The 57,291-nt window shown below is 54.6% G+C and carries 56 protein-coding genes (2 of these 56 running past the window's edge); 15 read left to right on the forward strand and 41 right to left on the reverse strand.

Annotation, left to right across the window (positions count from 1 at the left end; genetic code table 11):
* From cysM to murR, 7 genes are all read right to left on the reverse strand, one after another.
* Positions 1–298, reverse strand: the 5' portion of a protein-coding gene (gene cysM / locus IMQ48_RS13615) for a cysteine synthase CysM (RefSeq protein ID WP_196209456.1). 614 nt of this gene lie to the left of the window's left edge; 298 of the gene's 912 nt are visible here — the first part of the coding sequence; the start codon lies at positions 296–298; its stop codon lies beyond the left edge, outside the window.
* 118 nt (positions 299–416) lie between these two features.
* Positions 417–1,514 (reverse strand): sulfate/thiosulfate ABC transporter ATP-binding protein CysA, encoded by a 1,098-nt coding sequence (cysA, locus tag IMQ48_RS13620; RefSeq protein ID WP_196209457.1) that lies wholly within the window; start codon positions 1,512–1,514, stop codon positions 417–419.
* Positions 1,504–2,379, reverse strand: a complete 876-nt coding sequence (cysW, locus tag IMQ48_RS13625; protein ID WP_196209458.1) for a sulfate/thiosulfate ABC transporter permease CysW — start codon at positions 2,377–2,379, stop codon at positions 1,504–1,506. Before cysW ends, cysA begins: the two co-directional genes overlap by 11 nt.
* Entirely contained in the window at positions 2,379–3,212 is an 834-nt protein-coding gene (gene cysT, locus IMQ48_RS13630) for a sulfate/thiosulfate ABC transporter permease CysT (RefSeq protein ID WP_196209459.1), read from the reverse strand. Before cysT ends, cysW begins: the two co-directional genes overlap by 1 nt.
* Positions 3,213–4,226 (reverse strand): thiosulfate/sulfate ABC transporter substrate-binding protein CysP, encoded by a 1,014-nt coding sequence (cysP, locus tag IMQ48_RS13635; RefSeq protein ID WP_196209460.1) that lies wholly within the window; start codon positions 4,224–4,226, stop codon positions 3,213–3,215. It lies immediately after the preceding gene.
* A 303-nt stretch (positions 4,227–4,529) separates the two neighbouring features.
* Positions 4,530–5,321, reverse strand: a complete 792-nt coding sequence (gene ucpA, locus IMQ48_RS13640) for an SDR family oxidoreductase UcpA (RefSeq protein WP_196209461.1) — start codon at positions 5,319–5,321, stop codon at positions 4,530–4,532.
* A gap of 115 nt (positions 5,322–5,436) precedes the next feature.
* On the reverse strand, positions 5,437–6,300 hold the full coding sequence (gene murR / locus IMQ48_RS13645) for an HTH-type transcriptional regulator MurR (protein ID WP_196209462.1): 864 nt from the start codon (positions 6,298–6,300) through the stop codon (positions 5,437–5,439).
* Between the two features lie 202 nt (positions 6,301–6,502).
* Here murR and IMQ48_RS13650 point away from each other — a divergent pair, with 202 nt between their 5' ends.
* The 5 genes from IMQ48_RS13650 to pbp4b are packed head-to-tail and all read left to right on the forward strand — an operon-like array spanning position 6,503 to position 11,862.
* Positions 6,503–7,588 (forward strand): porin, encoded by a 1,086-nt coding sequence (locus IMQ48_RS13650; protein WP_196209463.1) that lies wholly within the window; start codon positions 6,503–6,505, stop codon positions 7,586–7,588.
* Between the two features lie 25 nt (positions 7,589–7,613).
* Positions 7,614–8,207 (forward strand): DUF2057 family protein, encoded by a 594-nt coding sequence (locus IMQ48_RS13655; protein WP_196209464.1) that lies wholly within the window; start codon positions 7,614–7,616, stop codon positions 8,205–8,207.
* A gap of 13 nt (positions 8,208–8,220) precedes the next feature.
* Positions 8,221–9,117 carry an N-acetylmuramic acid 6-phosphate etherase gene (gene murQ / locus IMQ48_RS13660; RefSeq protein WP_196209465.1) on the forward strand — a complete coding sequence of 299 codons (897 nt, stop codon included), beginning with the start codon at positions 8,221–8,223 and terminating at the stop codon, positions 9,115–9,117.
* A 5-nt stretch (positions 9,118–9,122) separates the two neighbouring features.
* The gene (murP, locus tag IMQ48_RS13665) at positions 9,123–10,553 is read left to right on the forward strand and encodes a PTS N-acetylmuramic acid transporter subunit IIBC (protein WP_196209466.1); all 1,431 of its coding nucleotides are present in this window, start codon (positions 9,123–9,125) and stop codon (positions 10,551–10,553) included.
* 4 nt (positions 10,554–10,557) lie between these two features.
* Positions 10,558–11,862 carry a penicillin binding protein PBP4B gene (gene pbp4b, locus IMQ48_RS13670; protein WP_196209467.1) on the forward strand — a complete coding sequence of 435 codons (1,305 nt, stop codon included), beginning with the start codon at positions 10,558–10,560 and terminating at the stop codon, positions 11,860–11,862.
* A 94-nt stretch (positions 11,863–11,956) separates the two neighbouring features.
* Here the strand turns inward: pbp4b and yfeX are convergent, their stop codons facing one another.
* From yfeX to IMQ48_RS13690, 4 genes are all read right to left on the reverse strand, one after another.
* Positions 11,957–12,856 carry a porphyrinogen peroxidase gene (gene yfeX, locus IMQ48_RS13675; RefSeq protein WP_196209468.1) on the reverse strand — a complete coding sequence of 300 codons (900 nt, stop codon included), beginning with the start codon at positions 12,854–12,856 and terminating at the stop codon, positions 11,957–11,959.
* A gap of 93 nt (positions 12,857–12,949) precedes the next feature.
* Positions 12,950–13,525 carry an RpoE-regulated lipoprotein gene (locus IMQ48_RS13680; RefSeq protein WP_196209469.1) on the reverse strand — a complete coding sequence of 192 codons (576 nt, stop codon included), beginning with the start codon at positions 13,523–13,525 and terminating at the stop codon, positions 12,950–12,952.
* 60 nt (positions 13,526–13,585) lie between these two features.
* Positions 13,586–14,035: a DUF2919 domain-containing protein gene (locus IMQ48_RS13685; RefSeq protein WP_196209470.1), complete on the reverse strand. Its 450-nt coding sequence runs from the start codon at positions 14,033–14,035 to the stop codon at positions 13,586–13,588.
* Complete coding sequence (locus IMQ48_RS13690; RefSeq protein ID WP_196209471.1) at positions 14,022–14,447, reverse strand: GNAT family acetyltransferase; 426 nt, start codon at positions 14,445–14,447, stop codon at positions 14,022–14,024. Before IMQ48_RS13690 ends, IMQ48_RS13685 begins: the two co-directional genes overlap by 14 nt.
* A gap of 212 nt (positions 14,448–14,659) precedes the next feature.
* Here IMQ48_RS13690 and amiA point away from each other — a divergent pair, with 212 nt between their 5' ends.
* Together amiA and hemF are read left to right on the forward strand one after the other, a co-directional pair.
* Positions 14,660–15,529: an N-acetylmuramoyl-L-alanine amidase AmiA gene (gene amiA, locus IMQ48_RS13695; protein ID WP_117343548.1), complete on the forward strand. Its 870-nt coding sequence runs from the start codon at positions 14,660–14,662 to the stop codon at positions 15,527–15,529.
* Positions 15,530–15,531: 2 nt separating this feature from the next.
* A complete protein-coding gene (hemF, locus tag IMQ48_RS13700; protein WP_196209472.1) occupies positions 15,532–16,431 on the forward strand; it encodes an oxygen-dependent coproporphyrinogen oxidase in 900 nt (299 codons plus the stop codon).
* Between the two features lie 84 nt (positions 16,432–16,515).
* Here the strand turns inward: hemF and eutR are convergent, their stop codons facing one another.
* The 18 genes from eutR to maeB all read right to left on the reverse strand — a co-directional run bounded on the left by eutR (position 16,516) and on the right by maeB (position 33,871).
* Positions 16,516–17,568 carry an HTH-type transcriptional regulator EutR gene (gene eutR, locus IMQ48_RS13705; protein ID WP_196209473.1) on the reverse strand — a complete coding sequence of 351 codons (1,053 nt, stop codon included), beginning with the start codon at positions 17,566–17,568 and terminating at the stop codon, positions 16,516–16,518.
* Positions 17,569–17,616: 48 nt separating this feature from the next.
* Positions 17,617–18,162 carry an ethanolamine utilization microcompartment protein EutK gene (locus IMQ48_RS13710; RefSeq protein WP_196209474.1) on the reverse strand — a complete coding sequence of 182 codons (546 nt, stop codon included), beginning with the start codon at positions 18,160–18,162 and terminating at the stop codon, positions 17,617–17,619.
* An 11-nt stretch (positions 18,163–18,173) separates the two neighbouring features.
* Positions 18,174–18,833 (reverse strand): ethanolamine utilization microcompartment protein EutL, encoded by a 660-nt coding sequence (gene eutL / locus IMQ48_RS13715; protein WP_096756235.1) that lies wholly within the window; start codon positions 18,831–18,833, stop codon positions 18,174–18,176.
* Positions 18,834–18,842: 9 nt separating this feature from the next.
* Positions 18,843–19,739 carry an ethanolamine ammonia-lyase subunit EutC gene (gene eutC, locus IMQ48_RS13720; RefSeq protein WP_196209475.1) on the reverse strand — a complete coding sequence of 299 codons (897 nt, stop codon included), beginning with the start codon at positions 19,737–19,739 and terminating at the stop codon, positions 18,843–18,845.
* Positions 19,740–19,759: 20 nt separating this feature from the next.
* Positions 19,760–21,121, reverse strand: coding sequence for an ethanolamine ammonia-lyase subunit alpha (eutB, locus tag IMQ48_RS13725; protein WP_096756233.1), 1,362 nt, complete (start codon positions 21,119–21,121; stop codon positions 19,760–19,762).
* A gap of 11 nt (positions 21,122–21,132) precedes the next feature.
* Entirely contained in the window at positions 21,133–22,536 is a 1,404-nt protein-coding gene (gene eutA, locus IMQ48_RS13730; RefSeq protein ID WP_196209476.1) for an ethanolamine ammonia-lyase reactivating factor EutA, read from the reverse strand.
* Entirely contained in the window at positions 22,533–23,780 is a 1,248-nt protein-coding gene (eutH, locus tag IMQ48_RS13735; protein ID WP_182269377.1) for an ethanolamine utilization protein EutH, read from the reverse strand. Before eutH ends, eutA begins: the two co-directional genes overlap by 4 nt.
* A gap of 122 nt (positions 23,781–23,902) precedes the next feature.
* Positions 23,903–25,090: an ethanolamine utilization ethanol dehydrogenase EutG gene (gene eutG / locus IMQ48_RS13740; RefSeq protein WP_115257818.1), complete on the reverse strand. Its 1,188-nt coding sequence runs from the start codon at positions 25,088–25,090 to the stop codon at positions 23,903–23,905.
* Positions 25,080–25,919 (reverse strand): ethanolamine utilization protein EutJ, encoded by an 840-nt coding sequence (gene eutJ, locus IMQ48_RS13745; RefSeq protein WP_196209477.1) that lies wholly within the window; start codon positions 25,917–25,919, stop codon positions 25,080–25,082. Before eutJ ends, eutG begins: the two co-directional genes overlap by 11 nt.
* 12 nt (positions 25,920–25,931) lie before the next feature.
* Positions 25,932–27,335 carry an aldehyde dehydrogenase family protein gene (locus tag IMQ48_RS13750; protein WP_196209478.1) on the reverse strand — a complete coding sequence of 468 codons (1,404 nt, stop codon included), beginning with the start codon at positions 27,333–27,335 and terminating at the stop codon, positions 25,932–25,934.
* An 11-nt stretch (positions 27,336–27,346) separates the two neighbouring features.
* Entirely contained in the window at positions 27,347–27,634 is a 288-nt protein-coding gene (gene eutN, locus IMQ48_RS13755; protein WP_196209479.1) for an ethanolamine utilization microcompartment protein EutN, read from the reverse strand.
* A 121-nt stretch (positions 27,635–27,755) separates the two neighbouring features.
* Positions 27,756–28,049, reverse strand: a complete 294-nt coding sequence (gene eutM, locus IMQ48_RS13760; protein WP_135324804.1) for an ethanolamine utilization microcompartment protein EutM — start codon at positions 28,047–28,049, stop codon at positions 27,756–27,758.
* A gap of 38 nt (positions 28,050–28,087) precedes the next feature.
* Complete coding sequence (gene pta / locus IMQ48_RS13765; RefSeq protein WP_196209480.1) at positions 28,088–29,104, reverse strand: phosphate acetyltransferase; 1,017 nt, start codon at positions 29,102–29,104, stop codon at positions 28,088–28,090.
* Complete coding sequence (gene eutT / locus IMQ48_RS13770) at positions 29,101–29,904, reverse strand: ethanolamine utilization cob(I)yrinic acid a,c-diamide adenosyltransferase EutT (RefSeq protein ID WP_196209481.1); 804 nt, start codon at positions 29,902–29,904, stop codon at positions 29,101–29,103. Before eutT ends, pta begins: the two co-directional genes overlap by 4 nt.
* A gap of 9 nt (positions 29,905–29,913) precedes the next feature.
* Complete coding sequence (gene eutQ, locus IMQ48_RS13775; RefSeq protein WP_137361929.1) at positions 29,914–30,627, reverse strand: ethanolamine utilization acetate kinase EutQ; 714 nt, start codon at positions 30,625–30,627, stop codon at positions 29,914–29,916.
* Positions 30,605–31,084 carry an ethanolamine utilization acetate kinase EutP gene (gene eutP, locus IMQ48_RS13780; protein ID WP_096756223.1) on the reverse strand — a complete coding sequence of 160 codons (480 nt, stop codon included), beginning with the start codon at positions 31,082–31,084 and terminating at the stop codon, positions 30,605–30,607. The genes eutQ and eutP overlap by 23 nt, the downstream gene beginning before the upstream one ends.
* A gap of 12 nt (positions 31,085–31,096) precedes the next feature.
* Positions 31,097–31,432 (reverse strand): ethanolamine utilization microcompartment protein EutS, encoded by a 336-nt coding sequence (eutS, locus tag IMQ48_RS13785; RefSeq protein ID WP_196209482.1) that lies wholly within the window; start codon positions 31,430–31,432, stop codon positions 31,097–31,099.
* Between the two features lie 159 nt (positions 31,433–31,591).
* The gene (gene maeB, locus IMQ48_RS13790; RefSeq protein ID WP_196209483.1) at positions 31,592–33,871 is read right to left on the reverse strand and encodes an NADP-dependent oxaloacetate-decarboxylating malate dehydrogenase; all 2,280 of its coding nucleotides are present in this window, start codon (positions 33,869–33,871) and stop codon (positions 31,592–31,594) included.
* 403 nt (positions 33,872–34,274) lie between these two features.
* On the opposite strand from maeB, the gene tkt reads away from it, so the two are divergent.
* Entirely contained in the window at positions 34,275–36,269 is a 1,995-nt protein-coding gene (tkt, locus tag IMQ48_RS13795) for a transketolase (protein WP_196209484.1), read from the forward strand.
* Here the strand turns inward: tkt and IMQ48_RS13800 are convergent.
* The 3 genes from IMQ48_RS13800 to aegA form a co-directional block, all read right to left on the reverse strand.
* Positions 36,259–37,302, reverse strand: a complete 1,044-nt coding sequence (locus IMQ48_RS13800; RefSeq protein ID WP_196209485.1) for a DUF1176 domain-containing protein — start codon at positions 37,300–37,302, stop codon at positions 36,259–36,261. The two genes, tkt and IMQ48_RS13800, sit on opposite strands and share 11 nt — an antisense overlap.
* Positions 37,303–37,425: 123 nt before the next feature.
* Complete coding sequence (gene nudK / locus IMQ48_RS13805) at positions 37,426–38,001, reverse strand: GDP-mannose pyrophosphatase NudK (RefSeq protein WP_196209486.1); 576 nt, start codon at positions 37,999–38,001, stop codon at positions 37,426–37,428.
* Positions 38,002–38,068: 67 nt separating this feature from the next.
* The gene (gene aegA, locus IMQ48_RS13810; protein ID WP_196209487.1) at positions 38,069–40,048 is read right to left on the reverse strand and encodes a formate-dependent uric acid utilization protein AegA; all 1,980 of its coding nucleotides are present in this window, start codon (positions 40,046–40,048) and stop codon (positions 38,069–38,071) included.
* Between the two features lie 460 nt (positions 40,049–40,508).
* On the opposite strand from aegA, the gene narQ reads away from it, so the two are divergent.
* Positions 40,509–42,206, forward strand: coding sequence for a nitrate/nitrite two-component system sensor histidine kinase NarQ (gene narQ / locus IMQ48_RS13815; protein WP_196209488.1), 1,698 nt, complete (start codon positions 40,509–40,511; stop codon positions 42,204–42,206).
* A gap of 184 nt (positions 42,207–42,390) precedes the next feature.
* Positions 42,391–45,504 carry a multidrug efflux RND transporter permease AcrD gene (gene acrD, locus IMQ48_RS13820; RefSeq protein WP_196209489.1) on the forward strand — a complete coding sequence of 1,038 codons (3,114 nt, stop codon included), beginning with the start codon at positions 42,391–42,393 and terminating at the stop codon, positions 45,502–45,504.
* A gap of 76 nt (positions 45,505–45,580) precedes the next feature.
* On the opposite strand, the gene ypfM is transcribed toward acrD, so the two are convergent.
* Positions 45,581–45,640, reverse strand: coding sequence for a protein YpfM (gene ypfM, locus IMQ48_RS13825; protein WP_001386977.1), 60 nt, complete (start codon positions 45,638–45,640; stop codon positions 45,581–45,583).
* 388 nt (positions 45,641–46,028) lie between these two features.
* Here ypfM and IMQ48_RS13830 point away from each other — a divergent pair, with 388 nt between their 5' ends.
* The 3 genes from IMQ48_RS13830 to IMQ48_RS13840 are packed head-to-tail and all read left to right on the forward strand — an operon-like array spanning position 46,029 to position 47,753.
* Positions 46,029–46,394 (forward strand): ArsC family reductase, encoded by a 366-nt coding sequence (locus IMQ48_RS13830; RefSeq protein WP_196209490.1) that lies wholly within the window; start codon positions 46,029–46,031, stop codon positions 46,392–46,394.
* Between the two features lie 3 nt (positions 46,395–46,397).
* Positions 46,398–47,525, forward strand: a complete 1,128-nt coding sequence (gene dapE, locus IMQ48_RS13835) for a succinyl-diaminopimelate desuccinylase (RefSeq protein ID WP_196209491.1) — start codon at positions 46,398–46,400, stop codon at positions 47,523–47,525.
* A gap of 27 nt (positions 47,526–47,552) precedes the next feature.
* Positions 47,553–47,753 carry a hypothetical protein gene (locus IMQ48_RS13840; RefSeq protein ID WP_096756206.1) on the forward strand — a complete coding sequence of 67 codons (201 nt, stop codon included), beginning with the start codon at positions 47,553–47,555 and terminating at the stop codon, positions 47,751–47,753.
* 103 nt (positions 47,754–47,856) lie between these two features.
* Here the strand turns inward: IMQ48_RS13840 and ypfH are convergent, their stop codons facing one another.
* From ypfH to dapA, 6 genes are all read right to left on the reverse strand, one after another.
* A complete protein-coding gene (gene ypfH / locus IMQ48_RS13845; RefSeq protein WP_196209492.1) occupies positions 47,857–48,555 on the reverse strand; it encodes an esterase in 699 nt (232 codons plus the stop codon).
* A 73-nt stretch (positions 48,556–48,628) separates the two neighbouring features.
* A complete protein-coding gene (locus IMQ48_RS13850; protein WP_196209493.1) occupies positions 48,629–50,644 on the reverse strand; it encodes a tRNA(Met) cytidine acetyltransferase TmcA in 2,016 nt (671 codons plus the stop codon).
* A 15-nt stretch (positions 50,645–50,659) separates the two neighbouring features.
* Positions 50,660–51,526: a neutral zinc metallopeptidase gene (locus tag IMQ48_RS13855; RefSeq protein ID WP_196209494.1), complete on the reverse strand. Its 867-nt coding sequence runs from the start codon at positions 51,524–51,526 to the stop codon at positions 50,660–50,662.
* Positions 51,527–51,655: 129 nt separating this feature from the next.
* Positions 51,656–52,369, reverse strand: a complete 714-nt coding sequence (gene purC / locus IMQ48_RS13860; RefSeq protein WP_196209495.1) for a phosphoribosylaminoimidazolesuccinocarboxamide synthase — start codon at positions 52,367–52,369, stop codon at positions 51,656–51,658.
* A gap of 110 nt (positions 52,370–52,479) precedes the next feature.
* A complete protein-coding gene (bamC, locus tag IMQ48_RS13865; RefSeq protein WP_196209496.1) occupies positions 52,480–53,514 on the reverse strand; it encodes an outer membrane protein assembly factor BamC in 1,035 nt (344 codons plus the stop codon).
* Between the two features lie 16 nt (positions 53,515–53,530).
* Positions 53,531–54,409 (reverse strand): 4-hydroxy-tetrahydrodipicolinate synthase, encoded by an 879-nt coding sequence (dapA, locus tag IMQ48_RS13870; RefSeq protein WP_196209497.1) that lies wholly within the window; start codon positions 54,407–54,409, stop codon positions 53,531–53,533.
* Between the two features lie 145 nt (positions 54,410–54,554).
* Between dapA and IMQ48_RS13875 the strand changes: the two genes are divergently transcribed.
* Together IMQ48_RS13875 and bcp are read left to right on the forward strand one after the other, a co-directional pair.
* Positions 54,555–55,127, forward strand: coding sequence for a glycine cleavage system transcriptional repressor (locus tag IMQ48_RS13875; protein WP_196209498.1), 573 nt, complete (start codon positions 54,555–54,557; stop codon positions 55,125–55,127).
* The gene (gene bcp, locus IMQ48_RS13880; RefSeq protein ID WP_196209499.1) at positions 55,127–55,597 is read left to right on the forward strand and encodes a thioredoxin-dependent thiol peroxidase; all 471 of its coding nucleotides are present in this window, start codon (positions 55,127–55,129) and stop codon (positions 55,595–55,597) included. The genes IMQ48_RS13875 and bcp overlap by 1 nt, the downstream gene beginning before the upstream one ends.
* Before the next feature lie 101 nt (positions 55,598–55,698).
* On the opposite strand, the gene iadA is transcribed toward bcp, so the two are convergent.
* Positions 55,699–56,862, reverse strand: coding sequence for a beta-aspartyl-peptidase (gene iadA / locus IMQ48_RS13885; protein ID WP_196209500.1), 1,164 nt, complete (start codon positions 56,860–56,862; stop codon positions 55,699–55,701).
* Between the two features lie 11 nt (positions 56,863–56,873).
* A protein-coding gene (locus IMQ48_RS13890; protein WP_196209501.1) for a YjiG family protein crosses the window boundary here: on the reverse strand, positions 56,874–57,291 show its 3' portion. The gene runs 44 nt beyond the window's last position; only the last 418 of its 462 coding nucleotides appear in the window; its start codon lies beyond the right edge, outside the window — the gene reads right to left on this strand; the stop codon is at positions 56,874–56,876.

Here is a 57,291-nt window from a genome sequence, read left to right on the forward strand (position 1 = left end):
GACGCTCCTGGCTCATGTTGTCCGGCATCAACAGCTTCATGCGATAGCCTTTCAGCGCGGCAATCATCGCCAGCGCAATCCCGGTATTGCCGCTGGTCGCCTCGATCAGTACATCACCAGGCTTAATTTCTCCACGTTTTTCCGCTTCGACAATCATCGATAACGCGGCGCGGTCTTTCACCGACCCTGCCGGGTTATTGCCTTCCAGCTTAACCCAAATTTCACTGCCGTTATCCGGCGCCAGGCGCTGCAGTTTGACCAGAGGCGTATTGCCTATTGTTTGTTCTAATGTGTTCACGTTTTCTGCTCAATAAAATGCCGGGTGGCGCTGCGCTTACCCGGCCTACAGGTCATGATTTAGCCCGTAGGCCCGGTAAGCGTAGCGCCACCGGGCGATAACTATGCAAATTAACCTATCAGGCGGATTGTGCCAGAGCAAGCTCGGTTTCACGCGTTTCAATGCGCTGTTCACCGTTATACAGACGCGCATTTTGCAGTCCCACAAACAGACGTTCACCGCGGCTTGGGGGGTTATCGCCCTGCATCACCACCGTCAGCGGCTCGTTATACCACCCCAGTGGTTGGACAACTAATTGGGTGTAGTGACCTTTTGGACTGGCTTCCAGCACCTGTACCGGCAGCGGCGAATCGAGGCTGGTACGGCGACTTACATCGACCTCCCACGGACGCAGGAACAGATCGACCGGCCCCTGATACGCGGGCGTATACCCCAGCGGCCAGCGATGTGCGCCAACATGGAACTGCCCACCGCGTACGGTGCCCTGCAGGCGGTTCACTTCGCCCATAAACTCCAGCACAAAACGGGTAGCCGGTTCGCGCCAAACCTGATCCGGCGCATCGGCCTGCTCGATATGACCCTGGCTCATCACCACCACGCGATCCGCCACTTCCGTCGCTTCTTCCTGATCGTGGGTAACGAACACGCTGGTAAATTTCAGTTCTTCGTGCAGCTGACGCAGCCAGCGACGCAGTTCTTTACGCACCTGGGCGTCAAGCGCACCAAACGGTTCATCGAGCAGAAGGATCTGCGGCTCTACCGCCAGCGCTCGCGCCAGCGCCACGCGCTGCTTTTGGCCGCCGGAAAGCTGCGCCGGGAAGCGCTCTGCCAGATGGGCCAGTTGTACCATTTCCAGCAGTTTGGTGACTTTTGCTTTGATCGCCGCCGCGTTCGGACGCTCGCGACGTGGCAGTACCGTCAGACCAAAGGCGATATTGTCGAAAACGGTCATATGACGAAACAGCGCATAGTGCTGGAACACGAATCCCACTTTACGGTCACGCGCATGTAAACGGCTGACGTCCGTACCGTGAAAGCGAATGTGCCCACTAGACTGATGCTCCAGCCCGGCAATAATGCGCAGCAGCGTGGTTTTGCCCGAACCGGACGGCCCCAGCAGCGCGACCATCTGACCTGAAGGAATATCCAGTGAGATATCGTTCAGCACCTGGGTGCGACCAAAAGACTTCTTAATATTGGCAATCTCAATGCTCATGATTTTCCTCCTGCTGCGCGCGTTTTTCCTGGTTCTCCAGACGCCATTGCAACATGCTCTTCAAAAACAGGGTAACAATCGCCATCAGCGTTAATAACGCCGCAGCGGTAAAGGAGCCGACGGTGTTGTAGTCCTGCTCCAGTAATTCAATCTGCAAAGGCAGAGACAGCGTTTCGCCGCGAATCGAGCCGGACACCACCGACACCGCGCCAAACTCGCCAATCGCGCGGGCGTTGGTCAGCACCACGCCGTACAGTAGCGCCCAGCGAATGTTTGGCAACGTCACGCGGCGAAACATCTGCCAGCCGGATGCGCCGAGTAAAATAGCCGCCTCGTCTTCATTGCTGCCCTGGCTCAACATTACCGGCACCAGCTCTCGCACCACAAACGGGCAGGTCACGAACACTGTCACCAACACCATTCCCGGCCAGGCGAACATCACCTGCAGGTTGTGCTCATCCAGCCAGCCACCGAGCGGGCCGTTGGAGCCGTAAAACAGCAGATAGACCAGACCGGCAACCACTGGTGACACGGCAAACGGAATATCCAGCAACGTCAGCAACAACTGGCGGCCGGGGAAGTTAAAGCGGGTGACTAACCATGCCAGCAGCACACCAAACACCAGATTCACCGGTACCGCAATCAGCGCAATCAGCACTGTGAGCCAGATAGCGTGCAGCATGTCAGGGTCGGCCAGGTTCTGTAATACCGGCATTAATCCCTTGCTGAACGCCTGCACGAAGATATAAATCATCGGCACCAGCAAAATAAACGCGGAGACCAGCATACCGGTGCCGATCAGAAACCATTTCCCCCAGTTGATGCGGGGCACGCCATAGCGTTTCAATTGGGTAATCTCTGCCATCAGTGACCTACCACACGTCGACCAAAGCGACTCTGCAGGGTGTTAATCGAAAACAGCAGCAACAGCGATGCCCCGAGGATCACCGACGCAATCGCGCTGGCGGCCGGATAGTCAAACTCCTGCAGGCGAACAAAAATCATCAGCGAGGTAACTTCCGTTTTCCAGGCAATATTCCCGGCGATGAAGATAACCGCACCAAACTCCCCCAGGCTGCGGGTGAACGAGAGCGCGATACCCGCGATTAGCGCCGGAGACAGCTCTGGCAGTACCACTTTACGAAAACTCTGCAACCGCGTGGCGCCGAGCGTCTCTGCCGCCTCTTCATACTCCGGGCCTAACTCTTCCAGCACCGGTTGTACGGTGCGCACCACGAAAGGAATACTGGTAAAGGCCATGGCGACCGCAATACCGAGCCAGGTGTAGGTTACTTTAATATCCAGCTTCGCCAGCCACTCGCCGTAGAAACCGTTAACCGAAAACAGCGAGGCCAGCGTCAGGCCCGCCACCGCCGTGGGTAGCGCAAACGGCAGATCCATTAACGCATCCAGCAACGTGCGACCAGGAAAGCGATAGCGGGTTAAGATCCACGCCATCAGCAGGCCAAACACGCCGTTAAAAATCGAGGCCACAAACGCGGACAGCAGCGTGACCTTATAAGCCGCAACCACCTGCGGATTGGTAATCACTTCCCAGTACTGCGCCCAGCTCATTTGCGCCAACTGCATCACCAGCGCACTGAGCGGCAGCAGCAATATCAGGCAGACAAACAGTAAGCTGGTGCCCAGGCTTAAGGTAAAGCCGGGCAGCACGCGTCGGGAGGAAACAGCAAACATTTACTTACGCCCCGCCGCCAACAGTTTGTCCAGCTCACCGCCGCTGACAAAGTGCGTTTTCATCACTTCAGGCCACGCGCCAAACTGTTCTTCTACGCGGAACAACTCGGTCTGCGGGAATTTATCTTTCAGCTTGTCCATCACCTGCGGGTTATTCACCCGGTAGTAGTAATCCGTGATGATGGTCTGCGCCTGCGGGCTGTACAGCCAGTTCAGGTAGGCTTTCGCCGCTTTCTCGGTGCCGTTGGCCTGCACGTTTTTATCGACCCACGCTACAGGGAATTCGGCGAGAATATTGGTCTTAGGAATAACGACCTCGAAACCCTGCGCTTCATACTGCTTACGAATATTGTTCACTTCTGATTCGAAGCTGATCAACACATCGCCCAGCCCGCGTTCCGCAAAGGTGGTGGTAGCACCGCGACCGCCGGTATCAAAGACTTCAACATTTTTCAGGAACTGAGTCATGAATTGTTCAGTTTTGGCTTTATCGCCGCCGTCCGCTTTTGCCGCCGCGCCCCACGCCGCCAGATAGGTATAGCGCGCGTTACCGGAGGTTTTCGGGTTCGGGAAAATCAGTTTGACGTCAGAACGCACCAGATCATTCCAGTCATGGATATTTTTCGGGTTCCCCTTACGCACCAGGAAGCCCATTGTGGAATAGAACGGCGAACTGTTATTCGGTAGACGGCTTTGCCAGTCGGCGGGGAGAAGTTTGCCTTTGTCATGCAGGATCTGCACATCAGTAACCTGGTTATAGGTCACGACATCGGCTTTCAGCCCCTGCAGAATCGCCAGCGCCTGTTTTGATGACCCGGCATGAGATTGTTTAATCGTCAGCTTGTCACCGCCATTATCCTGCGCCCATTGCTGTTCAAACGACGGGTTAAGGGCGGCAAACAGCTCGCGAGACACATCGTAGGAACTGTTCAGCAGTTCCGTTGCCTGCGCCTGACCAACCAGCAGCAGCGCCGCCAGCGTCAGGGTTCTTTTTTTCAGTAAGTTAACGGCCATTGCGCACCCTTATAAATTTAATGACTTTCTTATGGCCATCATATTTATAACGGGAGTAAAAGGAGTAACGGTTTTATATACCGTTTGATGATTTGAAAGTTGAAAAGAGAATAAGAGCTTATCCCAGTAGGTGTAATTGTTGCAGGCAGTTTGGACACGAACAGCGCGGAAAAACCGGAGCGTATATGAAGTTCGTGAGGATTTTGAGCACTGCCCAGGGCCAAACTGGCAAATAAAATAGCCTAATGGGATAGCTCTAAGGGGTAACTCCTCCCCTATTCGCGGGGAGGAGACAGGCATCACTCAGACGCCGACGCTAACGCTTTCTGGCAGGGTACTGCCGCCATCAATCACGTTTTGCGTGCCGGTTAAGTAGCTGGACTCATCAGACGCCAGAAACGCCGCCAGTTCACCGACTTCAAGTGGACACGCCAGGCGACGCAGCGGAATGGCTTTCGCCATTTCAGTTAACACCGATTCAGGGTCGTCCGGGTTAGACTGACGCGCGATGTTTTCCGCCATAGGCGTACGCACGTAGCCGGGGCAAATCGCATTAACGCGGATGCCGGATTGCGCGTATTCTACCGCCAGAGATTTGGTCAAGCCGATAATCGCGGCTTTCGACAGCGCATAGGCCGTTTCGCCCGGGTCGGCCACCATATCGCCGGTTACGGATGACATCATCACGATGCGCCCATCCTTGCGAGCAATCATCTCCGGCAGAACGGCTTTCGTCACGTTCCAGACGCCTTTGATGTTGATATCAATATGGAAGTCGCGATCTTCATCGCTCATTTCAAGGAAGCTGCCGAGACGACACACACCCGCATTGTTGACCAGAATATCGATTTTTCCCTCGATCTCCCTGGCACGTTTTACCGCCGCTGTGACAGATGCGAAATCTCTGACGTCCGCATGAACCGCCGTACAGCGGTGACCGCGTCCAGCAAGTTCATCGGCCAGTTTTTCAATCTCATCGGAGATATCCAGCAAGATAAGATTCGCACCGTGGCGGGCAAACGTTCTGGCAATCCCTTCGCCAATACCCTGAGATGCGCCCGTAATCAATGCTGTTTTGCCCGTGAGTTTTCCCATTTCAATATTCTCCTTTTGAATATGAAGCATCCGCTTCATTCACGCAAAAGATACAGCAATAACAAATCAGTGCTGAGGAACAGCTCACTAATTTGGTAAATCCTCGGTGATAGCACTAGCTGCGATCTAAACGATTAATCAGCTCGCTACTGCGTTCAATCATACGCAGCGATTCCACATCATTCAATTGCACCATACCGACAAAGAGCAGGTCCGTTACCGAGTTCTGTGCGGTTCGGGTGGACATAGACGAACTGCGCCATTCGGTCTCACCCGATACCGTATCCAGCGTGTAATCGGCCAGTCGCCTCAGCGGAGAATCAGCCAACGAGGTGATCGCAATAACCGTCGCCCCCTGCTTACGCGCAGCTTCAGCGCAAAGCACAATCTCTTTTTTCGAGCCACTGTAAGAAATGGCGATTTGCACGTCGCCTTTGCGCAATGCCTGGGCAATTGTCGCCTGAACATGAGTATCGACCTCACAGGCAACGCGGCAGCCAATTTTCATCAGCTTAAAGGATAAATCACGCCCGACCAGCGCCGATCCCCCAACCCCGGTAATCTGAACTAGTTGGGCCTGGCTGATAAGGTTAATTACCTGTTTCAGACGTTCGAAATCCATCAGGCTACAGGTCTCTTCAAGGGCAACTATTTTCTCCCTGTTCAGCTTACGGGCCATCACCTCCAGACTGTCTTCACTGGTAATCGTGCTATGCAGATGCAGGGCCTTGTCATGTTTCTTTTCCCTATTGGCGCTGTACTCCTCAATAAGCGCCATTCTGAGTTCAGTGAACCCATTCGCACCAAGCTTTTGGGCAAATTTCACGATACTCGACTGACTGACTTCCAGCTGTTTCGCCATATTACGAGAGGAAACGGTTTTCAGCTCGCTAACATGAGCTAAAAGGAAATTGGATATTTTTCTTTCGTTTTCTGTTAGTTCGCCTTCAGCATTGCGCATTTTTGCCAGATAAAACATGCCCTTTTAACTCCCATAATCATGGAATCATTAATTCCAGCGCCGTATTCGCAGGATAACACATCGCTGGCGAGAGTTTGATAGTCCTCACATTATTTGTATTATGATTCAATGATTCCATTTACATTAAAAGCAAAGAATATATGATTCCTTTTGTTTTTCTATGGCAATAAAAAACAACATACTGAAAAGGATAATCATAATGAAACTTACTTTGAAATCTCTGACAGCCCTGACTTTACTTGTAACCGGGTATAGCCATGCCGCCGTGATCTACCAGGCCAATGACGGATCGAATATCGATCTCTATGGGCGTCTGGGATTCAACATTTCAGATAAAAAATCAGGAGATACATCGGGTGATTTTGACGCCCGTATCGGCTTTTCCGCGCGTCAGGCAATCAATGACAAGCTGGCTGTGATTGGTTTTACTCAGTACCAGGTCAATGCAGCAGAGTATGCGAACAACATCAGTGCAGAGGATCCGGATGATTTCACAGCACGTTATGTATGGGCTGGAATTGATTTTGCAGAATACGGCAAAATAACCGGTGGTCGCGTCTCATCCGGATTGATAATGTTCACAGATATCGGTGATGTGTTCGCCAGTTCCGATGTCGCAATGGCGCGACAGGCCAACTTTGTTGACCCGACAGCAGTACAGGTTTTCCGTCAGGACGGTACGATTCAGTATCAGAACACTTTCGGAAATTTTGATTTCTCTACTGCCTATATTCTGGGTAATAACACCTCCGATCTGGATTATGGCTATAACGCCGCGCTTCGCTATACGCTCGATATGGGCGATTTTGGACGTCTCCAGCCAGTGATAGCAGGTCAGGCGGAGAAAGCCAGCCACGACGAAACCTCCATGCAGTCAGATGATAACGCCGACAAGTACGCTTTTTATGGCATCGGTACCCGCTACTACCTGGGTGATTTCATGTTCGGTCTGCTCTTTGCTCAGGATAAAGTCACTTATCTTGACGGCTCTCCTGACAGTACCGATAAGGATTACGAAGCGACACTGGTCTGGAATGTCAGTCCGGACTGGGCCTTACGTACCGGTTATCGTCATCTTAAAAATGAGGATGGTGACGGATTAAAACTTCGCGACACCACCTTCGAAGCCCAGTACAAACTCACCGTACGCAGTTCCGTGTTTGCGTCCTACTCCTGGCGTAATGGTGAAGAAGGGAAAAAACGTACAAACGGTAATGACGTCTCCTTCGGCGGCAGCAACCCGGCAGATGACTATTTCCATCTTGGCTTACGTTATGAATTCTGATTCCCCTTTACCGCGAGCGTTAAAAATGAAGAAATATATTTTGTCCGCGGCTGCATTATTGTTTTGCAGCCAGGCGCCTGCCGCGCCACACCTGTTTATTGGGGATAATGTCAGTGTACTGGCCGCCCGCTCAGCTAAAGTCAGCATTTTTAGTAAAGATGTGGCGCTAACTGATGGCACGCAAAAAATGGTGGTGAAATTCGACAGTCCAGCCAATCCGGAATCGGTAAACAACAACCGGGGCAGGGTCACGTCTAATCCGTATATCGTCTCGTTCAACGCTTCCGGTAATGTCGATATTCAGCTATCCGCAGGCAAACCACTAGATGAAAAAGAAGCAAGCATGATGGCGCAAAAGCCGGTATTCACGCTGACTGCTGCCGGAAAACCTGTGCCGTTTGACATCAAAGTTCTCGATCGTGACAGCATCACTGTCTTTACCGACCTCAGCGCCATCGTCAACAACGACGTGACAATGATACCCTCACCGGCACGGGCCACCTCCCCTGCTGCGGCATCCTTCTCTTCACAGGATCAACTCTCTCAGTTGCAGCAACTGTATCTGAAAGCTGACGATTCCCAGAAAAAAGCATTCCTTAAATGGGCGCTAAACCTGTAAGGCGATAAGTAATATGCAACTCGAAAAAATGATTACCGAAAGCGTTAACCCCGCGTCTCTGGAAATTGACCGGGTTTCCACCCTTACGATGTGCCGCATCATCAATGATGAAGATAAAACTGTTCCGCTCGCCGTAGAGCAAGTTCTGCCTGATATTGCTGCGGCTATCGATGCTATTTATGCCCAGGTCAGCGCGGGCGGACGACTGATTTATACTGGCGCCGGAACGTCCGGTCGCCTGGGTGTTCTTGACGCCAGCGAGTGTCCCCCCACCTATGGCGTAGCGCCCGGGCTGGTGATTGGTTTGATCGCCGGTGGCGATCAGGCGCTTCAGCATGCCATTGAAGGCGCTGAAGACGATGGCGAGCTTGGGGTCAACGACCTAAAAACCATCGCATTAAGTGAAAAAGATGTCGTGGTCGGTATCGCGGCCAGCGGTCGTACGCCGTATGTTATTGCCGGGCTGGACTATGCACGCACACTCGGTTGTCGGACAATAGGCATCTCCTGCAATTCTGGAAGCGCAGTCTCAGAGGCGGCAGAGATTGCCATCACCCCGGTTGTCGGCGCTGAGGTGGTAAGTGGATCCTCTCGCATGAAGGCAGGCACGGCCCAGAAACTGGTTCTCAACATGCTCTCTACTGGCCTGATGATCAAATCCGGAAAAGTGTTTGGCAACTTGATGGTAGACGTTGTCTCCACGAATCAAAAACTTAACCTGCGTCAGGTCAATATTGTGAAAGATGCAACAGGTTGCAGCGGACAGCAGGCTGAAGCCGCACTGCTCGCCTGTGGCCGTCACTGTAAAACCGCGATCGTCATGCTACTGAAAAATCTCAACGCAACGGAAGCCAATCTGCGTCTTGAGCAACATGGCGGTTTCATTCGCCAGGTACTGGAAGAGGAATAAAGCAAATGGCAAAAGAAATCAGTAATGATCTCCTGAACGCCATTATTACCCAGGTCGGCGGCCCGGGTAATATTGCCACCTGCGGGAACTGCATGACGCGTTTACGCCTGGCGGTGCATGACAGCAATCAGGTCGATCCGGCAATCAAGACCCTTGAAGGTGTGAAAGGTGTCGTGCTTTCCGCAAATCAGGTGCAGGTTATTTTTGGCCCCGGTAAAGCACAGCGGGCAGCAGACGCCATGAATGCGCTGTTGGCTGATAGCAACGAGACCGTCATGCAAGCGGCAGACATTGCCGCCAAAACCAAAAGCCAACTAAAAGCGAAGCAAACCTCAGGTATTCAACAATTTCTGTCGAAATTCGCCACCATTTTTACCCCGTTAATTCCGGGTTTTATCGCCGCCGGACTGCTGTTAGGCATTGCCACGCTCCTTGGAACGGTCATGCATGTCCCGGCCGATGCGCAAGGTATGCTTCCCGACGCGCTTAACTTTATGAAAGTGTTCAGTAAGGGACTATTCACTTTCCTCGTCATTCTGATTGGTTATAACGCCGCCCAGGCTTTCGGTGGCACAGGCGTTAACGGGGCTATCATCGCCTCATTGTTCCTGCTGGGTTACAACCCCGCAGCCACCACAGGTTATTTCTCCGGTATTCAGGATTTCTTTGGCATGCCGATCGACCCGCGCGGCAACATTATCGGCGTGCTGATCGCCGCCTGGGCAAGCGCGCGTATCGAAGGTCTTATTCGCCGATTTATGCCTGACGATCTGGATATGCTGCTAACCTCGATGTTAACTCTGCTGGTTACCGCCACGCTGGCCTATTTGATCATTATGCCGTTGGGCGGCTGGCTGTTTGAAGGCATGTCCTGGCTCTTTATCCACCTCAACAGCAACCCGCTGGGCTGCGCCGTTCTGGCCGGTCTATTTCTGGTTTCAGTGGTTTTCGGCGTGCACCAGGGATTCATTCCCGTCTATCTGGCATTGATGAGCAGCCAGGGATTCAATAGCCTGTTCCCGATCCTGTCGATGGCTGGCGCAGGCCAGGTCGGCGCGGCATTGGCGCTCTATTGGCGGGCTGAAAAACACAGCGCGTTACGCAGCCAGGTTCGTGGGGCGATCATTCCCGGCTTGTTGGGCGTCGGCGAACCGCTGATTTACGGTGTTACGCTACCGCGAATGAAGCCGTTTATCACCGCTTGCCTCGGCGGTGCTGCAGGAGGGCTTTTCATCGGACTGGTGGCCTGGACAGGTCTTCCGATGGGATTAAACAGCGCCTTTGGCCCATCCGGTCTGGTTGCACTGCCGTTAATGACGTCTGCACAAGGTATTCTGCCTGCCATGGCGGTGTATGCAGGGGGCATGCTGATTTCATATCTTGGCGGGTTTGTTTTCACTGTTCTCTTTGGCTGCCGTAACGTGAATCTGGACTGATATCATGAAGAGAAGATTATGCTTTGCTTCCCTGTTGGCTCTTAGCTTAACCGCCAACGCCGCACCATTTCCCGTATTAACCGAAATGTCCCCGGAAAATGCAGGATTTAATATTACACGACTTAATCAGCTTGATAACTGGATAGCGCAGCAGGTCAATGACGGATACCCCAGCGTTAACCTGCTGATCGTTAAAGACAATCATATTGTTTACCGTAAGGCATGGGGTTACGCGAAGAAATACGATGGCAGCACCCTAATGACCCAGCCAGTCAAGGCCACGACGGACACCTTGTACGATCTGGCGTCAAACACAAAAATGTACGCCACAAATTTTGCGCTACAAAAACTGATGTCTGAGGGGAAATTACGGCCGGACGATCTTATATCAAAGTATATTCCTGGTTTTGGCGATCGTCCGGAGGATGCCATTAAAGGGAAAAGTACGCTGAGAATTTCGGATCTCTTGCATCATGTCGGTGGCTTCCCGGCCGATCCGCAATACCCGAACAAAGACGTCGCTGGCAAATTGTATTCCCAGGACAAGGCCACCACGCTTGAGATGATTAAACGCACGCCGCTGGAATATCGTCCAGGCACCAAACATATCTACAGCGATGTGGATTATATGTTGCTTGGGTTTATCGTGGAGTCCATCACCAATGAGCCGCTCGATCGTTATGTCGAACAGACAATCTATCGCCCACTCGGTTTAACGCATACCGTCTTTAACCCGCTACAGAAAGGATTCAACCAGCAGCAGATCGCCGCAACAGAGCTGAACGGCAATACCCGGGATGGCGTGATCCATTTTCCAAATATCCGTACCACTACATTATGGGGTCAGGTGCATGATGAAAAAGCGTTCTACTCGATGGGCGGTGTTTCCGGGCATGCGGGGTTGTTTTCAAACACAGGCGATATTGCGGTATTGATGCAAACAATGCTGAATGGCGGAGGATACGGCAACGTGACGCTGTTTGATCCGCACACGGTAAAAACGTTCACCCGGGGTTCAGAGGAAGATGCTACTTTTGGCCTTGGCTGGCGGGTTAACGGCAATGCCTCCATGACGCCGACATTCGGCACACTGGCCAGTTCGCAGGCTTATGGCCACACCGGATGGACTGGGACGCTGACCGTTATCGATCCGGTTAATCGGATGGCGATTGTCATGCTGAGCAATAAACCGCACTCGCCAGTTGCCGATCCGCACAAGAACCCGAACATGTTTAACAGTGGCTTGATGCCGATTGCGACCTACGGCTGGGTGGTTGATCAGATTTATGCGGCGTTAAAACACGAGTAACGGAGAAAGCGGGACTGCCGGGGGCACTTTACTTAGCCGACCTACAAAAAGTCTTTGTAGGCCGGATAAGACAAAGCCGTCATCCGGCAAAAAATCACAGCGCCATTAAGCGGTCCAGAGACGGCGCAAAATAATAGCCCCCAGTCACTGGCTTGGTGAAACGCAGCATCGCATCACGTTTACCGTCGGTATCGCCGAACATGCTCAGCAACTGCTGCTCAATATTGTACAGGCGTGCGCAGTAAGCGCAGAAATACAGACCGTGTGTACCACTGGCGGTACCGTATGGCAGGCTCTGACGAACAATTTTCAGGCCTTTGCCGTCTTCTTTCAGATCCACGCGACTCAGGTGAGAGGTGGCTGGGCGATCGTCACCGTCGATCTCTTCGTTAGCCTCTTTGGTGCGACCAATCATCATTTCCTGATCGTGGATGCTCATGCGATTCAACTGCTTCAGGTTGTGCTCCCAGCGCTGCACGAACACATAGCTGCCACCCGCATCCACGCCGTCTTTGATGACCGCAACATCACGACGCGTCTCTTCCCCGGCCGGATTTTCCGTGCCGTCAACGAAACCGCTCAGGTCGCGTTCTTCCACCCAACGGAAGCCGTGGATCTCTTCTTTCACGTCGATGCAGTCACCGAAGGCTTCCATGGCCGCCTGCGCAACGGAGAAATTCACGTCATGACGCAGAGAAAGAATGTGGATCAGCACGTCATACTGCGTTGCCGGCGCCAGACCTTTACCGTAAGGGATAAAGTCTTTTAACTCTTCAGCCCCTACGCCACCGCTCAGTGTACGCCAGGTTTTGTTGCCGAAAGCCACAACTGCGCCCAGATGGGCATCCGGGAATTTCGCTTCAAAGGTCGCTAGCTTATCAGCGAACGTTTTGCTGGCTGCACGCAAAGCCTCAACGTCGCCTTTTACATTGGCTTCAATCCAAATCGCCGCACGGCAATGTTCTGGCAAAATGCCACTCTGAACCTGAGACATTGTTCCTCCTGAAAAAAAGATGCCACGACCTCGTGGCATTGATGGGCGTTATTCTACCTGTTTTTTTAGTCTGTCGATTTGTTCAGACGCAAATTAACGCCGCCAGATAATTTTGCTCACTTTCCAGTCTTTCAGCGTATCGTCAGAAGGCATTATGCCTTCAGGACCGCTCCACTCGCCGGAAAAAATGTAGCTAATATGCTGACTTCCCTCAGCTTTACACTCAACACCTGCGCTGTCATCGCCGGTCGCTTTCTGGCAATTACCGAACGCTTTGGTGTAAAGGTCACTAAACGGTGTACCGATTTCTGCACCGGATGCTGACGAAATATCGCTGTCCAGTACATCAATACGGCTGATGGTTCCCTGGTCACCATTGATAACCATCGCCAACTTGTCATCTTTCATCGCTTCAAAAAAGCGTACCACATTGCCGTTATCTGTCTTCATCCCGCTGCGCAGGCGATAATCCCCGTCCAACGCATCGGCAATGGCTTTCTCATCCAGCGGCGTTGCGGCGGTGAGTTGTCCCACGCCCTGCTCGGTGACTTCCGTGGAAGAACCAAACCAGTTCCACGGATTTGCGGCGGACCAGTTCACCGACGAGAGCGTCGAGCAGCCGGTCAGCACCAGCGGCATCGCGCATAACATCAAACGCAGCGATTTCATCTCACATCCTTTCTTTATTAATTAACGTTGCTTGGAGTCTGACTTCATAAAAAAGTGCCGTTATTCTTTTTCGATACTAAAACAGGCTCGTAAACGCGGATTTGTCAGTAGCCAGACCAGGGCGACAACATCTGCCACCAGCAGCGCCAGACCAACGCCATTGACCGGATCGCCACCCAACCACAGCAACGGCTGCCAGCAGAGCAGAGCCAGCTGAGCCAGGATCAACAATCCGCGCAGCCAGCGCCATAGAGCTGGAAAGGCAAAGCGTCTCCCGCTGAGTAAAAACGCCAACACCGCCGGAACACCGGGGAGCAATCCCAGCCAGAACGCATCGTGATCGGGGTAAAACAAATTCAGTAAAGAGTTGCCTTGTTCGCGTGAAGATCCCGCGATCACAAACAACACCCAAGTACGCGCCTGAAGCAATAGCACGCACCAGAACAAAACAGGCAGGCGTAAACGACCGTGTGCGTCATAGTCGGCGGGATGAAACTCAGTACTCTTCATCTTCAATCAAGCGCTTGCCCAGGTTGAGTACGTCAGCATGTTCATACCCCAGACGCTCATACATGCCCAGCACAACGTCGTTGTCGTCACGCACCATAATTTGAATCTTCGGACATCCGCGGGCAATGAGCTTTTTCTCCAGCCGGTTGAGCAGCGCATTAGCAATGCCACGACCGCGAAACTCAGGGTGTACACCGAGATAATACGCGGATCCGCGATGACCATCGTAACCCCCCATCACCGTGCCCACTACCTCACCGTTCACCTCGGCGACCAGGAACAATCTGACGTCATGATTCACTTTGCGCTCAATGTCCATTTCCGGATCGTTCCATGGACGCAGCAGGTCGCAGCGCTCCCAGAGGGTGATGACCTCTTCGAAATCTTCCTGGCGAAATACGCGTATCTCCATGGTATTGAGACCCTTTTTAGCCCTAAAAATAGTGATTATGGCGCGAACAACTGATTTAGCCAATATCTGACGCGAAGCGGCGGAAAAAATGGCATAATACGCAACTGTCACGTATTGAAATGAAAAGTAAAACAATTCTTATCCCGATCCGTCGCAACGGACTACGCGATACGATATAACATCTGGAACTTATTTATTACAACTCAGGCCGTATGAGCACTTTTAAACCCCTAAAAACTCTCACATCGCGCCGCCAGGTGCTGAAAGCCGGGCTGGCTGCCCTGACGCTGTCAGGTATGTCGCCAGCCATCGCTAAAGAAGAGGCGCTAAAAACCAGCAATGGTCACAGTAAACCGAAAGCGAAAAAATCAGGCGCGAAACGCGTTGTGGTACTCGATCCGGGTCACGGTGGCATTGATACCGGGGCGATTGGTCGCAACGGTTCGAAGGAAAAACACGTGGTGCTGGCGATTGCCAAAAACGTGCGGTCCATCCTGCGTAGCCAGGGGATCGATGCCCGGCTAACCCGCTCCGGCGATACCTTTATTCCGCTGTATGACCGCGTCGAGATAGCCCACAAGCACGGCGCCGATCTGTTTATGTCCATCCACGCCGACGGTTTTACTAACCCCAGCGCGGCGGGCGCGTCGGTCTTTGCTCTGTCTAATCGTGGCGCCAGTAGCGCCATGGCAAAGTATTTGTCCGATCGTGAAAACCGCGCGGATGAAGTCGCAGGGAAAAAGGCCACCGACAAAGATCATTTGCTACAGCAGGTGCTGTTCGATTTGGTTCAGACCGATACCATAAAAAACAGCCTGACCTTAGGGTCGCATATTCTGAAGAAGATTAAGCCGGTACACCGTCTGCACAGCCGCAGTACAGAACAAGCCGCCTTCGTGGTACTAAAATCGCCGTCCATTCCTTCGGTGCTGGTAGAAACCTCATTTATTACCAACCCGGAAGAAGAACGCCTGCTGGGCACCACCGCATTTCGGCAGAAAATTGCCACCGCCATCGCCAATGGCGTTATCAGCTATTTCCACTGGTTTGATAACCAGAAAGCTCACTCGAAGAAACGTTAATCATGAAGCCCGATGCCCAGCGCGTTAAACAGTTCCTGCTCAGCCTGCAGGATAATATTTGCCAGCAACTGTCTACCGTAGACGGCGCTGAATTTGTTGAAGATAACTGGCAGCGCGAAGCGGGTGGCGGTGGACGCAGCCGGGTGCTGCGTAACGGTGGGATTTTTGAACAAGCGGGCGTAAATTTTTCCCATGTCCATGGTGACGCGATGCCAGCTTCGGCAACGGCACATCGACCAGAACTGGCCGGGCGCAGCTTTGAAGCCATGGGCGTGTCACTGGTAGTGCATCCGCTCAACCCGTACATTCCCACCAGTCATGCTAACGTGCGGTTTTTTATCGCTGAGAAACCCGGTGCCGATCCGGTGTGGTGGTTTGGCGGTGGCTTTGATTTAACGCCCTACTACGGCTTTGAAGAGGACGCCGTTCACTGGCACCGCACGGCGCTTGAGCTGTGCCAGCCGTTTGGCGATGACGTTTACCCGCGTTACAAAAAGTGGTGCGATGACTACTTCTTCCTTAAGCATCGCAACGAACAGCGCGGCATCGGCGGACTGTTTTTCGATGATTTGAATACCCCGGATTTCGACTACTGTTTCGACTTTATGCAGGCGGTTGGTCAAGGCTATACCAACGCGTATCTGCCGATCGTTGAGCGGCGCAAAGCGATGAGTTGGGGTGAGCGCGAGCGTAACTTCCAGCTTTATCGTCGTGGGCGCTACGTGGAGTTCAACCTGGTGTGGGATCGCGGCACGCTGTTTGGTCTGCAGACCGGCGGGCGTACAGAATCCATTCTGATGTCGATGCCGCCGCTGGTGCGCTGGGAGTATGACTGGCAGCCGGAAGCGAACAGCCCGGAAGCCGCCCTTAGCGAGTTTATTCAAGTCCGTGATTGGGTGTAATTGCCTGATGGCGCTACGCTTATCAGGCCTACAACCCGTAGGCCGGATAAGACGCAAAGCGTCGCATCCGGCACAATAATCTCATCACGCCCACTGGCGCATACGCTGATGCAGCGTCAACGACGGCTTCTCAGCAAACAGCTGCTGGTAATCGGTGGCAAATTGTCCTAAATGCCAAAACCCCCACTGCATCGCGGCATCTTTTACCGTCGTACTCTGCGACCACGGGCTGATAAGCTCACGGCGCACCGCGTTCAAACGAATACGTTTTAGCCAGGCATTCGGCCCAATCCCGAGGATTGCGTGGAAGGCATTTTGCAACGTCCTTCGGCTGACATGCAGCTGATTGCACAGGTCGAGCACGGTCAGCGGCTCCGACATGTTTTCCAGCACATATTCGCGCGCACGCGACAGCAGCCGACGATAACTCTGATGGCTGATACTCTCGGCAGTAATTATCGGTTGAGCGTCTTCCAGCAGGGTGCCCATCGCCAGCAGCAGGTTATCCCCTAACACTTTGCGCACTGCAGGTTGGCGAAGATTCTCAGGATTCTCGCTAAACGTTGCCAGCGCCTGTTGCACAAAACCCCACAGCGCAGCTTTATGTTGTTCTTTCACTTCCAGCGCCGACTGGTTGCGTAGCATATGCAGCACCCTTTCCGGGTTGTGCAGGAAGTTAGCCTGACGGGCGATCGCCTCTTCAGAGATCACGACGCCAAGAATGGTGTAGTCATCCGGCGTACTCAGTTCAAACTCCGTCCCGCCCGGACGGGTCGCAATTTCAGCACTGCCCAGACATTGGGTGCCGATAAACCCCTGTTCGCCGCGTGTAGCCGGAATGCCAAACCAGAATGAATTTGGCCAGACGAGACAGGACTGACGCAACGCCAGCCCGGTGTATTCACGGAACACCTGAATATCATCAAGCAGGATTTCGGTGAACTCGCCATGAAATTTACCAGGATGCAGCTGGTCGTAGATCTGCTGCCAGGCGGTAATGGTCAGCGCGTGCTCATACACATCCGTTGTTCGCCGCTGATGAACGTTGTCCACTTCCACTTTCGGCGTAAGTTTAACGTCTTCGGGTAATACTTCATGATAAAGATGGTGCAGGTTTGCAGTACGTTTCTTTTTCATGACCTTTGAAGCCGGAAGCTTCACCGAAGCCCCCGGCCCTCCGACAGGTTAATTTTTTAAGCGATAGCGACTACTGCGTTTACGCAACGCTCCGGCAGAAAAGAGCTGTTCCAGCGCAATTCTGGCTTTATCAAGTGACCAGCCAAAATGCGCGGCCACTTCCCCTGCCGTCATTCCCTGACGGACCGATGTTAACAGCGCCAGTAATTCATCAGAGGACTCAGAGGACACCGGTGTTTCCTGCGTCTTCTCTGGTTTCACGTCTGATGTCACTTCCGGCTTCGGTTCTGGTTTCTTCGGTTCTGGTTTTTTCGGCTGGCGTGTAAAACCGCCGATCAGCCACTGGGTGTCATCATCCGGCCGCCCAATCTCCTTGCGGCTAACAACACGACCTGTACGCTGTGCGGCTGCGCTTCCAGCATCCAGCGCTGCACGACATGCGGCCAGATCGCCTTCCACTACCAGCGTCAGCCTGCCAGGATCGAGCACTTGGTGGCTAAGCAAACGCACGTTCGCGGCTTTCAGCATGGCATCCGCCGCGTCTACGGCTGCCACCATGCCTTCCACTTCCAGTAATCCCAGTGCATTGATCATTGCAACCTCTCTTACGCGCGCTGGACTGGATTACGGGCAATATCCAGAACAGCATCGGCGAAGGCGTTACAGGCAGCTTTACAGGCGGCCTGGCTACCGGTTAAGAATGCCGCTGAGTAGTTGGTTTCTGACGGTGGCGGCACATAGGTAACAATCTGTACATCGGCAGATTTCAGCGCGGCATCAATCCCGTATGTCGCTTCTAATGGCGGAGCCACCAGATACGCCATCGGATCGCCCAGTACGCATCCCGCGGTGGCGGAAAGATACGAACCGGTACGCGATACCACGTGGGCCAGGAAAGCCGTATTTTCTGCATCATTGGCCCACTGGAAGGCGGCGCCATTTTCAATATTGGCAACCATCGCATCCAGACCTGCACGAACTTCCGCCGGGTTAGGTCCACCGAGCATAATCAGCACTTCGCCTGCTGTTGGAGAGGGTCCGTGCGCCGCACCGGCATACAGCGAACGGCCATAAACCACTTCGACCATCGCCTGTTTTGTCGCTTCGTCTGCGGCAATATACGCCACGTCATCAGAATCTGCTGTGATGAGTCCGAGGCTACGTATATGTGGCGGTAATTTAAGTTCGCGGGCAAAACCGTCATTTACCGAGGCAATCACGCGCATAGCGGTGACTGAAGGTCTAATCAAATCTAATGCTGGCATGATGCCTCCTTAACGGGTCATGTTGATGCCGGATGCTTTTTGCTCCAGCATGCGTTTGGCCAAATCCACGATTACCGCAGCCGCTTCAACCGGTGGCGTACCGCCCTGGTGAATGTTGGAAATACAGGTTCTGTCGGCTTCAACGGTGGTCGCTACGCGCGGTGAATAGACCGCGTAGCAGGAGAGACTTTCCGACTGGCCTAATCCCGGACGTTCACCGACCAGCAGGATCACCGCTTTCGCTCCCAGCAACTCACCAATCTGATCTTCGATTTTCACGCGGCCATAGCGGACAAAGAACGGCGTGCCAACCTTCAGCCCGGCCTGCTTTAAGCCAGACAACAGCGGTGGCAGGATCTCTTCGTAGTTGGCGGTGATGGCATCTGTAGACAGGCCATCAGAGACAATCACCTGGACATCCGGGTTCGCCACGCACTGGGACTTCAGCGCTTCAATCGCTTCCGCACTCAGACGACGGCCCATATCCGGGCGGGTCAGGTACAGGTTTTTGTCACTGATTTCCGAGCGCACTTCCAGCAAACCTTGCGCTTTCACCCACTCTTCCGGCACTTCTTTCAGCACGGTATCTTTCGAGCGTGAGTGGTCAGCCAAGAAGCGCAGCAGCGCCTGGGTGCGCGGACGCGGGCCAGCTCGACCGGTACAGACACGTGCAGCGGTGCTGCGACGCAGTTCCGTCAACACTTCCGCGCGGTGTGGATTTTCAACACCAATCCACGCTTTCGCTTCGGCTGAACCTAAATCCATGGCACAGCTTTCACCCGTTGGTGCGGCGCACTGCGTGGTGCTGCATTTCGCTTCCGCTGACGGTGCTGGAGCCTGCGGCTGTGACTCTCCCATTGACGCCATTACGCTGCGTACAATTTCTTCAATCTGTTTTTGATCCATCGTGTGTCATCCCCGCGTCATCAGAAGAACAGTGACGGATCGCCCGCCCGTTTGGTCAGGCGACCGTTTGCCATAATGCCCATGTTTTCCAGCCAGCGTTCAAACTCCGGCGACGGACGCAGGTTCAGCAACTGGCGCACAGTCGCGGTGTCGTGGAACGCGGTGGTCTGATAGTTGAGCATGATGTCGTCACCGAGCGGCATGCCCATGATGTAGTTGCAGCCTGCAGTGGCGAGCAGAATCATCAGGTTTTCGTTGAGGTTCTGGTCAGCATCGGCATGGTTGGTGTAACAGCAGTCACAGCCCATCGAAATGCCGCTCAGTTTCCCCATGAAGTGATCTTCTAAACCGGCACGAATAATCTGGCGGTCATTGTAGAGATACTCTGGCCCGATAAAGCCGACAACGGTATTCACCAGGAACGGATCGTAGTGGCGTGCCAGCCCGTAGTTACGCGCTTCCATCGTCACCTGATCGGCACCGAAGTTAGCGCCAGCAGAAAGCGCAGACCCCTGCCCGGTCTCAAAGTACAGGCAGTTTTCCCCGGCGATACGGTTGAACTCAGCGCCCACTGCACGCGCCTCGTCCAGCATCGCCAGCTCAACGCCGAACTCTTTCAAGCCTTTCTCGCTACCGCAAATACTCTGGAAAATCAGCCCGCCCGGCGCGCCACGACGAATCGCTTCGATCTGCGTGGTGACGTGCGCCAGCACGCAGCCCTGGGTAGGAATGTTATATTTGTCGATCACGCCATACACGGTGTCGAGTACGCGGCTTAAGTTCTCCACGTCATCGGTTACCGGGTTAACGCCGATCACCGCATCGCCCGCACCGAAAGAAAGTCCTTCGTAGATTTGCGCGGCAATACTCTGCACATCGTCACGGGTGTCGTTCGGCTGCAAACGGCAGCTGAAGGTGCCCGGCAAGCCGATAGTGGTGTTGGCTTTTTTGATCACCGGCATTTTTTTGCCGCCGTAGATCAGGTCCGCGTTGGAGCAAATTTTTGCCACCCCAGCGACCACTTCTGACGTTAACCCTTTGCGCATAAACGCAATGTCATCGACAGAGGTTTCATCACTCAACACATACTCGCGCAGCTCACTGATGCTCCAGTTTTTGATGCGGTTATAGGCCGTTTCGTTGACGTCATCCTGAATCAGACGCGTGACGCAGTCCTCTTCATAGGAAATCACCGGGTTGTTGCGGATATCCGCCACCGTCATTTCCGACAACACCTGTTTGGCCGCCACGCGCTCCTGTGAGCTTGTCGCGGCGACACCTGCCAGCACATCCCCCGAACGCAGTTCGTTGGCTTTGGCCAGCACCTCTTTTACATCCTTAAACTGATAAACATTGCCGAACAATGTGGTCTTTAGTTTCATAAGTCGTTCCCTCAGGAAGGAAATGCGAGTGATTTCACCGTCACCGGCACAACCGATCCGCCAAAAAGAGGCGTACCAATGTCGATATAGTCCCCCGCCCGAACAATCACCTCATCGATGACCGCCAGCGGGTGTTGCTGTAACTGTGGGCGTAACAGCATGCCCAGGGCTTTACCAAAATCCTGCTCGGCTACCACCAGCAGGGGATGCGGATTCGGATAACGCGCGACAAAGGCCAGCAGCGCGTCGATGACCGTTAACAGCGCGGCGTAGCGCACCGGCAGTGACCCGGGCAGCGCCAGCACATAGGCGTCTGTTTTCGGGTCAAGATCGAGCTGCATCAGCGCCTGCTGCCAGGCCGCCACCAAATCAGCTTCGTCAACCGGAATCGCCACCGGCAGATTGCGCAGCGGAAGCGCCACGCCTTCCAGCCAGATGGTGCTGCCCGACAGCGACAGCGTGTGCGCCCCGGCGCCAATCACCGTGGCGCGCACGGTTTGCGCCGGGAACTGCACGTTCATCTCACGCAAGCGCGGATGTTCATGCAGCGCCGTCGCCAGCAGCGGTCCAATGTCAGAAAAACAGAACGGATCGGCAGGCTGGTTGCGGTAGCACTCGCCCACTCCTCCGGAAAGCGTAATCACATCCGGTTTCACGCCCACAGGCAGTAAACCGGTTTGCATCAGCGCCTGCGCCAGGGCAGAAGGCGTGCCGTCAATCACTTCCACGATCAGATTCGCCATTCGCCGCGCGATCTGGACAAGCTGTGCGGCATTAAGCGTTCGAGCGTCGGTACCGGCACCAAAAACCTCGTCGACGATCATCTGTCCCGGCTGATGCGCATGGACCACACGCCCCTGACCGTCAGTTTCCAGCAGTCGTCCCCCGACGTTCAGGCACGCAGAGCCGCTGACCTTTCCGGCATCAAACAGTACGTAGTTTGACGTCCCGCCGCCGATGTCGATATTCAGCACGCTGCACAGACGCTGCTCAGACAGAGTTTGTGCACCGGCACCGTGACCGGCAATCACCGATTCCAGGTGCGGACCGGCACTGGCCACCACGAAGTCACCCAGTGACTGGGAGAGCGCCATCACCGCCGGACGGGCGTTGCGGGTTTTCGCGCTTTCTCCGGTGATGATGATCGCGCCGGAATCAACCGTTTCCGGCACAATACCCGCCGCCTGATACTGGGCCAGGATCAGCGCTTTAAGTTCAGCTTCCTTCAACCCGCCCAGCTTATCGACGGGTGTGAAGAAGACCGGGCTTTGCCAGCTAATTTCGCGTTTGATAAATTCGTAGCGCGGCACCTGCGACACTGCCGCACGGTTAACCAGCTCAAGGCGGGAGAAAATCACCTGAGTGGTGGTGGTGCCGATATCGATACCGACGCTCAGTAGCTGGCGAGTATTCACGATTGCGCCTCCGCTTTTGCTTCTGCAGTTTCCGCGTCGACGACGGCCGGAACGTTTTCGTCTTTTGGCACCAGCATCATCGCCACGCCAATCGCCGTCACGCCACCAATCAGCTTGCCGACAATCATCGGGAAGATCATGGCGTTCATGTTCGCTGCGGCAAAACCTAAGTGGTCGCCCAGAGCGAAGGCTGCAGAGACCGCGAACGCGCAGTTGATCACTTTGCCGCGGGTATCCATGTTTTTCATCATGCCGAACATCGGGATGTTGTTCGCCAACGTTGCCACCATACCAGCAGCGGCGATATTGTTGATTTTCAGCAGGTTGCCGACACTCATTAGCGGTTTTTCAAACCAGCGGGTCAGCAGCAGTACCATCGGGTAGGCACCCAGCAGCACGCAGGAGATAGAACCGATCACTTCGATGGCGCGCATCACTTCGCCGGGCTTATCACCCGCAGACATGAAGATAGGATCGAGACCCGGGATCAGCTCCCAGCCAAGCAGGAACTTAATAACCGCCGCCGCCAGGCCGATGGTAATCAGCGCCACCAGGAACTTGGCGAAGATCTGGAAGCCGTTGATCATTTTTTCCGGGATAAATTTCAGCCCCAGCGCCACCAGGATGGCGACGATCAGCACCGGAATCATGTTCATCAGGATCAGCGCGAAGGTGAACTCCACCGGTTGCCCGTTGATTTCAACCCCGGAGTACATTGCCACCAGACCGCCTGCGATACAGCCAACCGGAATGGTCACGATACCGGCCAGTACGCCCAGTGCCAGATAACGACGGTCAGACGGTTCAATAATTCCCAGCGCAACCGGGATGGAGAAGACCAGCGTCGGCCCCATCATTGCCCCGAGGATCAGGCCAGAGTACAGCCATGCAGCCACATCGCCGCCTGCCAGTTCTTTCGCCAGGAAGAAGCCGCCCATATCACACGCCAGCAGCGTTCCGGCAAACATCGACGGGTTCGCGCCCAGCATTTCATACAGCGGAATAATTACCGGTCCGAGCACATGCGCCAGTACCGGCGCCAGCGCAGTCATACCGACCATCGCCAGACCCAGTGCGCCCATCGCCATAAAACCTTCTTCAAACTGACCGCCCGATCCCTCGATGCTCTTACCAAACTTACCGAGGAAACGCGCTGAACCGCCGAACTGCGACAGGATCCTGTCCACGGCGGCAATCAGCATAAAGAACATCATGATGTACATGATGATTTCGTTAATTCCCATAGCCCTATCTCCATTTGCCAGGTGTTTTGTCGGCCTGATAAGCGCAACGCCATCGGCAATGATGTCGCGTTGTTGCTGGATGGCGGTGCGAACTCCTTATCCGGCCTACGTCCTGGTATGCTTTATTGTGCCGCCGCGTACAGGTCGATAATCTGTTCCTGCGTGGCGGTTCGTGGGTTGCTGCGTATACAAATATCGTTCAGTGCGGCTTGCGCCCAGGTACTGTAATGCTCAGGTTTCGCGCCCACGTCAGCGAGCCGTTTGGTCTGGCCCACTTCGGCTATCAGCTCGATTACCGCGCTGATCGCGTCACGATCGTCTGATTTCTTATTGGTTAACGCCCGCCCGATGTGGCTGAAGCGTTCACGGCACACCATGCGGTTAAACCCCATCACCGTAGGAAGCAGCATGGCGTTAGCCTGTCCGTGCGGGATGTGCAGCGCAGCCCCCGGCTGGTGCGCCATCGCGTGGCACAAGCCCAAACCTGCGCTGGAAAAAGCCATCCCCGCCATGCAGGAAGCCAGTAACATGCTTTCGCGCGCGGCCAGGTCATGGCCGTAACCCACCGCTTTCGGCAGCGATTTGCCGATCATCGCAATCGCGCCAATCGCCAGGCTGTCCGTAAACGGCGTCGCGTTCAGCGCGCTGTAGGCTTCCACTGCGTGGGTCAGCGCATCGATGCCGGTCATTGCCGTCACGTGCGGCGGTACGCCTTCCGTTACCGCCGCATCGAGAATGGCGACGTCCGGCATCAGCGTGGCGTGGGCCAGCACTTTTTTCAGTCCGGTAGCGGCGTCGATAATCACCGTGACGTTGGTGGTTTCTGACCCGGTTCCGGCGGTGGTTGGCACGGCAATCAGCGGCAAACGAGGACGCAGCACGCTGTTCTCCGTCATGTCTGCCAGCGTCTGCGTTGGGTTGGTTACCAGCAACGCGACAGCTTTGGCGGCATCCAGTACCGAGCCGCCGCCGAAGGCCACGACACCGTCACATTTTGACTCGCGCAGCTGTGCCACCGCCGCGCAAACGTCAGTGATGCACGGCTCACCGACCGGGCACGGCCACAGCGTCATCGCCACGCCTTTCATCGCCAGGCTGCGTTCCAGTGAGGCGGTCATTCCCGCCTCATGCAGGAAGCTATCCACCATAACGAACATGTGCGTCAGCCCGCGCGTTTGCGCTTCCTGCCCGCAGGTGCTGAGCGCCCCCAGTCCACATAGCGTGACCGGTGGAACGCTGAACGTTTTTACGCGTTGCAGATTCAGGGCATCGAATGCCTGAAAGAGCGCGGTCTGCAATTCAGCTTGCATAGATTCCTTCCGCTTTTACTTTTCCGCTATTGGCAATCGCCAGCGGGGTCATAAACAGACTGTGCTGCGGTAAATGCACCTGCAGCTCCGGGAAACGCTTACGGAACAGCTCATCAACCCCCGGCTGCATACAGGACCCACCGGCCAGCCATAAATCCCTGACGCCCTGCCCGGCAATATGGTGGGCGACAATTTCCGCCATCTTTTCGTACACCGGCTTCACCACCGGCCAGATTTCTTTGCCGTTGCTGCGCTTGTACTGTTCGGCCTCTTCCAGCTGAATACGACGATTCCCGGCCAGCGTCAGAGAAATATGATGCCCGCCGGTCGCTTCGTCGGCGGAATAGGTCACTTTGCCCTGCTTCACGATGGCAATACCGGTCGTCCCACCGCCGATATCCACCACGCCTGCGTTATCCAGCTGAAGCAGATCCGCCACAGCCGTGGGCTCATCCAGCACATGGCTAACCTCAAGTCCGGCAGATTCCAGCACGTTGATGGAGATACGCGGATCCGTTCCCGGCGGGAACGAGGTTGCCGCATGGGTAAAGCGGCAACCCAGTTGTTGTTCGAGCGTATCGAGATGGCGACGAACAATGGTCACGGCACCGAAAAAATCCCAAACGATGCCGTCACGCACGACGTCGGCCCAGTCCAGACAAACCGCAACCGGCTGTCCTTCACTGTCGACAACCATCGACACCACATCACAGGTCCCCAAATCAATGCCCAACCACAGCGGTGAATCACTCGCGGCAGGCGTCTGGTTACACAGCGTTGCTGCTTTTTGCAGTCTGGGTGTGAGCCACAGTTGTTCGTCATGCGCCATCTCTTTCACTCCTTATACGATGCGAAACGCATCCACCAATACACAGCGACGCAGGCGGACAAACGTGCGCGCACTGGTCACCCCTTCCCCGGTTGGCGTAGTAATGGTCATGGTGGTCCAGCCTTCGCCGCCAAGCCCAAGACCGGCAATACACGGTCCGTTCTTGACGAAAATGCTGGTGTCGATGGCGTTAGCCATACGGTTCATGTTGTCGATGTTGCGTGAGTGCATCGCCGCCGTATGGTGACAACCGCCTTCAAGGGTGACCGCCAGCGCAATGGCTTCGTCAACGTTAGCCACCCGCACCACCGGCAGCACCGGCATCATCAGTTCAGTCACTGCAAACGGATGTGTGGCTGAGGTTTCGACGAACAACAAGCGGGTTTGCTCCGGGACATTCAGGCCGATCGCCGCGGCGATTTTGGCTGCATCGCGTCCGACCCAGTCACGGCTAACCGTGCCTTTACCGCGTTCATCGACGTTTTTCAGCAGCACCGGCTGCAGTTGTTCAGCCTGGGCGGTGGTCAGTTTGACCGCGTGCTGACCTTCCATCAGACGCATCAGCTCGTCAGCAACGCTATCCACGACGATCAGAACTTTTTCATCGGCGCAGATGATGTTGTTATCAAACGACGCACCTTTAACGATGGACTGCGCGGCGCGCGCCAGATCGGCGGTTTCATCCACCACCACTGGCGGGTTACCCGCACCTGCAGCAATCAGACGTTTGTTGGTGTGCTTACGTGCAGATTCCACCACCGCTTCGCCGCCGGTCACCACCAGCAAGCCGATGCCTGGGTACTTGAACAGACGCTGAGCGGTTTCGATATCCGGATTGGCAACGGTCACCAGCAGGTTTGCCGGACCACCCGCAGCGACTACCGCCTGGTTAAGCAAACCGATCGCACGCTGAGAAACACCTTTTGCAGCCGGATGCGGCGCAAAGACCACGCTGTTACCCGCCGCAATCAGGCTGATGGCGTTATTAATGACGGTCGCGGCCGGGTTGGTTGACGGCGTTACCGATGCCACCACGCCCCACGGCGCGTTTTCAATCAGCGTCAGGCCGTTATCGCCGGTCAGTACCTGTGGAGACAGGCATTCCACGCCCGGCGTGCCGCGTGCCTGCGCCACGTTTTTGGCAAATTTATCTTCAACGCGTCCCATGCCGGTTTCACTGACGGCAAATTCCGCTAATTCTCTGGCGTGTTTTTCGCCTGCTTCACGTAGAGCCGCGATGGCCAACTGGCGCATAGCGACGCTTTTCAGCTCCTGCTGTGCCAGTTTTGCTGCCGCCACTGCGTCATCCAGGGAGGCAAAGACGCCCATTTCTTGAACGGCACTGACGGGTTGGCTGCTGTCTTTCATTTTCAGCAGCACCGCTTTCACGACCTGTTCAATATCCTGTTGATTCATGATTTTCTGCCTTATTTATGGAAGATCACCTGACCACCTGCCACCACTTCATCGACAATGCCAATCACGCACAAATCGACAGGCGATGAGTCACTACTGTGCGCCTGGCGGGCAGAGCTTCCACTGACCAGCAGCACCCACTCTCCGGTTCCCGCCCCGATGCTGTCGGTAGCAACAGCACACTGCCCGTCGGAATTTCCCTGGGCATCAATCATTTCCACCATCAGCAACTTGTCGTGCGCGAGCCCCTGATGGCGTACGGTACAAACAATTTGTCCTGTGACGATTGCCAGTTTCATACCCGCCTCCGTGGCATATTTCAGGTAAAACCTCCCCCTACCCTCCGCAGAAGGTAATGTGAAAAGGAGAGAGGGTGACGCCAGCTTTCTCTTAACAATCCAGTGGCGTCACATGGACGACTTACATATCGCTGCTGTCGCCTTTGAAGCTGATCGGGAACACTTCTTCCAGATCGCCATGCGGACGCGGGATAACGTGTACAGAAACCAGCTCACCAATACGCTGCGCAGCAGCAGCACCGGCATCCGTAGCTGCTTTGCAAGCGGCCACATCACCACGAACCATGGCAGTACACAGGCCGCCACCGATCTGCTTCACACCAACCAGTTTCACGCGTGCCGCTTTAACCATTGCGTCAGAAGCCTCAATCAGTGCAACCAGGCCCCGGGTTTCAATCATTCCTAATGCTTCCATTGTGTTTTCCTCTTAGTAGAAGGGGTCCAGAACGGGACCTAAACAACCAGTGTTTGCGAGGCGCTTTCACGACTCATTTCAGTCTGACGCGGCACAGCTGCCACCAACGCCAGTTCGATAATTTCCTGCACGCTACAGCCGCGAGAGAGGTCGTGAAGCGGTGCGGCAAGTCCCTGAATTAAGGGGCCTACGGCACGATACCCTCCCAGGCGCTGGGCGATTTTATAACCAATATTACCTGCCTCCAGCGACGGGAAAACCATCACGTTGGCATTGCCCTGTAGCGGACTGGCGGGCGCTTTTTGCGCGGCGACATCCGGTACAAAAGCGGCATCAAACTGCAGTTCACCGTCGACGGTAAGCTGCGGGGCGCGTTCACGAACGATATCCGTCGCCTGCTGCACGTTAGCGACGTTGGGATGACGGGCACTGCCATTACTTGAAAACGACAGCATGGCCACGCGCGGCTCTTCACCGGTAATCGCCTGCCAGGTTTCCGCGCTGGCGATGGCAATATCCGCCAGCTGTGCGGCGGTCGGCTGCGGCACCACGCTACAATCGGCAAATCCTAATGACGGTCCGAGATACTGCGGCAGCATCAGGAAAATCGACGACAGCGTTTTGCAACCCGGCTGTAAGCCAATAATGCGCAATCCTGCGCGCAGCACGTTTGCCGTTGACGACAGGTTGCCAGCAATACAGACATCGGCTTTACCAGCACTGACCATCGCGGCGGCAAACATCAGCGGATCGTTGAGCTTCTCCTGCGCATCCGGCGGTGTTTTTTCGCCCGCACGGGCCAGCCAGCGCAGGGCAAACTCTTCACGCATCTGCACATTGCTTTGCGGATCAACAACCTGAATACCGTCCATTGCCACACGGTGGCTCAGGGCAAACTGGCGCAATGCAAATGGGCTGGCGACGAGAATGGGGCGAGCCAGACCGTGCTGATGCAGGTAGTTCGCGGCTTTTAGCACCCGGACATCCAGCGCATCCGGGAACACCACCCGAGCAGGTGAGCGTTTGGCGAGTTGGCGAGCGCGTTCAATGATCATGACTTCTCCCCTAATCGCTGTTGGATTTGGTTGACGCTCAGTGGATGCTTCGCCACGCTCAAAATCATCATCACGTAAACCGTACTCGAAAGACGGTTTAGCGCCTGCAGGATGTCTGGTCGCAACACGTCAAAACCACGGGTGATAAACACCTGCGCCGCCACCGTTTCCGTTTCACGGACTTTGGTGCGCAGCAAATTAAGCAGTGCAGCATCACGACCATGGCTGGCTTCCGGCACCAGATGGTCGTGGTCCAGGTAGCGCAGCGGTTGATGCGAGAGCCGGTGTAAATCTCCGTCGCTTAAGCCAACAATGGCCTGCGCATCCAGAGGTTCGTCCATGGCGTCGGCGCGCATAATGTTGCCTAAGCGCGAGCGGATATCCGCCAGCCACGGCTGCCACGGTTCGGCCAGTTCAATCTGTAACCACACGGCCAGCGCAATGGTGCTGTCCAGCGCCGCGCGAAATCCCAGGCGCGGGTCACTTTTGGCGACCATTTTGTCCGCTGTCAGATGCGTCAGCGTGTCAGGTTTCTTCGCCACCGGTTGATGACACAGCTCGCAGCTCGCCTGCGGGTGTGCATCGCTGCTGGTTAAACCATGCACCGGCTGCGGCTGCTGCTGCTCGTCGTCGATAAACAGGCTTCCCTGCTCATCGATAAACTTAATGCGCAGTCGACGACTTTCCAGCAACTCCCGGGCAGACGGCGTCAGGCGAGCGTCAGCGGGGAGATGAATTTCAGCCCCTTCGCTGAGCGTATGATTCGCTCTGAGCCATGCTTCGGTAATGAAATCCTTCATACATCCGCCTTAGCAGGACTGCCAGTTCGCAGGCCAGGCCACATACAGGAACTTCACCGTCGTCGGCGTACCAAACTCAATGCTGGAACCTTTCGGGATAAACATCACATCCCCGGCCTTCGCAATCATGGTTTCGCCTTCATGACGAACGTGCAGCTCGCCTTCCAGAATCATGTCAATTTCGTCGTAGTTCAGCGTCCATGGGAAAAATGCGTTATCCCACTGCATAAACCCGGCGGCCATGCTACTCCCGTCCTGGTCAGTGACTAAGTCGGTTAAGCCGACGCAGTGCGGCTGAGCACCATCAAAACGACCAAACTTGACGCTGCTGCCGTCAATGACTTTGACGCCACCTTTACCGGTCACCGAGGCAAAACTCGGCTGCATTCCGCCCTGCTCCAGCGACTGTTTTTCCTTCATCACTTTGTCCATCAACTGCGCGACCAGGCTTTCGGTAAACTGTCCTTCTGGTAACTGCGCAATGATGGTTTCGCGAATACGCTGGCTTTCCGTTTTGCCGTCATCCGCCGCAGCAGGTGCTGCCGTAGACGTTGATACGGCTGCCGGTGCGGATTCATCGCATTCCGTGATAGTGACGCCCAGCAGCGCCGCAACTTCGCGCGCCTCCGGGGTGATGATGCTGGCGCGCAGAACAACCGATACGTCCTGTTCACCGCGTGCGTGGGCCGCACGAATATCGTTAGCTGTGATGAGTTTTTTCACCTGCCCTTTCCTCCTTTTGGCTGAGCTCAGTCAGATAATCCACCAGGTGCTGCACACTGCTTGGGTCGTGGCTATTGAGCTCAAAAATCGGCTCCTGAAACCCTATCCCGCGAAGTAATTGTCGCGTTGCGGCGACATTGGCATCCGGCACATCCGTTTTGCTGATAACGGCGATTTGTCGTTTACTGGCGCCGATATCCAACAGCCCGGCAGGTAAGCGACTTTCTAAATCATTTGCCGCGTGTATATAAATCAACGTATCAACATCCTGCAGCGTGGTAATTAAGGCGTGATACCAGCGCGGATGGCTAAAATATTCTCCCGGAGTGTCGATATCGCCGTTTTCATTAAACTCGACAGCCTGTGTTTTTCTGGCGAGGGAATAATTTCCCTGGAGCGCATTAAAGAGCGTGGTTTTTCCCGCCCCCACCGTACCGACAAACGCAATACGTTTCATCGCCGCCTCTGATTAACTTTTTGTCAGGTTGCACAAAGTGAAATTTAATAACCGACCCAGACCGCTCACCGTCTGGAGCAACGCCTCTTCCACTGCACCTACAGAGCCGTAGATCACCAGCGCACCGCTAAATCTATCGAGAAAACCGATATGTACATCCGCCGCTTTCAAGGCTAAGTCACCGGCGATCATCGCCGTTTCACCCGGCGTTAAGGTCATGATGCCAATGGCGCCAGATTCGGGAACGCCGATCTTTTTCGCCAACTCTTCACCGGGGTGCGCAATCAGATGCGCCAGCGTGACCTGTTTCCCCGGCACAAATTCCTGGATGATGCGTTCTTTTTCCATTGCTCACCGCCTCTGCTAAAACTGACCCCATCGTGGCAATTTTTCGTCAGAGTAAATAACAAAATTCGGCAACCAGGTTTAAAAGGTGAGGGAGATCACTAAGAAAGGGGAAATAAAAAGGCGCGGGAGAAACCCGCGCCGGAATTAATTAAAGTGAAATTACAGCGGCTGTGTTTGCGCTTCTACAACCGCCAGCGCCACCATATTCACGATACGACGAACAGAAGCGATCGGCGTTAATACATGAACCGGTTTCGCCACACCCATCAGCACCGGGCCGACCGTTACGCCTTCTGAGCTGGACACGCGTAGTAAGTTGTAACTAATACGCGCCGCTTCCATATTCGGCATCACCAGAATATTGGCGGCGCCTTTCAGCGGGCTGTCCGGCATGCGGTCATTACGGATGCTTTCTACCAGCGCGGCGTCACCGTGCATCTCACCGTCGATCATCAATTCTGGCGCACGCGCCTTGATAAGCTCCAGCGCAGCGCGCATTTTGCTGGCCGACGGACAGTTGGAAGAGCCAAAGTTGGAGTGCGACAGCAATGCCACCTTCGGTTCGATACCAAAACGCCGTACGGTTTCGGCCGCCATCACGGCGATTTCCGCCAGCTGATCCGGCGTCGGGTCATCGTTAACGTAGGTATCGGCAATAAAGGTGTTGCCACTTGGCAGCAACAACGCATTCATCGCCCCCGCCGTATGCACGCCGTCGCGGTGACCGAATACCGCGTTCACTACGCTAAAGTGCTCGTGATAGTCGCCAATCGTGCCGCAGATCATCGCATCCGCTTCACCGCGTTGCACCATGATCGCACCGATCACCGTGGTGTTGGCAATCACCGCACGCTGCGCCTGCTCCTGGGTGATCCCCCGGCGCTTCATGATCTGGTAATACTCACTCCAGTACTCTTTAAAGCGCGGATCGGATTCATTGTTGACGATCTCAAAATCAACGCCAGCTTTGATCTGCAGCCCCAGTTTCTGGATGCGCATTTCGATCACACTCGGACGGCCAATCAGGATCGGCTTCGCCAGGCCTAAGGTGATCAATTCCTGGGTCGCATGCAGCACACGCGCCTCTTCTCCTTCCGTCAGCACCACGCGCTTCGGCGCTTTGCGTGCCAGCGAGAAAATCGGCTTCATGAACAGGTTGGTTTTGTAGACAAACTCACTCAGCTTATCGATGTACGCATCAAAGTCGGCAATCGGGCGCGTTGCCACGCCGGAGTCCATTGCAGCTTTCGCTACCGCCGGCGCAATTTTGACAATCAGGCGCGGGTCAAACGGTTTAGGAATGATATATTCCGGGCCAAAGCTCAGGTCCTGATCGCCATAGGCGGAGGCCACCACTTCGCTCTGCTCAGCATGTGCCAGTTCCGCGATGGCGTGTACCGCCGCCAGTTTCATCTCTTCGTTGATGGCGGTGGCACCCACATCCAGCGCACCGCGGAAGATGAACGGGAAGCACAGGACGTTGTTGACCTGGTTCGGGTAGTCGGAGCGACCGGTACAGATAATGGCGTCGGAACGCACTTCTTTCGCCAGTGGCGGCAGAATTTCCGGTTCCGGGTTGGCCAGCGCCAGAATCATCGGCGCACGCGCCATTTTCTTGACCATCTCCTGGCTCAGCACTTTTGGACCGGAACAGCCAAGGAAGATGTCAGCCCCGTCAATCACGTCATCCAGTGTACGCTTGCCGTCATCTTCCACCGCGTAGGCTGCTTTGGTTTCAGCCATGTTCGGTTCGCGATCTTTGTAAATCACGCCTTTGGAGTCGCAGACCACGATGTTGTGTTTCTGCATACCCAGCGCCACCAGCAGGTTCATACAGGCAATCGCCGCCGCGCCCGCACCAGACACCACCATGCGCACATCAGAGATATTCTTCTCCACCACCCGCAGGCCGTTAAGGATCGCGGCGGTGCTGATGATGGCCGTGCCGTGCTGGTCGTCGTGGAATACCGGAATATTCATGCGCTCACGCAGCTTTTGCTCAATGTAGAAGCACTCCGGCGCTTTGATATCTTCGAGGTTGATGCCGCCAAACGTCGGCTCAAGGGCCGCCACCACGTTAATAAATTTATCCGGATCGAGTTCGTCGACTTCAATATCGAACACGTCAATCCCGGCGAATTTCTTAAACAGAACGCCTTTCCCTTCCATCACCGGTTTGCCGGCCAGCGCACCAATGTTGCCCAGCCCCAGTACCGCAGTACCGTTGGAAATCACCGCCACCAGGTTGCCGCGCGCGGTATATTTGTAGGCTGCCAGCGGGTCTTTTTCAATCTCCAGACACGGGGCCGCAACACCGGGTGAATAGGCCAGCGCGAGGTCACGTTGGGTGGCAAGGGGTTTGGTCGGAGAAACCTGAATTTTGCCTGGTACTGGAAATTCGTGGAAATCGAGGGCGCTTTGTTTTAACTGGTCATCCATCTTGTTGTTCCTTTCACGTATCGATCAAAAAAGTGCGCAGGTAACCCTTCTATACCCTAGATAATTCGAGTTGCATGAAGGCGGCAAGGGAGTGAATCCCCAGGAACATAGCGAACTATGTGACTGGGGTGAGCGAGCGTAGCCAACGAACATGCAACTTGAAGTATGACGGGTATATTGAGCCGCACATTATCACCTCAGTTAGCGGCGCAAACTTTGAAGGTCTCCAAACTCTCACTACTCAAAGAAAGAATTTGTTATCAATTTATAACAGCCATGTTACCTGCTTAAGCCAGCAATACCATGCCTGTCTGCTATGCTTTTTGCTGACAACGCCTGCAAATTCTCCAAAAGTGTGAATCAACACACGCTCTAACGCTTTACTTTTCAAGGAGTATTTCCTATGACCCGTAAAGAGCTTGCCAATGCCATTCGTGCGCTGAGTATGGATGCGGTCCAGAAAGCCAACTCCGGACATCCCGGCGCACCGATGGGCATGGCCGATATCGCCGAAGTGCTGTGGAACGATTTTCTCCGCCATAATCCGAGCGATCCTCACTGGTACGATCGTGATCGGTTTATTTTGTCCAACGGTCACGCCTCAATGCTGCTTTACAGCCTGCTGCATCTTTCCGGTTACGACCTGCCGTTGGAAGAGTTAAAGAACTTCCGCCAGCTGCATTCAAAAACGCCCGGACACCCGGAACTGGGCTACACGCCGGGAGTGGAAACCACCACCGGGCCGTTGGGTCAGGGCCTGGCGAACGCCGTCGGGCTGGCGGTGGCCGAACGAACGCTGGCCGCGCAGTTTAATCAGCCGGGCCATGAGATTGTCAGCCATTTCACCTATGTTTTTATGGGCGACGGCTGCCTGATGGAGGGGATTTCTCACGAAGTCTGTTCGCTGGCGGGAACGCTCGGGTTGGGCAAGCTGATCGGCTTTTACGACCACAATGGCATCTCGATTGATGGCGAGACCAAAGGCTGGTTTACCGACGATACCGCGAAGCGCTTTGAAGCGTATCACTGGCATGTGGTGCACGAGATAGACGGACACGATCCTGAGGCGGTGAAGAAAGCTATTCTGGAAGCCCAAAGCGTAACCGATAAGCCGTCGTTAATTATCTGCCGGACGGTAATTGGCTTTGGCTCGCCGAATAAGGCCGGAAAAGAAGAGGCGCACGGCGCGGCGCTGGGTGAAGAAGAAGTGGCACTGACCCGCCAGAAGCTGGGCTGGCATCATCCCGCCTTTCACATCCCCAAGGAGATCTACCACGCCTGGGACGCGCGGGAAAAAGGCGAAAAAGCCCAGCAGGACTGGAAAGCAAAATTCTCAGCTTACCAACAAACACACCCGGAACTGGCGGCAGAGTTTACCCGTCGGATGCGTGGTGAGTTACCAAAAGAGTGGGAAAAGAGCACCGAGAAATACATTAGCGAATTGCAGGCCAATCCGGCCAAAATTGCCACCCGTAAGGCATCGCAAAACACCCTCAACGTTTACGGCCCAATGCTGCCTGAGCTGCTTGGCGGCTCTGCCGATCTCGCTCCCAGCAACCTGACCATCTGGAAAGGATCAACCTCGCTGAAAGACGACCCGGCCGGGAATTACATTCACTACGGCGTGCGTGAATTTGGCATGACCGCCATTGCCAACGGCATCGCCCATCATGGCGGGTTTGTCCCGTATACCGCCACCTTCTTGATGTTTGTCGAATACGCCCGTAACGCCGCACGCATGGCAGCGCTGATGAAGGCCCGGCAAATCATGGTCTATACCCACGACTCGATTGGTCTGGGGGAAGACGGTCCGACTCACCAGGCGGTGGAGCAACTCGCCAGCCTGCGCCTGACGCCCAACTTCAGCACCTGGCGTCCGTGCGATCAGGTTGAAGCGGCGGTGGGCTGGAAGCTGGCCGTTGAGCGCCATAACGGTCCCACGGCGCTGATCCTTTCCAGGCAGAACCTGGCACAGGTTGAACGCACGCCTGAGCAGGTCAAAGAGATTGCCCGCGGCGGCTACGTACTGAAAGACGGCGGCGGGAAGCCGGATATTATCCTGATTGCTACCGGGTCAGAGATGGAGATCACCCTGCTGGCGGCGGAGAAATTGACGGGGGAAGGGCACAACGTTCGCGTGGTCTCCCTGCCCTCAACGGATATCTTCGACGCCCAGGATGAGGCATACCGTGAATCGGTCCTGCCGGCAAACGTCAGCGCGCGCGTGGCGGTCGAAGCGGGCATTGCCGACTACTGGTACAAATACGTCGGGCTGAAAGGCGCGATTGTTGGCATGACCGGCTATGGGGAATCCGCCCCGGCGGACAAATTATTCCCGTTTTTCGGCTTTACGGTGGAGAACATTGTCGAAAAAGCACATAAGGTGCTTAACGGGTGATCCACAATGTGGGCCAGGCGTCGGGGCCATGCCAGTTATCACAGCTTGGCTCCTGCGCATAACGCACCAGACGAAAACGCTGGCCGTCAAAACGCCAGCGCGTCTGGATCCCGCAGTCCGACAATCCGCGGCCCCTGGCGAGCGTAATCAGCTCGCGCGATTTTTCATCGAACACAGCATTGGTCAACTCCATATCATTGCTTTCTGCATCCGTTTTAAATGGCAGACTCAACCGCACAGAGCGGGAGGTCAGCGGTTTACTGCGGGAAACAATCCATGCCAAATCGATGGTGTTATACGCCCCAGCCTCGCAGCCTATCATCAGCAGCGCTTTGTCGTCCGTTAACGCAGAGACTCTCATCTCACGGCGCATCGGATCGAGCGAGCAGCGTAACCCGTTTATCCGCCAGTTTCCGTAATCCAGCAGATCGTTGCGCTCTTGTTGAGACAGCGGAGTTGGCGTGGGGTTAACGATGGCCACGCCTTTCAGGGCAGGTGCCGGTGGCACGCTGAGCGGCGGTTCGTCACCTTTTTCGATCCAGGCGGTTTCACTGCCTACACGTTTTTGCTGCGCGTCAATAAACAGCAGTGCAGCTTTCAGCCCTGTCAGCGACAGGGCTTGTACACCTTTTTGCAGGGTAATAGCCTGCGCGTTTTGCACGGTCTGTAAAAAGGCGCTAATAGTGGCAGGATCGTCAGTCATCAGATGCCAGGGCGTAATGTTCCAGTGTTCACCGGTCAACGGCAGCGGTGCGCCGTCGAGCAGCAGACGCGGCGCAATCTCCGTCTCTTTAGCATCTGGAGAGTCCAACCCCCCCAGTTCGATGCGCAGCACCGCGTCGGTATGCGCCCCGGCGCTGCGGCTTAGGGTCATCACCAGGCCGTGATGTTCACCGGTATTGCGCGCCACGCAAAAATTCTGGTTATTGCAGGTCACCTGCCAGTCGGAAAATGCCTGCTGCGCAGGAGCCGCCCACAAAAAGCGGACCGGCAGCAAACCGAGCAGAAAGATGAAAATAACGCGATAGCGCATGGACGGTACAACCCCGAAGTCAAAACCAACAACCTGAGCCGTATCTTCCTTGCGCGACTGGCGAGGCTCAATCAGAATCGTCGGATTGGCCGTTATTTTGTAAAGAAATATAAATCTCGATCATTAGTCCATGAGATGTGACGACTGCAAATAATTCAGCAACAACACCGTTTTACCATCACGGATCTCGCCGGTTTTGATCATTTCCAGCGCCTGCGTGAAGGGGAGCTCGAGAACCTCAATATCTTCATCTTCAACGCCGCCGCCGGCATTTGCCCGCTGACTGTCACTGTACTGCGCGATAAAAAAGTGGATTAATTCGGTCACGCCGCCCGGCGACATGTACAACTCAAACAGTTTACGCACCTCACCCACTTCATACCCGGTCTCTTCTATCGCCTCTTTGCGAATGCAGGCTTCCGGCTCGTCGTTGTCCAGCAGTCCGGCGCAGGTTTCAATCAGCTGTCCGCTTTCGTTGCCGTTGACCCAGGTCGCGACGCGAAACTGGCGGATCAGCACCACGGTCTTTTTCTCCGGGTTATACAGCAAGATGGTGGCCCCGTTACCGCGATCGTAAACCTCGCGTTTGTGGCGGATGACCTCGCCGTTGCTACGGGTCAGTTCATAGGTGATATTGCGCAGGATGAAGTAGTTATCGGAAAGGACTTTGTCTTTGATGAGGGTAATTTTTTGCGACATACCGGCTCCACGGCGAGAAGTGAGCAATAATACTACGCCGTGAAACCGGGTTTGTCTTGACCCCAGCTTAGTGAGATTTAACTGATTTTATACCCAACCAGTCGACGATCCCCTGCGCGGCATGACGCCCTTCTGCCATCGCCGTCACCACCAGATCGGCTCCGCGCACCGCGTCCCCCCCGGCAAAAATCTTCGGGTTCGTGGTTTGATAACGGTAGGCACTCTCAACATCAGCAGCAATACGTCCCCAGCTATCGACCTTCACGCCGTGCGCCTCCAGCCACGGCATGCCGTGTGGATGAAAGCCAAACGCCATGATCACCGCATCGGCAGGCATCACAAATTCACTCCCGGCGATGGGAACCGGACGACGACGCCCCTGTGCATCAGCCTCACCGAGCTGGGTACGTAAGAAACGCACGCCGCTGACACGCCCTTCGGCATTCAGCACCAGCTCAACCGGCTGGACGTTAAACTCAAAGTTAGCCCCCTCTTCGCGGGCATTTTTGACCTCTTTTTTCGAGCCAGGCATGTTGGCCTCATCCCGACGATAAGCGCAGGTGACCTGACTTGCGCCATGGCGCAACGCGGTACGTACGCAGTCCATGGCCGTATCGCCGCCGCCGAGCACCACGACGTTCAGTCCGGCAGTGTCAATAAACGGCTCTTCCGACAGTTCATCCAGTCCCATCACCTGTTTGGTGTTGGCAATCAGGAACGGCAGCGCGTCATACACGCCAGGCGCGTCTTCATTCGGCAGATCCGCTTTCATCGAACGATAGGTCCCGACACCCACGAACACCGCATCGTAGTCTTCCAGCAACGCGGCCAGCGTCACGTCCTTGCCGACCTCACAGTTCAGCTCGAAATGAATACCCATGGCACTGAAGATTTCGCGACGGCGCGCCAGCAATGATTTATCCAGTTTGAAGGCCGGAATACCAAACGTCAGTAAGCCGCCAATTTCTGGATGGCGATCGAAGACGGTGGCGCTGACGCCGTTGCGGGCTAACACATCCGCACAGGCCAGACCCGCAGGACCGGCACCGATAATGGCGACCCGTTTATCGACTTTCTGTACATGGCTTAAGTCCGGTCGCCACCCTTTGCTCAGCGCGCGGTCGGAGATGTAACGTTCAATATTGCCAATGGTGACCGCACCGTGTTCATCACGTACCGTGCAGGCACCTTCGCAGAGCCGGTCCTGCGGGCAGACGCGTCCGGTGATTTCCGGCAGACAGTTGGTCTGGTGCGAAAGCTCGACCGCAGCGTCAATGTTTCCGGCTTTCACCAGTTCGATCCACTGGGGAATATGGTTGTGCAGCGGACACGTCCACTCGCAAATACTGTGCTCACCGCATTTCAGGCAGCGGGAGACTTCCCGTTCAGCCTGCACCGTACGGAACGGCAAATAAATCTCATCAAAGCTGGTTTTGCGGGCTTCAATTTCCAGTTTATCGGGCTCACCGCGCACAGGCGTGGCCTGCATTTGTTCAACTTTATTGGTGACATGCGGCGTTATTTCGGTAGCAATCGCATGCCAGGGTTGACACTCCTGACTGGCTGCGCGCAGCCTGCGCGCTTTTGACAGGCCTGTCAGCGATGTTTCCGTCACCAGTTGTAGCGCCTGCGCCGGACAATTCTCGACGCAGGCCGGTCCCTCTTCCCGTCCCTGGCACAAATCGCACTTATGCGCGGTCGCTTTCACCTTTCCTTTCGCCACGGGAGTGAGTACGATCTGCATCGTGCCAAAAGGACAGGCTACGACACAGGATTTACAGCCAATACACTTTTTCGCGTTCACCTGTACGCTGTCATTGTCGTGACTTATTGCACCATTAGGACAGCTTCTGGCACAGGGCGCATCCTCGCAGTGCCGACAGGTCACTGCACTGCGCTGATGTTGATGTTTGATGACGGTAATGCGCGGCTGAAAATGCCGTTGGCTCAGGACATGCTGCTCATCGTTATGCGCCATGACACAGGCGACCTCACAGGCGTGGCATCCCAGGCACTGTTGGCTGTTGACCATAATAAAACGATTCATGGCTTCCTTCTTTTTTGGTTGCAAAAACCTTATTCTTTATCCCCAAAATAATTCGAGTTGCATGAAGGCGGCAAGTGAGTGACAAATTCGTCAGGAACGAATTTGAACAGCCAAAGGCTGGCCTCCGGTGAGGGACATGGATGTCCCTCATTAATCTCCAGGAGCATAGATAACTATGTGACTGGGGTGAACGAACGTAGCTAACGCACATGCAACTTGAAGTATGACGGGTATATATGACTGTTGTTATTAACCGACCCTGAAGCGAGCGGCAATGTCCATTTGCCCAGAAAGCACAACTATTTATCCAGAACCTGTGGCAGATCAATTTATTTCATCGCATATGAAATTGTGTTTCAGTTACCATTCTGTTTCATGGCGATTTTATTAACATTTACCAAATACACTGAATCGTTCGGGCTGCATCCAGGCACGACACGTATTGTGTGAGGATGTGCGAGTGACGGTAAAGCGTCCTGTCTCGGCCAGTTTAGCCAAGGCTTTTTTCTACATCGTGCTGCTATCAATTCTCTCTACGGGTATTGCGCTGCTTACGCTAACCAGCAGTTTGCGCGACGCGGAGGCAATTAATATTGCCGGTTCCTTGCGTATGCAAAGCTATCGGCTGGGGTATGACCTGCAAAGCCAAAGCCCGCAGATCAACGCCCACCGCCAGCTTTTTCAGCAGGCGTTAAACGCGCCGGCATTACAAAATCTAAACGCCTGGTATGTTCCAGAAGCGGTAAAAAGCCGCTATGGACGTCTGCATGCAAACTGGCTGGAAATGAACGCCCGATTGATAAGCGGCGATTTGCACTGGTATCAGGCTAATATCAACAATTATGTCGATCAAATAGACCTCTTCGTGCTGGCGCTGCAGCATTATGCTGAGCGTAAAGTCATGCTGGTGTTTGGTATTTCGCTGGCGGGGGGGATCGGCATATTCACGCTGGTGTTCTTTACTCTGCGGCGGATTCGCCAGCAGGTGGTCCGTCCGCTGAATAAGCTGGTGATGGCCAGCCAGCACATTGAACACGGTCAGTTTGATATCCCGGCTCTGGATACCGGCTTACCCAACGAACTGGGGCTGCTGGCGAAGACGTTTAGCCAGATGTCGAGTGAGTTACATAAACTGTACCGCTCGCTGGAAGCCTCCGTGGCGGAGAAAACACACGATCTTCACGAAGCCAATCGCCGCCTGGAGGTGCTGTATCAGTGTTCCCAGGCACTGAATACCAGCCAAATTGACGTGCACTGCTTCCGCCATATTTTACAAATTGTCCGCGAGCACGACGCCGCATATTTCCTGGAACTCACCGTCGGTGATAACTGGCGGATTAGCGAAGGGACTAAAAGCCCCGAACTGCCGATGCAGATCCTGCCGGTCACCATGCAGGACACCGTCTATGGCGAACTACACTGGCAAAGCCCTAACGTGAGTGCGTCTACGCCGCTGCTTAATAGTGTGTCAACCATGCTGGGACGCGGCCTGTACTTCAACCAGGCGCAAAAACATTTTCAGCAGCTGTTGTTAATGGAAGAACGAGCGACCATCGCGCGTGAACTCCACGACTCGCTGGCGCAGGTGCTTTCTTATTTACGCATTCAGTTAACGCTACTGAAGCGTTCAATCCCGGAAGATAACGCCCCGGCGCAGAGTATCATGGCCGATTTCTCCCAGGCGTTGAACGATGCGTATCGTCAACTGCGCGAGCTGCTCACCACTTTCCGCTTGACCTTGCAGCAAGCCGATCTTCCCTCAGCCCTGCATGAAATGCTGGAAACGCTGCAAAACCAAACATCGGCTAAACTGACGCTCGATTGCCGGTTACCGACGCTGGCGCTGGATGCGCAAATGCAGGTGCATCTGTTGCAGATCATCCGCGAAGCGGTGTTGAACGCCATTAAACACGCCAGTGCGAGCGAAATTGCCGTCAGTTGCGTGACCGCACCGGATGGGAATCATACCGTGTATATCCGCGATAACGGCGTCGGCATCGGTGAACCGCAAGAACCAGCGGGGCACTACGGTTTAAATATTATGCGTGAGCGCGCGGAAAGACTCAGCGGTACATTGACCTTCTCCCAACCTTCAGGAGGAGGAACGCTGGTCAGTATCAGTTTTCGATCGGCAGAGACGGAAAGTCAGCAAACGTAAAGAACGGCAAAGCGCCGGAAAGCCTGTATCCAGGCCAGACGGCGTTGGCACGAAAGGTACGCTGTAAACGCGCATGATAATTTACATTATCTTCTTTTTTTCTCCACGTTTGGCCCGTACCTTGCCGCTACAGTGAAGCAAGTCATACCGATAACGATACGCAGAAACACGAGGTCCTCTTTTAATGGCGAATTTTTTTATCGATCGCCCCATTTTTGCCTGGGTGTTAGCTATCCTGTTGTGTCTCACAGGAACCCTGGCTATTTTTTCGCTGCCCGTTGAGCAATATCCCGATCTGGCGCCGCCAAACGTGCGTGTTACCGCAAACTATCCTGGTGCATCAGCACAAACCCTGGAAAACACCGTAACCCAGGTTATCGAACAGAACATGACCGGCCTCGATAATTTGATGTACATGTCCTCGCAAAGCAGCGGGACCGGTCAGGCAACAGTGACGCTAAGTTTTGTGGCCGGAAGCGATCCTGATGAAGCCGTGCAACAGGTGCAAAACCAGCTGCAGTCGGCGATGCGTAAGCTACCGCAGGCGGTACAGGATCAAGGGGTGACGGTACGTAAAACCGGGGATACCAATATCCTGACTATCGCCTTTGTCTCCACCGACGGCTCCATGGACAAGCAGGACATCGCCGACTACGTGGCGAGTAATATTCAGGATCCGCTCAGCCGCATTAATGGCGTGGGGGATATTGACGCCTACGGCTCCCAATACTCCATGCGTATCTGGCTCGACCCGGCCAAGCTGAACAGCGTTCAGATGACCGCCAAAGACGTCACCGACGCTATCGAGTCGCAAAATGCGCAAATTGCTGTCGGCCAACTTGGCGGCACGCCTTCGGTGGACAAACAGGCACTGAATGCGACGATTAATGCCCAGTCATTGCTGCAAACGCCGGATGAATTCCGCGCGATTACGCTGCGCGTGAATCAGGACGGTTCCGAAGTCAAACTGGGCGACGTTGCCACGGTTGAAATGGGCGCGGAGAAATATGATTATCTAAGCCGCTTTAACGGTAACCCTGCTTCCGGCCTGGGGGTGAAATTAGCCTCTGGCGCCAATGAAATGGCGACAGCGAATCTGGTTATCAATCGCCTGAATGAGCTGTCGCAATATTTCCCGCACGGACTGGAATACAAGGTGGCGTATGAAACCACCTCCTTCGTCAAAGCGTCGATTATCGACGTGGTAAAAACGCTGCTGGAAGCCATCGCGCTGGTCTTCCTCGTGATGTACCTGTTCCTGCAAAACTTCCGCGCGACACTTATCCCGACCATCGCCGTCCCGGTGGTGTTAATGGGCACCTTCTCTGTGCTCTACGCTTTTGGCTACAGCGTCAACACGCTAACGATGTTTGCGATGGTGCTGGCGATCGGCTTGTTGGTCGATGACGCCATTGTGGTGGTAGAGAACGTTGAGCGCATCATGAGTGAGGAAGGCCTCTCGCCACGTGAAGCCACGCGAAAATCGATGGGGCAGATCCAGGGTGCGCTGGTGGGTATCGCCATGGTGCTGTCAGCAGTGTTTATCCCGATGGCCTTCTTCGGCGGCACCACCGGGGCAATTTACCGCCAGTTCTCAATTACCATCGTCTCGGCAATGGTGCTGTCGGTGCTGGTGGCGATGATCCTGACCCCGGCCCTGTGCGCCACATTGCTCAAACCACTGCATAAGGGCGAACATCACGGTCAGACCGGGTTCTTTGGCTGGTTTAACCGGATGTTCAACCGCAACGCTGAACGTTACGAAAAAGGCGTTGCCCGAATTTTGCATCGCAGCCTGCGCTGGATCCTGATCTACGGCTTGCTGCTCGGCGGCATGGTATTCCTGTTCCTGCGCCTGCCAACCTCGTTCCTGCCGCTGGAAGACCGCGGTATGTTTACCACCTCGGTACAGTTGCCCAGCGGTTCCACGCAACAGCAGACGTTAAAAGTGGTCGAAGAAGTCGAGAAATATTACTTCACCCATGAAAAAGACAACATCATGTCGGTCTTCTCAACCGTCGGCTCTGGCCCTGGTGGGAACGGGCAGAACGTAGCGCGCATGTTCGTCCGCTTAAAAGACTGGGACGAGCGTGACACCACCACCGGTACTTCATTTGCCATTATCGAACGCGCCACCAAAGCGTTTAACCAGATTAAAGAGGCGCGCGTTTTTGCCAGTAGCCCTCCGGCCATCAGCGGTCTGGGTAGCTCTGCGGGTTTTGATATGGAGTTGCAGGATCACGCCGGTGCGGGCCATGACGCCTTAATGGCCGCGCGGGACAAACTGATAGAGCTTGCCGGGAAGGACGCGTCTCTGACCCGCGTACGTCATAATGGCCTGGACGACAGTCCGCAGCTGCAAATTGATATCGATCAGCGCAAAGCACAAGCGTTGGGGGTTTCTATCGATGATATTAACGACACGCTGCAAACAGCCTGGGGCTCCAGTTACGTCAATGACTTTATGGACCGCGGTCGTGTGAAAAAAGTCTACGTGCAGGCGGCGGCGAAATATCGCATGCTCCCTGACGACATCAACCTGTGGTACGTGCGCAATAATAGCGGCGGTATGGTGCCGTTCTCGGCGTTTGCCACCTCGCGCTGGGAAACCGGTTCACCGCGTCTGGAACGCTACAACGGCTACTCTGCCGTTGAGATCGTCGGCGAAGCCGCGCCCGGCGTCAGTACCGGGACGGCAATGGACGTGATGGAATCGCTGGTGCATCAGCTCCCGACCGGGTTTGGCCTCGAGTGGACGGCGATGTCGTATCAGGAACGGCTCTCGGGCTCTCAGGCCCCTGCCCTGTACGCCATTTCGCTGTTAGTCGTGTTCCTGTGTCTGGCTGCGCTGTACGAGAGCTGGTCGGTACCGTTCTCCGTCATGCTGGTAGTGCCGTTGGGGGTGATTGGCGCGCTGCTGGCGACCTGGATGCGCGGTCTGGAAAACGACGTCTATTTCCAGGTCGGGTTATTAACGGTTATCGGGCTGTCGGCGAAAAATGCGATATTGATTGTTGAATTCGCCAATGAGATGAATGAAAAAGGACACGACCTGCTCGATGCCACGCTGCATGCCTGTCGCCAGCGCTTACGGCCGATTTTGATGACCTCACTGGCGTTTATCTTCGGGGTATTACCGATGACCATCAGCAGCGGCGCAGGCTCCGGCGGTCAGCATGCAGTGGGAACCGGCGTAATGGGTGGGATGATCTCTGCTACTCTTCTGGCAATTTACTTCGTGCCGCTGTTTTTTGTGCTGGTACGCAGACGCTTTCCGTTGAAACCACGCCCGGAATAATCAGGACACAAAAAAGGCGACTTATCATGAGTCGCCTTTTTTTATCCCTTACGGGATCAGGATATCTGCCAGAAATTTATTTACGAAGCATGACTTCGATAAAGTCTTTCCAGTTCCCCAGTTCACGTTCAATCATAACAACCTCTCTTATTATTATGGGCATTCTACGGAATCATCATCATTAAAAGAAGACAATTTAACCAATGGTTGTGATTGCATCCTCCCGTGTGTGGGGTGTATGTCATCACTATGCGCTATACCCATAAATTTTATGTGACTTACGGCAATATTTTGAAATATTCATACATAATCTACTACTTTGCCAATTCTGATGGAAAAACAGTCGGATGCAAAGCGGTAAATTCTGAATTTCACGCCAGCCGAGGTTCTGGAACTTTCAGGAATCATTATTCACTGTTGTTCAACAATGTTATATTTTTCTATAACGATTGAGTGACAATATGTATTATCTGGAATAACACAGCACAAGAATAAATATTCAAATTACGTCAATAAGGATTCAAATGATTACCCTTTACGGCATTAAAAACTGCGATACGATTAAAAAAGCCCGACGCTGGCTGGAGGAACGCGGTATTGACTACCGCTTCCATGATTATCGCGTTGACGGTCTGGATAACGCACTCATGCAGTCCTTTATCAACGAGCTAGGTTGGGAGCCGCTGCTCAATACGCGCGGAACCACCTGGCGCAAACTGGATGAAGCCACGCGGAGCCACATCACCACTGCGGACTCCGCCGCCGCGTTGATGATTGAAATGCCAGCAATAATCAAACGCCCATTGCTCTGCGCGCCGGGTAAGCCTATGCTGCTGGGTTTTAGTGAATCCAGTTATATGCAGTTTTTTAATGATTGTAATGAGGTGTAGTCTATGTCGTGCCCGGTTATTGAGCTGACACAGCAGCTTATTCGCCGTCCTTCTCTGAGCCCGGATGACGCAGGGTGCCAGGCGTTAATGATTGAGCGCCTGCGCGCGGTAGGTTTTACCGTTGAGCGTATGGATTTTGGTGACACACAGAATTTTTGGGCATGGCGCGGACACGGTGAGACGCTGGCGTTTGCCGGTCACACTGACGTCGTGCCTGCCGGTGATGTTGATCGTTGGATCAATCCGCCATTTGAACCGACAATCCGCGACGGTCTGCTGTTCGGACGCGGCGCTGCGGATATGAAAGGATCGCTGGCGGCAATGGTTGTCGCGGCAGAGCGTTTCGTCGCTCAGCACCCTAACCATAAAGGCCGTCTGGCATTTTTAATCACCTCTGACGAAGAAGCCAGTGCGAAAAATGGCACCGTAAAGGTGGTTGAAGCGCTGATGGCCCGCAACGAGCGACTGGACTATTGCCTGGTCGGCGAGCCATCCAGTACGGAAATCGTCGGTGACGTGGTCAAAAACGGGCGTCGGGGTTCACTGACCTGCAACCTGACGATTCACGGCGTTCAGGGGCACGTGGCCTATCCACATCTGGCCGATAACCCGGTGCACCGCGCGGCACCAATGCTGAATGAACTGGTAAGCATTGAATGGGATCAGGGCAATGAATTTTTCCCCGCGACCAGCATGCAGATTGCCAATATTCAGGCAGGAACCGGTAGCAATAACGTTATCCCCGGCGAGCTTTTTGTCCAGTTCAACTTCCGGTTCAGCACCGAACTCAACGATGAGATGATCAAATCGCGGGTGCTGGCGCTGCTGGATAAGCATCAGTTGCGTTATACCGTTGACTGGTGGCTTTCCGGTCAACCGTTCCTGACGGAGCGCGGTAAACTGGTAGATGCGGTAGTCAATGCCATTGAGCACTATAATGAAATTAAACCGCAGTTACTGACTACAGGCGGGACATCCGACGGGCGCTTTATTGCCCGCATGGGGGCGCAGGTAGTAGAACTTGGGCCGGTCAATGCCACCATTCATAAAATTAATGAATGTGTTAATGCCGCCGACCTGCAGCTGCTTGCCCGTATGTATCAACGTATCATGGAGCAGCTCGTCGCCTGATGAGCGTTCCTGCAAGAGGAAATGAGCATGGACTTGCTGGCAAAGTATTGGTGGATTTTAGTACTGGTTTTTCTGGTAGGCGTACTGCTGAACGTTATCAAAGATCTCAAGCGCGTTGACCATAAAAAATTTCTCGCCAATAAACCGGAGCTTCCCCCGCATCGTGACTTTAACGATAAATGGGATGATGACGATGACTGGCCGAACAAGGATCAGCCGAAGAAATAATTAGTAGGCCGATAAGTCCCGTAGGCCCGGTAAGCGTTAGCGCCACCGGGCATTACGTGCCGGATGGCAACGCTTCGCGTTTTATCCGGCCTACGGTGATCAATCAGATCATGGCAATCACATCATCATCGTGGGGTTTACCGCCACTCAATGCTTCATCGAAGTAGTGCTTCGGTACGGTAAAACGCAAATGATCGAGTGCACATTGCATGCTGCGATCGTCAATGGCGTGGCCGAGATCCTCGACGATATCCAGCGTCACATCCCCACCGGCACGAATTAATGCTTCCTGCGCGGCAACGGCGTGAGACAGTTCGATCACCCGGTCTTCCCCGCCGTGAATCAAATGCACCGTTGTGGCGGTCGTCGCCACCTCCGGCACGCTGGCGTAGCGGCCATTGAAGGCAATCACCCGCGATGCTAACCCCGGTTCGGCCTTGATGCTCTCAAGCGACATAATCGCCCCCTGCGAAAAACCAATCAGCGCGGTAGCCTGAGGGGAAACGCCGCTCTGTTGCTGCCAGTAGCGTACGATGTCAATAAACACCGGCATGATGGCATCAACCCGCTCCTGACGGTTCTCTTCCGTCACGCCCTGCACTGAAAACCACTGCCGGCCGCCGGTGGAACCGTAAGGCTGTGCCCCCCCGATGCTGACAATCAGCGCATCCGGGAACAGCGGCGCAAACCAGGAACCAATTTCGCCCATGGCAACCGGGTTATCGCCGACGCCATGAAACAGCAGCAACAGCTGTTGCGCAGGTTTATCGGGACTTTGAACAACAAAATGGTCATGTTTCATGGCGATCTCCTTAACTGATAAGAGTAATTCTACGCCGCTTAATCGCAATGACCATGCCAGGAAATTGAAGAAGTTAGTGAAAAAATTGCCATTGCATAATGCGATTCTGTAGCCGTTGCGTCCGGTCCGCATCGAGTTGAGCGAGCGCCTGCGCGGCCTCAGCCCGCTGAACCAACAACAACGCTTTACGCCCGGACACCTTCAGTCGTTGGCACAGTTCAGCGTCGCTGCACCTCTCGTCGACACGTCCGCGCAATGCCGGGAGAGGCAACTCGCTGCGCTGGAGCAGACGACTCAGACAGCCTGGCGAAGTGAGCAGCGGTCGATGCGCAAAGGCAAATCCGGCCAGCGCCTGCCAGTCGTCATCGTTAAGCGTAGTCTCTTTCAGCGGCACGACCGGAATAGTCTCGTTGTTCCATTGCGCCAGAATGTCAGCATCCCGACGCAGGCGCAGATGTTCGGTTGCGGCCAGGCGTTTTCCCGCCTCGCTTATCGGCAACAGCGCCATTGCGGTGTAGCAGCCGCTGCTGGCCTCCCGATGATTCCCCATCCGCACCAGTACAAAGCCGCAGCGCTGCCAGAAACGCCACAACTCACTCGTATAACCAAAACTGACCGACAGATAGTCACACTGCGTGGAATAGTGATGAGCCTGCTCGATTAGCCATTGCCCAATACCTTCTCGTTGGCGGGCGGGATGAACTGCAATACGGCTTACCCGACGTCCGACGAGCGTCGCCGCCTGTGGGTCACCACCGTGCGCGGCCAGTGATTGCGCCACCAGGTTTCCTCTTGGACGACGATAACCCGCCCAGACAGCCTGACTAAGTTCAGCGGATAAGCCGCCTTCATCCACCAACCAGACGGCCCCCGCCACTGCGTCAGCCGCCGATGCCTGCAAAAAATGCTGACCGGGCGCGTCCATCATTCGACGCAAATCCAGCGGAGACGTGCGGTAATGCGCCCCGGAGAGCAACCGGTATACCGCCAGCGGCAGATGCGGGTTGCTATGCCAGGCCGTCGACTCAAAGGTGGAGAAGTGGATATCGCCCAGAGGGGGATGCAAAAAGGTTTCGTCGTCGAACACCAGCGCCTCACTAACGATTTTCTCCAGCGGGCACCCCTGTGCCCATCTGATGGGCTGCTGCAGTTCAAAACGCTGAAGATGGGGGAAACGCGCGCAAAACTTTAATAAGAACCCTCTGCCGGTTCCCTCGTAGCCCTGAACGGTGGTGGTCAACAGCACACGTGGAAAACGCGAAACCAGCTGATGCAGCAACGGGGCTGGAATAGCGGCAGCTTCATCCACGATCAGCCAGTCAGCAGTGTCGCTGCCGGTGAGTAACGCGTCTGGCGCCATAAAGCGATAACGTTCCCCGGCAAAGTGCGCCAGCACATCCGTCGCAGCCTTCGCCGGGGCAGTGACAATGGCGCTTGCCTTCATGCGTGATATCAACTGCCCGGCCAGCGCGGATTTACCCCGACCGCGTGCGGCAGTTACCGTTGCTATACCGGGCGGCATTTCCAGCAGTTGCTGTAAAATGACCGCCTGCTCTGGTTGAGGTTCGCCGTTGGCCGGCTGCCAGCCAGCGCGCGCGGGAAAATGAGCTGGTGCAAACGGCTGATGCTGCTGCCAGTGCAGGGTTTGCCCGTCACGAGTAATGACTCGTTGAAAGTGCTCGACAAAATGCGGCGTGGGGATAGGTTGCGCACAGTCGCTCCAGCGCACTGAATCTGCATCCAGATGCGTTTGCCACTCCTGCCAGGGGGGCGTCAGCAACACCAGCCAACTCCCGGCACGCAGAGTGCCGCTCAGAGCAGCAAAGGCCGCGACGTCGAATCCCTGCCGGGCGTCAAAAACCGCATGGCGAAATTCGCGCCCCAGCAACGTTTGCAACGCCTGCGGCGTGCAGCACGGCTCGGTAGGGGCCATTGCTCCCACCCATAACCAGTCGCCGGGTAAGGTGTTGCGTAGCGCAAACGCCCGTTCCTGAGGCCAAAGGCCCTCGCCGCTAATAATCAGCAGACGACGGATACCTTCCCGGGCCATGTGTTCGGTTAACGCATTCAGCGCGGTGTTATCGGACATCCTTGCCTCAGGATCTTAAATGCCTTTGCCAAAGGTATTACATTGCGCCGGGTCACCGCTATCAAAACCGCGTTTGAACCAACTATAGCGTTGTTCAGAGGTACCATGCGTAAAACTGTCCGGTACCACACGTCCTTGCCCCTGCTGCTGCAGACGATCGTCACCAATCGCCTGGGCGGCGTTCAGCGCTTCTTCCAGATCGCCCGTTTCCAGTACGCCCTGCTGCTGCATACTGTGCCCCCAGACACCAGCAAAGCAGTCGGCCTGTAGCTCCATACGCACGGAAAGACGATTCACTTCCGCCTGAGAGGCATTCTGCTGCATCTGGCGAACTTTCGGTTCTATGCCTAACAGCTTTTGCACGTGGTGCCCAACTTCATGCGCAATGACATAGCCCTGAGCGAAATCACCATCAGCGCCCAGCTTGCTTTTCATGTCGTCATAGAAGGAGAGGTCAATATAAACCGTGCCATCGGCCGGGCAATAGAATGGCCCCATCACCGATTGGCCCGCACCGCATCCCGTTCTCGTCGCGCCACGGTACATCACCAGCTTGGGCTGCTGATAGGTACGGCCCATTTTTTCAAATTGCTGTCCCCAGGTGTCTTCGGTCGTGGCGAGGATCACCGAGGTAAATTTGGCCGCTTCATCATCATTCGGACTAATGGAGCGCGTGGATTGCTGATGCGAAACAGGTTGGCCGGTCATTAACCCGGTGAGATCGACGCCATAATAACCGGCAACAAGGACCACAATCAGCAGGATGATGCCGCCTTTACCACTTGGCAAACGAAAACCCGGCCCGCCCATAGAAGGTCCGCCGCCCGAGCTATTACGTCTGTCTTCTACATTGTCGCTTTCACGACGCCCTTGCCAGCGCATAATCACCTCAACTTTTTATTCATTATGATGATGATCGTAGGCGGTTCGGAACAGGATTACCATAAGAAAGAGTAATCAAACCAGGGGGGAATTGATGAGCCGGAGAGCGATCGCCGGCTCGAAGAAGGGTCAGTCTAACTTCACACCCAGGCGATGTGCGACGGCTTCATAGGCTTCGATCAGGCCACCCAGACTCTGGCGGAAACGATCTTTGTCCATTTTATCCAGCGTTTCTTTATCCCACAGACGGCTACCGTCCGGAGAGAATTCGTCGCCCAGAACCACTTCACCTTTATACAAACCAAACTCAAGTTTGAAGTCGACCAGAATCAGGCCCGCGTCATCAAACATTTTCTTCAGCACGTCGTTGGCTTTGTAGGTCAGCTCTTTCATGCGTGCCAGATTCTCTTTGCTTACCCAACCAAACGTTTCGCAATAGGAATCATTAATCATTGGATCGTGCATAGCATCGTTTTTCAGGAACAAATCAAACAGCGGCGGATTCAGTTCAATACCTTCCTCAACGCCTAAACGATTCACCAGGGAACCTGCAGCGCGGTTACGCACCACGCACTCAACCGGGACCATCTCCAGTTTTTTCACCAGACATTCGGTATCGGATAGCAGTCGCTCCATCTGGGTCGGAATGCCCGCTTCTTGCAGCTTGGTCATAATGAAATGGTTGAACTTGTTATTCACCATGCCTTTACGATCGAACTGTTCGATGCGCGCGCCATCCCCTGCTGACGTATCATTGCGGAATTCGAGCACCAACAGGTCCGGGTTTTCCGTGCTGTATACGGTCTTCGCTTTACCACGATACAACTCAGCTTGCTTTTGCATCTTTATTACTCCTGGGTGTGAAATAACGATAAATATTGCGTTTTCTTGTCGACGCACACGTTTGCGTCACTATACAGAAAAAAGGGCTGGATTGCTCCAGCCCTGTTTAATTACTTGCTAAATGCTGCCTGGAAGACGGCGACCAGCGCGTCGTTCTGGCTTTGCGTCAGGGTATGCCCCTTCGGATCGATAAACTGCAAGCTGCTGCGGTTGTCTAAATCACCCACCTGCAGTTTGTAGTCACCGGACACCAGACCCGGATCGCTCGCGCCCAGTTCCTGCCAGTTGCTATCGGACAGCGGTTTGTAGGTCACGGCGATGCTGCCCTGAGAACGAGTACTGTCGGTCACTTTCATGCCAACTTTCTCAAGTGCTGCTGGCAGACGCTGCCACACCACGTTGAACGGTCCGCGTACTACCAGCATCGGCAAGCCAGTGTCATCGGCGGCACTCTGCACATCCATAGTGGCGGCAGAACGGCTCTGCGCGGCATTCGCGGCATCGGTAGCGGTCTTATCCAGACCCGCAGAGATAACGTTCATCATCTCAGCACTGTAGCGCTGCATTGACGCGGCATCTGCTACTGGCTTACCAGCCTGCTCAAGGTTAACCAGTTTCACCGTTACCGCCTGCTGATAGCCCTGCGGTTTAACCGAGATTTGATAACGTCCGCGATACTGCTCATCTTCATCAAGACGATTCCAGTCAACCCAATCGGTCGTCAGCGTCTGGCTGGCATCATCACGTTTGGTAATGGTGTAGTTTTTCGCCTGAATCACGCTAACAACCTGCGGCCACAGCGTGTTACCACGACCATTTTCTACCAGCAACGTTGCCGTATCGCCTGCGATTTGGGTACGCGCACCGCTGACCAATGCTAACGGCTGAGCCGGTGGGCGAATATCCAGCGTTTTACCAACAGCGCCGCTGCCGTTGGTCACCGGGATGGTATAATCACCGGTTGTTACCGGCAGAATCATCCCAGCTGGCGCGTGAAGCTCAGCAAGCGGTGCGGCCTCCAGATAGGATTCATCACCGCTCACCTGGCGCTTATAGCGCGAGTCAGAACTACAGGCCGCGAGCAACATAACTAGCGAAACACCCGCAACCTTGGCCAGGCGCGACTTTTGTACTGAGTAAGCCATCAAATCTCCCTAAACTTTACAGCAAACCGGCATGCTTAAGCGCCGCTTTGACGATATCACGAGCATTGTCCGTGATTGGCGTCATCGGCAGACGAAGCGTATCGGTTGCCACAAGACCCAATTCCTTACATGCCCATTTCACCGGGATAGGATTGGGTTCGACAAATAGTTTGTTGTGTAACGGCATCAGACGCTGGTTAATTACCCGCGCCTCAGCAAAACGCCCTTCTGCCGCCAGTTTGCACATTTCAGCCATTTCACGTGCCGCTACGTTAGTGGTAACGGAAATCACGCCATGACCACCAAGCTGCATAAAGTCCAGCCCGGTCGCGTCATCACCGCTGAGCAGAATAAAATCGTCTGAAACCAGCTCTTTGATCTGGTGAACACGACTTAAGTTCCCTGTGGCCTCTTTGATAGCGACAATATTTTTTACTTTCGCCAGACGACCAACGGTTTCCGGCAGCATATCGCAGCCAGTACGGGACGGCACATTATACAGAATTTGTGGCAAGTCAGTATGTTCAGCGATGGCTTTGAAATGCTGGAACAAACCTTCCTGGGTTGGGCGGTTGTAGTAAGGCGTCACCGTCAGGCAGCCGACAATACCGCTGTCGTTGAAACGCTGCGTCAGACTAATGGCTTCTGCGGTCGCATTGGCGCCGGTTCCGGCAATCACCGGAATACGCCCATCGGCCAGATCCAGCGTCATCATCACCACGTCGCCATGCTCATCATGACTCAGGGTGGCGGACTCACCGGTGGTGCCAACCGAAACGATCGCCGAGGTGCCGCTGGCGACATGATAATCAATCAGTTTTTTCAGGCTCGACCGGCAGACTTTACCTTTCTCATCCATCGGCGTAATAAGCGCGACAATACTTCCCGTGAACATGGGCCATCCTCTGTGCAAACAAGTGTCTCAATGGTACGTTTGGTACGACAATAAAAGCAAGCGACCAGAGCCCTTCTGATTGTTGTATGCATGTTTTTTTTATGCTTTCCTTATGATTACCTCACCGCTCAAAGGAAGAACAGGTTTGACATCGTCATCGCAACACTATCTGGTCATTACTGCGCTGGGTGCCGACCGCCCAGGAATTGTGAACACCATCACTCGTCATGTCAGCAGTTGTGGCTGTAATATTGAAGACAGCCGACTGGCCATGTTGGGTGACGAGTTTACGTTTATCATGCTGTTGTCTGGCACCTGGAATGCCATCACCCTGATTGAATCAACCTTGCCGTTGAAAGGCGCAGAGCTGGATTTATTGATTGTGATGAAGCGTACAACCGCGCGCCCCCGTCCAGCGATGCCCGCTACGGTATGGGTGCAAGTTGATGTCCCCGACTCTCCCCATTTAATTGAACGCTTCACCGCCCTTTTCGACAGTCATCAAATGAATATTGCTGAACTGGTTTCTCGCACCCAACCGGCGGAGAATGAAAAGGCCGCGCAACTGTTTATTCAAATTACCGCACATAGCCCTGCGTCACACGATTCGGCAAATATTGAGGATGCCTTTAAAGCACTCTGTACAGAACTCAATGCGCAAGGCAGTATTAACGTCGTCAATTACTCACAGCATGATGAACAAAATGGAGTTAAGTAATGAACCCACTGAAAGCCGGTGATATCGCACCGAAATTTAGCTTGCCGGATCAAGACGGAGAACAAGTAAATTTAACCGACTTCCAGGGACAGCGCGTTCTGGTTTATTTCTACCCGAAAGCCATGACACCCGGCTGTACCGTACAGGCCTGTGGCTTACGCGATAACATGGATCAGTTAAAAAAAGCAGGCGTTGAAGTGCTGGGAATCAGTACTGATAAACCTGAGAAGCTTTCCCGCTTCGTGGAGAAAGAAGTGCTTAACTTCACGCTCCTGTCCGATGAAGATCACCAGGTTTGTGAGCAGTTTGGCGTCTGGGGAGAAAAGTCATTTATGGGTAAAACCTATGATGGCATTCATCGCATCAGCTTCCTGATTGATGCTGAAGGGAAAATTGAGCATGTGTTTGATGATTTCAAAACCAGCAATCACCACGACATCGTGCTGAAATGGGTGCAGGAAAACGCCTGACCGTGAAATGCCGGATGGCGGCGTGAACGCCTTATCCGGCCTACAAATGCACGCACGTAGGCCGGATAAGGCGTTCACGCCGCCATCCGGCGTCAACTCGTTTATTCAAACGTCCCTTTAACACACGCTTTTTTCTCTTTCACCACGGCGTTGCCCTTCGCCCACAGGTGATAAACCTCCAGCGCGTCGTTGAGCACCAGAATGTCCGCATCGCATCCCACCGCCAGATGTCCTTTATGCCCCTGCCCCAAAAATTCTGCGACCGTACGCGTGAGTGGACATAGTGCCTGCTCCAGAGGAATGGCATGAACCGTCACCAGTTGGCGCAGCGTGTGTGCCAGTGATTCAAATCCAGCCACACCAATGCCCGTCAGATTGCCATGTTCATCAAATTCCGGCTGACTGCCGTTACCGTCTGAACTCAGGGTAATCCGCGACAGCGGGACGTCGGTACGCAGCGCGGTCGCGATGGCCGTTGCCGGATCCACGGGCTCATCAATGCTGCTGGTTATGTCGATATAACCACCTTTGCGTGCATACTCCAGCGCTGCCTGGAACAACGGTTCTGCACGATTAACGTGGGTCGGCAACAGTTTGGTAATCGGTACATCGCAGCAGTCGAGGATCTGGTATAACGGCTCCAGCATGCGCGGGCTGTCGCCCATATGGAAGACGCTGATCCCCGGCTTGCGGCCTAACAACCCACCAACGCGCGACTGCGCCGCCATGTTCGCCAGCACAGAGGAATTCGGAGCAGATGAGCGATGGTCTGAAACAGCACATTTCACCCCAATCACCTTGTCGATTAGCGCCACATCACGCTCAATGCTGCCGGTAATGGTTGGGGAGGGTAATGAATACGCCCCGGTGAGCATCCAGGCGCTGATACCTTCATATTCCAGTGCACGGGTTTTCGCCAACAGCGACTCCGGATGACGGGTAATTCCGTCGGTGCCCAGCAATCCCACCACCGAGGTTATGCCGGCTTCAACCAGGCGTGACAGACGCACTTCCGGCGTGCGGGTATGCGGTCCGGCCTCCCCGCCGCCGCCAATTAGATGGACGTGTTGATCGATAAATCCCGGACACACAATCGCGCCGTCGAGATTGATACACTGACAGCCGGGAAAATCGCCTGCCGGGATAGACGGCGCAATGGCGACAATTTTGCCGCCAGCAACCAGAATATCCTGTTGCCCCAAATCTTCGGGCGCGTAAACGTGTCCACGCTGGAACAGCGTCAGACCAAGAATTGAACAGTTCATAACCTTCCTTGTCAGGCAATAACCTGCATAACCCAAATAGAGAGCAGCGCATTAATCACGCATACCGCAATAATAAGCGGGTAATAGCGAGGATGAACCCCCGCAGTCCCCAGACAACGTCCAACATTTTGCACCGGGTTGCCCATCAGGTAGATGGCCGGTAGCAATACCGTGGCATCATGTCCCGAAAGCGCACCGGCGACAACCAGACTGGCGCAAACACCAACGCCGCCGCCCATACTCATCACCGCGGCTAACAGCACGGTGGCCGATTCACCCGGCAATCCCCACAGCGCCATTACCGGTTCGCATACCCGACCCACGATGTCGAGCAACCCCGTCACCTTCAGCGCCTGAATAATCACAAACGCCATGACAACATTAGGTAACAGACTGGTGGTGGCAATGGTAAACCCGCGCCTTGCGCCA

It is taken from the genome of Citrobacter sp. Res13-Sevr-PEB04-36 (assembly GCF_015672735.1).
In the GTDB taxonomy this organism is placed as follows: Bacteria; Pseudomonadota; Gammaproteobacteria; order Enterobacterales; family Enterobacteriaceae; genus Citrobacter.

What these genes read in the sequence shown, in the direction of transcription:
- murQ (WP_196209465.1), top strand. Translation starts at nt 8,221, where the DNA reads ATGCAACTCGAAAAAATGATTACCGAAAGCGTTAACCCCGCGTCTCTG.
- cysT (WP_196209459.1), bottom strand. Translation starts at nt 3,212, where the DNA reads ATGTTTGCTGTTTCCTCCCGACGCGTGCTGCCCGGCTTTACCTTAAGC.
- eutN (WP_196209479.1), bottom strand. Translation starts at nt 27,634, where the DNA reads ATGAAACTGGCAATCGTCACAGGACAAATTGTTTGTACCGTACGCCAT.
- tkt (WP_196209484.1), top strand. Translation starts at nt 34,275, where the DNA reads ATGACCCGTAAAGAGCTTGCCAATGCCATTCGTGCGCTGAGTATGGAT.
- eutH (WP_182269377.1), bottom strand. Translation starts at nt 23,780, where the DNA reads ATGGGAATTAACGAAATCATCATGTACATCATGATGTTCTTTATGCTG.
- eutL (WP_096756235.1), bottom strand. Translation starts at nt 18,833, where the DNA reads ATGCCAGCATTAGATTTGATTAGACCTTCAGTCACCGCTATGCGCGTG.
- eutB (WP_096756233.1), bottom strand. Translation starts at nt 21,121, where the DNA reads ATGAAACTAAAGACCACATTGTTCGGCAATGTTTATCAGTTTAAGGAT.
- IMQ48_RS13855 (WP_196209494.1), bottom strand. Translation starts at nt 51,526, where the DNA reads ATGCGCTGGCAAGGGCGTCGTGAAAGCGACAATGTAGAAGACAGACGT.
- hemF (WP_196209472.1), top strand. Translation starts at nt 15,532, where the DNA reads ATGAAGCCCGATGCCCAGCGCGTTAAACAGTTCCTGCTCAGCCTGCAG.
- bamC (WP_196209496.1), bottom strand. Translation starts at nt 53,514, where the DNA reads ATGGCTTACTCAGTACAAAAGTCGCGCCTGGCCAAGGTTGCGGGTGTT.
- yfeX (WP_196209468.1), bottom strand. Translation starts at nt 12,856, where the DNA reads ATGTCTCAGGTTCAGAGTGGCATTTTGCCAGAACATTGCCGTGCGGCG.
- IMQ48_RS13750 (WP_196209478.1), bottom strand. Translation starts at nt 27,335, where the DNA reads ATGAATCAACAGGATATTGAACAGGTCGTGAAAGCGGTGCTGCTGAAA.
- eutP (WP_096756223.1), bottom strand. Translation starts at nt 31,084, where the DNA reads ATGAAACGTATTGCGTTTGTCGGTACGGTGGGGGCGGGAAAAACCACG.
- IMQ48_RS13680 (WP_196209469.1), bottom strand. Translation starts at nt 13,525, where the DNA reads ATGAAATCGCTGCGTTTGATGTTATGCGCGATGCCGCTGGTGCTGACC.
- iadA (WP_196209500.1), bottom strand. Translation starts at nt 56,862, where the DNA reads ATGAACTGTTCAATTCTTGGTCTGACGCTGTTCCAGCGTGGACACGTT.
- eutR (WP_196209473.1), bottom strand. Translation starts at nt 17,568, where the DNA reads ATGAAAAAGAAACGTACTGCAAACCTGCACCATCTTTATCATGAAGTA.
- eutG (WP_115257818.1), bottom strand. Translation starts at nt 25,090, where the DNA reads ATGCAAGCTGAATTGCAGACCGCGCTCTTTCAGGCATTCGATGCCCTG.
- eutT (WP_196209481.1), bottom strand. Translation starts at nt 29,904, where the DNA reads ATGAAGGATTTCATTACCGAAGCATGGCTCAGAGCGAATCATACGCTC.
- IMQ48_RS13850 (WP_196209493.1), bottom strand. Translation starts at nt 50,644, where the DNA reads ATGTCCGATAACACCGCGCTGAATGCGTTAACCGAACACATGGCCCGG.
- cysA (WP_196209457.1), bottom strand. Translation starts at nt 1,514, where the DNA reads ATGAGCATTGAGATTGCCAATATTAAGAAGTCTTTTGGTCGCACCCAG.
- IMQ48_RS13655 (WP_196209464.1), top strand. Translation starts at nt 7,614, where the DNA reads ATGAAGAAATATATTTTGTCCGCGGCTGCATTATTGTTTTGCAGCCAG.
- murP (WP_196209466.1), top strand. Translation starts at nt 9,123, where the DNA reads ATGGCAAAAGAAATCAGTAATGATCTCCTGAACGCCATTATTACCCAG.
- IMQ48_RS13800 (WP_196209485.1), bottom strand. Translation starts at nt 37,302, where the DNA reads ATGCGCTATCGCGTTATTTTCATCTTTCTGCTCGGTTTGCTGCCGGTC.
- eutC (WP_196209475.1), bottom strand. Translation starts at nt 19,739, where the DNA reads ATGGATCAAAAACAGATTGAAGAAATTGTACGCAGCGTAATGGCGTCA.
- acrD (WP_196209489.1), top strand. Translation starts at nt 42,391, where the DNA reads ATGGCGAATTTTTTTATCGATCGCCCCATTTTTGCCTGGGTGTTAGCT.
- ucpA (WP_196209461.1), bottom strand. Translation starts at nt 5,321, where the DNA reads ATGGGAAAACTCACGGGCAAAACAGCATTGATTACGGGCGCATCTCAG.
- nudK (WP_196209486.1), bottom strand. Translation starts at nt 38,001, where the DNA reads ATGTCGCAAAAAATTACCCTCATCAAAGACAAAGTCCTTTCCGATAAC.
- eutS (WP_196209482.1), bottom strand. Translation starts at nt 31,432, where the DNA reads ATGGAAAAAGAACGCATCATCCAGGAATTTGTGCCGGGGAAACAGGTC.
- pta (WP_196209480.1), bottom strand. Translation starts at nt 29,104, where the DNA reads ATGATCATTGAACGCGCTCGCCAACTCGCCAAACGCTCACCTGCTCGG.
- aegA (WP_196209487.1), bottom strand. Translation starts at nt 40,048, where the DNA reads ATGAATCGTTTTATTATGGTCAACAGCCAACAGTGCCTGGGATGCCAC.
- ypfH (WP_196209492.1), bottom strand. Translation starts at nt 48,555, where the DNA reads ATGAAACATGACCATTTTGTTGTTCAAAGTCCCGATAAACCTGCGCAA.
- eutJ (WP_196209477.1), bottom strand. Translation starts at nt 25,919, where the DNA reads ATGGCGCATGACGAACAACTGTGGCTCACACCCAGACTGCAAAAAGCA.
- maeB (WP_196209483.1), bottom strand. Translation starts at nt 33,871, where the DNA reads ATGGATGACCAGTTAAAACAAAGCGCCCTCGATTTCCACGAATTTCCA.
- pbp4b (WP_196209467.1), top strand. Translation starts at nt 10,558, where the DNA reads ATGAAGAGAAGATTATGCTTTGCTTCCCTGTTGGCTCTTAGCTTAACC.
- dapE (WP_196209491.1), top strand. Translation starts at nt 46,398, where the DNA reads ATGTCGTGCCCGGTTATTGAGCTGACACAGCAGCTTATTCGCCGTCCT.
- bcp (WP_196209499.1), top strand. Translation starts at nt 55,127, where the DNA reads ATGAACCCACTGAAAGCCGGTGATATCGCACCGAAATTTAGCTTGCCG.
- IMQ48_RS13685 (WP_196209470.1), bottom strand. Translation starts at nt 14,035, where the DNA reads ATGAAGAGTACTGAGTTTCATCCCGCCGACTATGACGCACACGGTCGT.
- IMQ48_RS13690 (WP_196209471.1), bottom strand. Translation starts at nt 14,447, where the DNA reads ATGGAGATACGCGTATTTCGCCAGGAAGATTTCGAAGAGGTCATCACC.
- cysW (WP_196209458.1), bottom strand. Translation starts at nt 2,379, where the DNA reads ATGGCAGAGATTACCCAATTGAAACGCTATGGCGTGCCCCGCATCAAC.
- eutM (WP_135324804.1), bottom strand. Translation starts at nt 28,049, where the DNA reads ATGGAAGCATTAGGAATGATTGAAACCCGGGGCCTGGTTGCACTGATT.
- murR (WP_196209462.1), bottom strand. Translation starts at nt 6,300, where the DNA reads ATGTTTTATCTGGCAAAAATGCGCAATGCTGAAGGCGAACTAACAGAA.
- amiA (WP_117343548.1), top strand. Translation starts at nt 14,660, where the DNA reads ATGAGCACTTTTAAACCCCTAAAAACTCTCACATCGCGCCGCCAGGTG.
- dapA (WP_196209497.1), bottom strand. Translation starts at nt 54,409, where the DNA reads ATGTTCACGGGAAGTATTGTCGCGCTTATTACGCCGATGGATGAGAAA.
- cysP (WP_196209460.1), bottom strand. Translation starts at nt 4,226, where the DNA reads ATGGCCGTTAACTTACTGAAAAAAAGAACCCTGACGCTGGCGGCGCTG.
- IMQ48_RS13830 (WP_196209490.1), top strand. Translation starts at nt 46,029, where the DNA reads ATGATTACCCTTTACGGCATTAAAAACTGCGATACGATTAAAAAAGCC.
- IMQ48_RS13840 (WP_096756206.1), top strand. Translation starts at nt 47,553, where the DNA reads ATGGACTTGCTGGCAAAGTATTGGTGGATTTTAGTACTGGTTTTTCTG.
- IMQ48_RS13650 (WP_196209463.1), top strand. Translation starts at nt 6,503, where the DNA reads ATGAAACTTACTTTGAAATCTCTGACAGCCCTGACTTTACTTGTAACC.
- IMQ48_RS13710 (WP_196209474.1), bottom strand. Translation starts at nt 18,162, where the DNA reads ATGATCAATGCACTGGGATTACTGGAAGTGGAAGGCATGGTGGCAGCC.
- purC (WP_196209495.1), bottom strand. Translation starts at nt 52,369, where the DNA reads ATGCAAAAGCAAGCTGAGTTGTATCGTGGTAAAGCGAAGACCGTATAC.